Annotated in this window: 47 protein-coding genes, 1 tRNA gene and 1 pseudogene (2 of these 49 only partly in view); 26 read left to right on the top strand and 23 right to left on the bottom strand. The window is 62.7% G+C overall.

What is annotated here, in order from left to right:
- From AC1TQG_RS21065 to der, 3 genes and pseudogenes are all read left to right on the top strand, one after another.
- Nucleotides 1–983, top strand: a pseudogene (locus AC1TQG_RS21065) (pseudouridine synthase); its annotated part reaches 64 nt to the left of the window's first position; the annotation flags it as partial.
- Between the two features lie 26 nt (nt 984–1,009).
- Nucleotides 1,010–1,678 (top strand): (d)CMP kinase, encoded by a 669-nt coding sequence (gene cmk / locus AC1TQG_RS21060; protein ID WP_482139959.1) that lies wholly within the window; start codon nt 1,010–1,012, stop codon nt 1,676–1,678.
- A complete protein-coding gene (gene der / locus AC1TQG_RS21055; RefSeq protein ID WP_482139824.1) occupies nt 1,675–3,102 on the top strand; it encodes a ribosome biogenesis GTPase Der in 1,428 nt (475 codons plus the stop codon). Before cmk ends, der begins: the two co-directional genes overlap by 4 nt.
- Nucleotides 3,103–3,160: 58 nt before the next feature.
- Here der and AC1TQG_RS21050 read toward each other — a convergent pair whose 3' ends face one another.
- The 3 genes from AC1TQG_RS21050 to AC1TQG_RS21040 all read right to left on the bottom strand — a co-directional run bounded on the left by AC1TQG_RS21050 (nt 3,161) and on the right by AC1TQG_RS21040 (nt 5,599).
- The gene (locus AC1TQG_RS21050) at nt 3,161–4,732 is read right to left on the bottom strand and encodes an HNH endonuclease signature motif containing protein (RefSeq protein WP_482139822.1); all 1,572 of its coding nucleotides are present in this window, start codon (nt 4,730–4,732) and stop codon (nt 3,161–3,163) included.
- Between the two features lie 64 nt (nt 4,733–4,796).
- Complete coding sequence (locus tag AC1TQG_RS21045) at nt 4,797–5,147, bottom strand: DUF4180 domain-containing protein (protein ID WP_482139820.1); 351 nt, start codon at nt 5,145–5,147, stop codon at nt 4,797–4,799.
- Nucleotides 5,144–5,599, bottom strand: a complete 456-nt coding sequence (locus AC1TQG_RS21040; protein WP_482139818.1) for a helix-turn-helix domain-containing protein — start codon at nt 5,597–5,599, stop codon at nt 5,144–5,146. The genes AC1TQG_RS21045 and AC1TQG_RS21040 overlap by 4 nt, the downstream gene beginning before the upstream one ends.
- Nucleotides 5,600–5,789: 190 nt before the next feature.
- Here AC1TQG_RS21040 and AC1TQG_RS21035 point away from each other — a divergent pair.
- Nucleotides 5,790–5,863, top strand: a tRNA-Pro gene (locus AC1TQG_RS21035).
- 64 nt (nt 5,864–5,927) lie between these two features.
- On the opposite strand, the gene AC1TQG_RS21030 is transcribed toward AC1TQG_RS21035, so the two are convergent.
- The 4 genes from AC1TQG_RS21030 to AC1TQG_RS21015 form a co-directional block, all read right to left on the bottom strand.
- On the bottom strand, nt 5,928–7,250 hold the full coding sequence (locus AC1TQG_RS21030) for a flavin monoamine oxidase family protein (protein ID WP_482139817.1): 1,323 nt from the start codon (nt 7,248–7,250) through the stop codon (nt 5,928–5,930).
- A gap of 73 nt (nt 7,251–7,323) precedes the next feature.
- Entirely contained in the window at nt 7,324–8,142 is an 819-nt protein-coding gene (locus AC1TQG_RS21025; RefSeq protein WP_482139815.1) for an Fpg/Nei family DNA glycosylase, read from the bottom strand.
- 120 nt (nt 8,143–8,262) lie between these two features.
- Complete coding sequence (locus AC1TQG_RS21020; RefSeq protein WP_482139813.1) at nt 8,263–8,784, bottom strand: methylated-DNA--[protein]-cysteine S-methyltransferase; 522 nt, start codon at nt 8,782–8,784, stop codon at nt 8,263–8,265.
- 52 nt (nt 8,785–8,836) lie between these two features.
- Nucleotides 8,837–9,448 (bottom strand): DJ-1/PfpI family protein, encoded by a 612-nt coding sequence (locus tag AC1TQG_RS21015; RefSeq protein ID WP_482139812.1) that lies wholly within the window; start codon nt 9,446–9,448, stop codon nt 8,837–8,839.
- Between the two features lie 368 nt (nt 9,449–9,816).
- Here AC1TQG_RS21015 and AC1TQG_RS21010 point away from each other — a divergent pair, with 368 nt between their 5' ends.
- The 5 genes from AC1TQG_RS21010 to crtI all read left to right on the top strand — a co-directional run bounded on the left by AC1TQG_RS21010 (nt 9,817) and on the right by crtI (nt 15,190).
- Nucleotides 9,817–11,019 (top strand): M23 family metallopeptidase, encoded by a 1,203-nt coding sequence (locus tag AC1TQG_RS21010; RefSeq protein ID WP_482139810.1) that lies wholly within the window; start codon nt 9,817–9,819, stop codon nt 11,017–11,019.
- Between the two features lie 178 nt (nt 11,020–11,197).
- Nucleotides 11,198–11,968 carry a class I SAM-dependent methyltransferase gene (locus AC1TQG_RS21005; protein ID WP_482139808.1) on the top strand — a complete coding sequence of 257 codons (771 nt, stop codon included), beginning with the start codon at nt 11,198–11,200 and terminating at the stop codon, nt 11,966–11,968.
- 100 nt (nt 11,969–12,068) lie between these two features.
- Nucleotides 12,069–12,647, top strand: coding sequence for an isopentenyl-diphosphate Delta-isomerase (gene idi, locus AC1TQG_RS21000; RefSeq protein ID WP_482139806.1), 579 nt, complete (start codon nt 12,069–12,071; stop codon nt 12,645–12,647).
- A gap of 42 nt (nt 12,648–12,689) precedes the next feature.
- Entirely contained in the window at nt 12,690–13,610 is a 921-nt protein-coding gene (locus AC1TQG_RS20995) for a phytoene/squalene synthase family protein (protein WP_482139804.1), read from the top strand.
- Nucleotides 13,607–15,190 (top strand): phytoene desaturase family protein, encoded by a 1,584-nt coding sequence (crtI, locus tag AC1TQG_RS20990; RefSeq protein WP_482139803.1) that lies wholly within the window; start codon nt 13,607–13,609, stop codon nt 15,188–15,190. Before AC1TQG_RS20995 ends, crtI begins: the two co-directional genes overlap by 4 nt.
- Before the next feature lie 43 nt (nt 15,191–15,233).
- Here crtI and AC1TQG_RS20985 read toward each other — a convergent pair whose 3' ends face one another.
- The 6 genes from AC1TQG_RS20985 to AC1TQG_RS20960 form a co-directional block, all read right to left on the bottom strand.
- Nucleotides 15,234–16,739 carry a phytoene desaturase family protein gene (locus tag AC1TQG_RS20985; protein WP_482139801.1) on the bottom strand — a complete coding sequence of 502 codons (1,506 nt, stop codon included), beginning with the start codon at nt 16,737–16,739 and terminating at the stop codon, nt 15,234–15,236.
- Entirely contained in the window at nt 16,736–17,884 is a 1,149-nt protein-coding gene (locus AC1TQG_RS20980; RefSeq protein ID WP_482139799.1) for a glycosyltransferase family 2 protein, read from the bottom strand. The genes AC1TQG_RS20985 and AC1TQG_RS20980 overlap by 4 nt, the downstream gene beginning before the upstream one ends.
- Nucleotides 17,885–17,962: 78 nt before the next feature.
- A complete protein-coding gene (locus AC1TQG_RS20975; protein WP_482139797.1) occupies nt 17,963–19,081 on the bottom strand; it encodes a polyprenyl synthetase family protein in 1,119 nt (372 codons plus the stop codon).
- Between the two features lie 146 nt (nt 19,082–19,227).
- On the bottom strand, nt 19,228–20,655 hold the full coding sequence (gene rox, locus AC1TQG_RS20970; RefSeq protein WP_482139796.1) for a rifampin monooxygenase: 1,428 nt from the start codon (nt 20,653–20,655) through the stop codon (nt 19,228–19,230).
- A 170-nt stretch (nt 20,656–20,825) separates the two neighbouring features.
- Complete coding sequence (locus AC1TQG_RS20965) at nt 20,826–21,971, bottom strand: LLM class flavin-dependent oxidoreductase (protein ID WP_482139794.1); 1,146 nt, start codon at nt 21,969–21,971, stop codon at nt 20,826–20,828.
- Between the two features lie 192 nt (nt 21,972–22,163).
- Nucleotides 22,164–23,765, bottom strand: a complete 1,602-nt coding sequence (locus AC1TQG_RS20960; RefSeq protein WP_482139792.1) for an alkaline phosphatase D family protein — start codon at nt 23,763–23,765, stop codon at nt 22,164–22,166.
- 226 nt (nt 23,766–23,991) lie between these two features.
- Between AC1TQG_RS20960 and AC1TQG_RS20955 the strand changes: the two genes are divergently transcribed.
- The 4 genes from AC1TQG_RS20955 to AC1TQG_RS20940 are packed head-to-tail and all read left to right on the top strand — an operon-like array spanning nt 23,992 to nt 26,555.
- The gene (locus AC1TQG_RS20955; protein ID WP_482139790.1) at nt 23,992–25,257 is read left to right on the top strand and encodes an MFS transporter; all 1,266 of its coding nucleotides are present in this window, start codon (nt 23,992–23,994) and stop codon (nt 25,255–25,257) included.
- Nucleotides 25,258–25,265: 8 nt separating this feature from the next.
- On the top strand, nt 25,266–25,643 hold the full coding sequence (locus AC1TQG_RS20950) for an ArsR/SmtB family transcription factor (RefSeq protein ID WP_482139789.1): 378 nt from the start codon (nt 25,266–25,268) through the stop codon (nt 25,641–25,643).
- Between the two features lie 46 nt (nt 25,644–25,689).
- Nucleotides 25,690–26,139 (top strand): helix-turn-helix transcriptional regulator, encoded by a 450-nt coding sequence (locus AC1TQG_RS20945; protein ID WP_482139787.1) that lies wholly within the window; start codon nt 25,690–25,692, stop codon nt 26,137–26,139.
- Between the two features lie 5 nt (nt 26,140–26,144).
- Nucleotides 26,145–26,555, top strand: coding sequence for a VOC family protein (locus tag AC1TQG_RS20940; protein WP_482139785.1), 411 nt, complete (start codon nt 26,145–26,147; stop codon nt 26,553–26,555).
- 24 nt (nt 26,556–26,579) lie between these two features.
- On the opposite strand, the gene AC1TQG_RS20935 is transcribed toward AC1TQG_RS20940, so the two are convergent.
- Complete coding sequence (locus tag AC1TQG_RS20935) at nt 26,580–27,677, bottom strand: ATP-binding protein (RefSeq protein ID WP_482139784.1); 1,098 nt, start codon at nt 27,675–27,677, stop codon at nt 26,580–26,582.
- Nucleotides 27,678–27,833: 156 nt separating this feature from the next.
- On the opposite strand from AC1TQG_RS20935, the gene AC1TQG_RS20930 reads away from it, so the two are divergent.
- Together AC1TQG_RS20930 and AC1TQG_RS20925 are read left to right on the top strand one after the other, a co-directional pair.
- A complete protein-coding gene (locus AC1TQG_RS20930; protein WP_482139782.1) occupies nt 27,834–30,218 on the top strand; it encodes an ATP-binding cassette domain-containing protein in 2,385 nt (794 codons plus the stop codon).
- A 134-nt stretch (nt 30,219–30,352) separates the two neighbouring features.
- On the top strand, nt 30,353–30,985 hold the full coding sequence (locus AC1TQG_RS20925) for a class I SAM-dependent methyltransferase (protein WP_482139780.1): 633 nt from the start codon (nt 30,353–30,355) through the stop codon (nt 30,983–30,985).
- A 9-nt stretch (nt 30,986–30,994) separates the two neighbouring features.
- Here the strand turns inward: AC1TQG_RS20925 and AC1TQG_RS20920 are convergent, their stop codons facing one another.
- Entirely contained in the window at nt 30,995–32,311 is a 1,317-nt protein-coding gene (locus AC1TQG_RS20920; protein WP_482139957.1) for a TerD family protein, read from the bottom strand.
- Nucleotides 32,312–33,403: 1,092 nt separating this feature from the next.
- Between AC1TQG_RS20920 and AC1TQG_RS20915 the strand changes: the two genes are divergently transcribed.
- Entirely contained in the window at nt 33,404–36,433 is a 3,030-nt protein-coding gene (locus tag AC1TQG_RS20915) for an NACHT domain-containing protein (RefSeq protein ID WP_482139778.1), read from the top strand.
- A 222-nt stretch (nt 36,434–36,655) separates the two neighbouring features.
- Nucleotides 36,656–39,049 (top strand): Tex family protein, encoded by a 2,394-nt coding sequence (locus tag AC1TQG_RS20910; protein WP_482139776.1) that lies wholly within the window; start codon nt 36,656–36,658, stop codon nt 39,047–39,049.
- Between the two features lie 15 nt (nt 39,050–39,064).
- On the opposite strand, the gene AC1TQG_RS20905 is transcribed toward AC1TQG_RS20910, so the two are convergent.
- Nucleotides 39,065–39,856, bottom strand: a complete 792-nt coding sequence (locus AC1TQG_RS20905; protein ID WP_482139774.1) for an MBL fold metallo-hydrolase — start codon at nt 39,854–39,856, stop codon at nt 39,065–39,067.
- A gap of 40 nt (nt 39,857–39,896) precedes the next feature.
- Here AC1TQG_RS20905 and AC1TQG_RS20900 point away from each other — a divergent pair, with 40 nt between their 5' ends.
- Nucleotides 39,897–41,876, top strand: a complete 1,980-nt coding sequence (locus tag AC1TQG_RS20900; protein WP_482139772.1) for a phage holin family protein — start codon at nt 39,897–39,899, stop codon at nt 41,874–41,876.
- Nucleotides 41,877–41,892: 16 nt separating this feature from the next.
- Here AC1TQG_RS20900 and AC1TQG_RS20895 read toward each other — a convergent pair whose 3' ends face one another.
- Complete coding sequence (locus tag AC1TQG_RS20895) at nt 41,893–42,939, bottom strand: aldo/keto reductase (protein WP_482139771.1); 1,047 nt, start codon at nt 42,937–42,939, stop codon at nt 41,893–41,895.
- 161 nt (nt 42,940–43,100) lie between these two features.
- On the opposite strand from AC1TQG_RS20895, the gene AC1TQG_RS20890 reads away from it, so the two are divergent.
- Both AC1TQG_RS20890 and AC1TQG_RS20885 read left to right on the top strand, forming a co-directional pair.
- Nucleotides 43,101–43,709, top strand: coding sequence for a TetR/AcrR family transcriptional regulator (locus AC1TQG_RS20890; RefSeq protein ID WP_482139769.1), 609 nt, complete (start codon nt 43,101–43,103; stop codon nt 43,707–43,709).
- A gap of 25 nt (nt 43,710–43,734) precedes the next feature.
- Nucleotides 43,735–44,895 (top strand): endonuclease/exonuclease/phosphatase family protein, encoded by a 1,161-nt coding sequence (locus AC1TQG_RS20885; protein ID WP_482139767.1) that lies wholly within the window; start codon nt 43,735–43,737, stop codon nt 44,893–44,895.
- A gap of 106 nt (nt 44,896–45,001) precedes the next feature.
- Here the strand turns inward: AC1TQG_RS20885 and AC1TQG_RS20880 are convergent, their stop codons facing one another.
- Nucleotides 45,002–47,425 (bottom strand): ATP-dependent Clp protease ATP-binding subunit, encoded by a 2,424-nt coding sequence (locus AC1TQG_RS20880; RefSeq protein ID WP_482139765.1) that lies wholly within the window; start codon nt 47,423–47,425, stop codon nt 45,002–45,004.
- A 160-nt stretch (nt 47,426–47,585) separates the two neighbouring features.
- Between AC1TQG_RS20880 and AC1TQG_RS20875 the strand changes: the two genes are divergently transcribed.
- Complete coding sequence (locus tag AC1TQG_RS20875) at nt 47,586–49,913, top strand: galactose oxidase-like domain-containing protein (RefSeq protein WP_482139763.1); 2,328 nt, start codon at nt 47,586–47,588, stop codon at nt 49,911–49,913.
- 5 nt (nt 49,914–49,918) lie between these two features.
- On the opposite strand, the gene AC1TQG_RS20870 is transcribed toward AC1TQG_RS20875, so the two are convergent.
- Complete coding sequence (locus AC1TQG_RS20870; protein WP_482139761.1) at nt 49,919–50,731, bottom strand: hypothetical protein; 813 nt, start codon at nt 50,729–50,731, stop codon at nt 49,919–49,921.
- A gap of 164 nt (nt 50,732–50,895) precedes the next feature.
- Between AC1TQG_RS20870 and AC1TQG_RS20865 the strand changes: the two genes are divergently transcribed.
- The 3 genes from AC1TQG_RS20865 (at nt 50,896) to AC1TQG_RS20855 (ending at nt 52,176) form a co-directional block, all read left to right on the top strand.
- Nucleotides 50,896–51,246, top strand: a complete 351-nt coding sequence (locus AC1TQG_RS20865) for a cupin domain-containing protein (protein ID WP_482139760.1) — start codon at nt 50,896–50,898, stop codon at nt 51,244–51,246.
- A 79-nt stretch (nt 51,247–51,325) separates the two neighbouring features.
- On the top strand, nt 51,326–51,706 hold the full coding sequence (locus tag AC1TQG_RS20860) for an ArsR/SmtB family transcription factor (RefSeq protein ID WP_482139759.1): 381 nt from the start codon (nt 51,326–51,328) through the stop codon (nt 51,704–51,706).
- Nucleotides 51,703–52,176 carry an SRPBCC family protein gene (locus AC1TQG_RS20855; RefSeq protein ID WP_482139757.1) on the top strand — a complete coding sequence of 158 codons (474 nt, stop codon included), beginning with the start codon at nt 51,703–51,705 and terminating at the stop codon, nt 52,174–52,176. Before AC1TQG_RS20860 ends, AC1TQG_RS20855 begins: the two co-directional genes overlap by 4 nt.
- Before the next feature lie 49 nt (nt 52,177–52,225).
- Here AC1TQG_RS20855 and AC1TQG_RS20850 read toward each other — a convergent pair whose 3' ends face one another.
- On the bottom strand, nt 52,226–53,773 hold the full coding sequence (locus AC1TQG_RS20850; protein WP_482139756.1) for a hypothetical protein: 1,548 nt from the start codon (nt 53,771–53,773) through the stop codon (nt 52,226–52,228).
- Between the two features lie 100 nt (nt 53,774–53,873).
- On the bottom strand, nt 53,874–54,278 hold the full coding sequence (locus AC1TQG_RS20845) for an NTP pyrophosphohydrolase (protein ID WP_482139754.1): 405 nt from the start codon (nt 54,276–54,278) through the stop codon (nt 53,874–53,876).
- A gap of 79 nt (nt 54,279–54,357) precedes the next feature.
- On the opposite strand from AC1TQG_RS20845, the gene AC1TQG_RS20840 reads away from it, so the two are divergent.
- Nucleotides 54,358–55,344 (top strand): LLM class F420-dependent oxidoreductase, encoded by a 987-nt coding sequence (locus AC1TQG_RS20840; protein WP_482139752.1) that lies wholly within the window; start codon nt 54,358–54,360, stop codon nt 55,342–55,344.
- A 19-nt stretch (nt 55,345–55,363) separates the two neighbouring features.
- Here AC1TQG_RS20840 and AC1TQG_RS20835 read toward each other — a convergent pair whose 3' ends face one another.
- Nucleotides 55,364–56,023, bottom strand: coding sequence for an SRPBCC domain-containing protein (locus AC1TQG_RS20835; protein WP_482139751.1), 660 nt, complete (start codon nt 56,021–56,023; stop codon nt 55,364–55,366).
- 103 nt (nt 56,024–56,126) lie between these two features.
- Here AC1TQG_RS20835 and AC1TQG_RS20830 point away from each other — a divergent pair, with 103 nt between their 5' ends.
- On the top strand, nt 56,127–56,621 hold the full coding sequence (locus AC1TQG_RS20830; protein ID WP_482139749.1) for a DsbA family protein: 495 nt from the start codon (nt 56,127–56,129) through the stop codon (nt 56,619–56,621).
- A 22-nt stretch (nt 56,622–56,643) separates the two neighbouring features.
- On the opposite strand, the gene nhaA is transcribed toward AC1TQG_RS20830, so the two are convergent.
- Nucleotides 56,644–57,671 carry the 3' portion of a Na+/H+ antiporter NhaA gene (gene nhaA / locus AC1TQG_RS20825; RefSeq protein ID WP_482139748.1) on the bottom strand. It continues 379 nt past the right edge of the window, so the window shows 1,028 of its 1,407 coding nt (coding positions 380–1,407); the start codon falls outside the window, past its right edge; the stop codon is at nt 56,644–56,646.

The raw sequence follows: 57,671 nt of genomic DNA, 5'->3' as shown, positions 1-57,671 counted from the left end.
CCGGTGACCGGACCGCGAACCCGAGCACTGAGCGCAGCGGCAACGCGACCGGCGGAAGGCCCGCGGGAAAGGCGACCAAGGGTGCCGCCGAAGCACGATTCAAGAAGACTCATCGCAAGGGCTTCAACCCGGAGCGCGGAGCTCGTTCGGCCCCTGACGCGAAGAGCGGCCAGGCTCGGCTGAACAACGCAAAACCTGCCCGCGACCAGAATCCGCTGGATGCTTCGGAAGATGGCGCCACTTATGTCGAGGGTGGATTGCGTCTGCAGAAGGTGCTCGCGCAGGCCGGAGTCGCCTCACGGCGCGGTGCCGAGGAATTGATCGCGGCTGGTCGTGTCGAGGTCGACGGTGAAATCGTCCTCGAACAGGGTCTGCGTATCAATCCCGAGACTGCGGTGGTCCGCGTTGACGGATCCCGTGTGGTGGTCAACGAGGAACATCAGTACCTCGCGCTCAACAAGCCCAAGGGCTGGCAGTCGACGATGTCCGACGAGTTCGCCCGTCCGTGTATCGGTGACCTGGTGGCCGAGCGCGTCATGTCGGGACAGAGGCTGTTCCACGTCGGACGCCTCGACGCCGAAACCGAAGGACTCATCCTGCTCACCAATGATGGTGAGCTGGCGCATCGTTTGATGCACCCGTCGTTCGAGGTTCCCAAGACCTACATGGTGACCGTGCGCGGAGAGGTGCATCGCAACCTCGGTCGCACCCTGCGCGACGGTATCGAGCTCGACGACGGCCCGGCCAAGATCGACAAGTTCGCGTTGCTCGATGTGAACCAGGGCATTTCGCTGCTCCGTCTGACGCTGCACGAAGGCCGTAAGCACATCGTCCGTCGAATCCTTGACGCTTCCGGCTTCCCGGTTATTCGACTGGTGCGCACCGACATCGGTGCGGTCAACATCGGCGAACAGCGTCCGGGCACCTTGCGGGTCATGGGCAACGATGAGATCGGCGCGCTCTACAAGGCGGTGGGATTGTGACCAGCCCAGGGGTGATCACGTCCGGTGTGATCGCCATCGATGGTCCGGCCGGAACCGGTAAATCGAGTGTGGCGCGCCGCGTGGCAATCGCGTTGGACGCCAACTACATCGACACCGGAGCCATGTATCGGGTCGCGACCCTGCGCGCACTGCGGGCGGGTGTGGCACTGGACGATCCGGACGCGATCGACAAAGCGACTGAGGGCGTGCGCATTTCCGTCACCAGTAGTCCGACCGAGCAGGTCGTGTTGATGGACGACGAGGATGTCTCTGATGAGATTCGTCGCGACGAGGTGACTCGCGCGGTGTCGGCCGTCTCGGCCGTGCCCGCGGTGCGTACTCGCTTGGTTCAGGCGCAGCGTGATCTGGCACAGAACGGACTCAGCGTGCTCGAGGGCCGAGACATCGGGACCGTTGTGTTCCCCGATGCCACGCTCAAGGTGTACCTGACCGCAACGCCTGAGGTTCGTGCGCAACGGCGGCATGATCAGAACCTCGCCGCAGGAATTGACAGTGATTACCAGACGGTGCTCGCGGACGTGATCCGTCGGGACCATCTGGATTCGACACGGCCGACGTCGCCATTGCGGCCGGCCGATGATGCCGTACAGGTCGACACCACCGACATGGGCATCGAAGAGGTGATCGCCAAGCTGGTTGAGTTGGCGCGCAACCGGATTGGGGTAGAAGCATGAGTGACAATTTTGACGGGGCAGCAATCTCGTCTGACGGAATGTGGTCGGATGAATCCGACTTCGAGCTCGTAGAGCTCTCCGATCTCGGCGTCGACGGCGCACCCTTGGCGGTGCCCGTTGTCGCAATCGTCGGTCGCCCGAACGTGGGCAAGTCGTCGCTGGTGAACCGCATCCTGGGGCGCCGTGAAGCGGTGGTCGAGGATATCCCCGGTGTGACCCGCGACCGTGTCTCCTACGAGGCATCGTGGGCCGGACGGCGGTTCATGGTGCAGGACACCGGCGGTTGGGAACCCGACGCCAAGGGTCTGCAGCAGTCCGTGGCTCGCCAGGCCGAGATCGCGATGAAGACGGCCGACGCAATCGTTCTGGTTGTCGACACCACCGTGGGCGCCACCGCCACCGATGAGGCTGTGGCCAAGGTGCTGCGGCGCTCGAAGACTCCGGTGTTGTTGGCGGCCAACAAGGTTGATGACGAGCGGCTGGAATCGGAAGCGGCTGCCCTGTGGTCGCTGGGACTGGGGGAGCCGTTCACGGTGTCCGCCGCCCACGGTCGCGGTACCGGTGACCTGCTCGACCGGATCCTCGAAGCCCTTCCTGAAACGCCCCGCGAATCCACCACGATGGGTGGCCCGCGCCGAGTTGCGTTGGTGGGCAAGCCCAACGTGGGCAAGAGCTCGCTGATGAACAAGCTCACCGGTGAAGAGCGTGCAGTGGTCGACAATGTCGCCGGAACCACGGTCGACCCCGTTGACGAACTGGTCGAACTCGGTGGACGGGTCTGGAACTTCGTCGACACCGCCGGCTTGCGCAAGAAGGTGACGCAGTCGAGCGGACATGAGTTCTACGCGTCGCTGCGTACCCGGTCGGCCATCGAGGCCGCCGAGGTCGCGGTGCTGCTGATCGACGCGTCGGAGCCGATCACCGAGCAGGACCAGCGTGTTCTGACGATGATCATCGAAGCCGGTCGCGCACTGGTGATCGCATTCAACAAGTGGGATCTGGTTGACGAGGATCGCCGACTGCAGTTGGCCAAGGAGGTCGACCGCGACCTGTCCCGCGTGCCCTGGGCCCGGACGGTCAACATCTCAGCCCACACCGGTCGGTCGGTGGCAAAGCTGGTGCCGGCACTGGATACGGCGTTGGCGTCATGGGACAAGCGGATCTCGACCGGGCAGCTCAACAACTGGCTCAAGGATGTCATCGCGGAGACGCCGCCACCGATGCGTGGTGGTCGTCTGCCTCGCGTGATGTTCGCGACCCAGGCTGCCACCCGGCCGCCGACGTTTGTCTTCTTCACCACGGGCTTCCTGGAGGCCGGCTACCGCCGGTTCCTGGAGCGAAAGCTGCGTGAGGCCTTCAACTTCGACGGTTCGCCCGTTCGGGTGAACGTCCGAGTCCGCGAGAAGCGCGAGCGCACGAAGTAGGACGAGACAGCTTGCACCCCTGCCCCGATCAACATTGTTGGTCGGGGCAGGGTTATGTTCAGGCAACTTTGAGCCACTTGAAGTTTCGCCATCCGTAGTCGATGTTGAACACCTGCGCCTCGGCAGATTCCTTATCGAACACGGTGCGGGCGCGTTGCAGGAACCATTCGGCGTCCGCGTCGCTGTTCGGATTCCACATCTCCGGGTTTGTGAAGTATTTGTCCGGGAAATGAGTGTTGTTGGGCTGCGGCAGATCCAGGCTTCCGCGTTGACGCCAACCGATCCGGCCCTGCCAACCCGGAGGGCCGTTATCTGCGTTGATGATTTCGGTGATCCATCCGGTATCACCGTCGTTGACCTGGGCATGATCGGGCCCGCAGACCAGGGTCAGCACGGTGATATCGGTACGACCACCTTTGGCCCACTCCCGAATGTGGTGGACCGCGCATTCGGAGGCCGGGGCATCACAGCCCGGACGAGAACAGCCCCGCTCCGAGGCGATCAGAGCGAGTCTCTGATCAGCGGTGGCCAGGCGTTCTTCACGACCCAAATACAGCGGACGATGCTTGTCGTCGAGCAACGCCAGGAACTTGCGGCTCACTCCGGCCAACTTCAGGGCGTCCTTGACGGCCAACACCCCACCGGATGCGGTGGTGGCCAGACCGGTTTCTTGTTCAAGTTGTTCCAACGTCATCGTCACGATGACCTGCGCCGGCAGACCCCGGTGAGTACCGAGTTTGCCCTGCCCGACAACCATTTCCATCAACCGTTTGAACGCATCATGATTGCGTTGCCCCGGAGTGCGGGTATCGCGCTCAGCCGCCGCGCGCAGGGCATCTTTGTCTGCCTTGTCGGCGTTGCCGGTCGGTGAGTCCGGATCGTTCGGATTGTTCATGCCCTTGGCTGCCCACTTCGCCGCCACCACATCCCACAATGCTTTGGTCGCCGGGTCGAGAGTGCCCTTGATCCCGGCCAAGTGATCCGCGCCTTGCTTGGATACCGACAACTCCCGCTTCTGCGCACGGTCGCTGTCGTCGAACTCGCCGTCCGGGTTCAGGTGGGCATGTAGGTGCAGACCAACCTTTTTCAGTTCGTCCGGATCCATCGTGCGGGCGGCCTCGGCCATCAGCCTTTCTCCGTCGGACCACAATTCGAGGTTGCTGCGAATACTGCCGGGCAGGTTACGCAAGGTGTCGTCGATGACGTTGTAGTGCGCCACTCCGATCGCACCATCACGCAACGCCGACCACGTGTTCGGGTACACCGGTGCAACCACCTCGCCGGATGGGGTGTGCCATTCACCCAGCCGTTCAGCCCTTTTCGACCGGGCACTGGCCTGGGCCGCCGAAACGCGCAAGTGCTGCCGCAGAAACTTGTTGTGCTTGAGCCCTTGTTTTGCCGCCACCGATCGTTCGCGCAACTCGACCGCCACGCGGATTTTGATGGCTTCATCACGGCGGGTTTGGGTTTCGATCGCTTGGGCGAGTTCGACGGTCTCTTTGTCCGACAGGTTCGCGATCGATACGTCAACAAGCCTGCGGGACAACATCTCACGGACAGCAACGATCTCTTCCGTATCAAGGGCCATGCCCTCGATACGGTTGATGAGATTTGCCACCCCCGCGGTCATGGAACAGTTCTATCAGCACCCACCGACAAGTCCTTGACCAGGGGTTTTTCCAAAGGTGGTGCAGTCAGGCAAGTCTGGCTTGTATGTCGCCGATCGAGTCGACAAACCACACATGACGACCGCGGTTGGATTCGCGCACAAACGCGGCCAGCGACTCACTGCGTGAGACCTCCGTGGAGATGTCGCCGACGATGGCGATCACAACGCGGTACTGAACCATCTTCTGGAGGTACTCACCTGCGACGCCCGTACTGAGGTCCAGGAACCCTTCTGGCAAACGATTGATGGGTATCGCGACCGCTGCCACCTTGTGTCCCCACGTTGCGCCGATGGCGTCGAGAGCTGCCACGGTTTCACCGGTGGCAGGATAGACCATCAGCTCATCGCCGTTTTGGGTCTGCTGGAACATTGTCATGAGAAGTTGCCTCCTTCAGTCAGGTCGCGGAGCAGGATCAGGACGTCTGCGGTGTCGCTGATGCTGCCTTGCGCAATCACTTTCAGTGAGCGGCCGTCGGGGCCGGGGGCCGTGGTCAGGCGTAGTGGGTGACCGCGGTCCCGGCCGCCCGCCGCGGCGGTGAGCACTGTGGCGATGCGGTCCCAGTCGCCTGGTTTGAGGTTCTCGAGGTCGACAACAACCGTGCTGTGCTCGGTGACCCCCGCTTCTGCAGGTGACTCGGCCGTTGGTCCCGGGACGGTGTTACCTGCACCTGCGACGAACGCGGCCAGATCCGTTCGGGTGATCCGATACTGCTTGCCCACGCGGGCGGCACGGAGCCGCCCATCACGGATGTATGCGCGGATGGTTCGCACATGCAGTCCGAGCTCATCGGCCACCTCGTCGGCGGACAGGTAATTCGACGGTGTCACAGTAGGTCAATATACAGACAGATAGGGATGTTTAGGTAATTCGTCGGAGGAGCTGATGTGGGTGATTGCCGGACCTGCTGGATTTCCCGGCGCGCTGACGACTGAGGCTCGACAGGGCTTCTACCAGGCGATTTTCGCTGCGGGTGGTGCCTGAGGTAATCTCATTCAGCGCCCTTAACGGGGAGTGCCACGGGCTGTGGCGCAGCTTGGTAGCGTACTTGACTGGGGGTCAAGTGGTCGCAGGTTCAAATCCTGTCAGCCCGACAGAAGTCAGAGCAGGTCAGAGGCGGTTTCGGAGAAATCCGGAGCCGCCTTTTTCGTGCACGGATCAGCTCCAGATCTCCGTGAACGACACATCGCGACCCAGGATCTGTTCTGCTGCCCGATGTCCCGACTTCAGCGCACCGGTCACCGTCGCGGGGTCGTCGGTCCAGGTGGCCTCGCCGGCCAGGTGCAACACGCCGTCTATCGGCGTGGACAGGACATCGTGATCCTGCCGGTCCGAGCCGACCGTCATGTACGCATACGAACCGCGCGCGTAGGGATCGTCCTGCCAGCGAGTGACGTGAACCCGGTCCGGTTGCACAACGCGGTCGCCATATAGCCCTCGCAATGCGTCGAGAACTGAGTCGGCGATCTGCGTATCCGACCATTCGCGAGTCGCTCTGGCGCAAGGGCCTGCCGCGAACGTCAGGAGCGTCGGTGAACCGTTCAGGGCGGTCATGTCGTACCAGGAATGCCACCACCGACCGGCCTCGCCCTGCCGGCGAATCGCATAGACGTCGTCGTCCCAGAATTTCTGCGGAAACCGCAGGACCACCTTCTCGAATGCGTTCATCTCCAGCCGATTCAAAGCACTTGAGAGCGGTTCGGGCAGTGGTGGATCAAGCACGAATTCGGGCGACTTCAGCACTCCGGCCGGAGCCGTGATTACAACCCGGCCGGCCGAGAAATGCCCCCGGCCGGTCTCGATGGTGACACCGGTCGGCGACCACCGCACGCAGGTGACAACGTGGTCCAGTCGCACATCGAGGCCCTTCGCCAGCTGTACGGCGAGTTCGTCGTAGCCGTCGGGGAAAACCACTTCGTCGCCCTCGATCGCATCGTCGTCGAGACCGTGCGCGTCGAGGTCGTCGATCCACACACCCAGTTGTTCCTCGGCCCGGTGTTGCAGGAACTCGCGGACTCGCATCGAACGGTCCTCGTCCCACTTCAGTTGCGCCAAAGTGCTTTCCACCGCCATACCGAAGGAGGTGTTCGGCTCCGAGGAAGAGATGGTGGTCGCCAGCCGATCGCTGAACGAATGGATGTCTGATGAGAAATGTTGGGCGGCTTCGTCACCCAATCGCGAGCCGGTCGGGGAGTAGTAGGCGATGGGTCGCCCATCCGGCTGATAGCTGCCGACGGTGAACTCAAGCGTGCGCATGCCGAAGGCCTTGACGGCATCGGCAACCGGATTTCCATCGACCCCGTGGATCCAGGATGCTCCGTAATCGATGACCTCGCCGTCTGCGCGGGAGGTCCAGACGCGCCCTCCGAGGCGGTCTCGGGCCTCCAGGATCGCCACCCGTTGGCCGTTATCGGCGAGGATTCGCCCGACGGTCAGGCCGGCGATACCGGCGCCGACGATCAGCGTGTCGAAGTCTGTCAACGGAGTTCCGATCTGTCGGTGCGTGAATGCGATACCAGCCGCGGTGCCGGCTGCTGCCTTTCTGATGAGTTGCTCACGATTGCTCCCGCGAACACCACCATGTCGTGCGCCCGCCGACGGTGCCGCGTGACATCGGCGCCCCACACCGGGGGCACACGGCGCCGGTCTTCCGATACGGGATGATCTCCCCGGTGTGGACGCCGCCCTTCTTGGTAGCGGATCGGATGGCACGGCGCAGGGCAACACGTAGGTTGTCGAGGTTGTCGGTGCTCAGGGTCTTGGCGCGGCGTGTCGGCGACAGCTCGCACTGCCACAGGACCTCGTCGGCGAGCAGGTTCCCGATCCCGGCGATGGCCGCCTGGTCGAGCAGCCTGGCCTTGAGAGGCGCTCCGCTGGAACCGATCCGATGCCGAAAGTCCTCGCGCGAGATCTCCGCGGCATCCGGGCCGAGTGCGTCGATATCGGGTTCCAGGCGCACGCGGCCGAGGCGGCGTTTGTCGAAGAGTCGGAGTTGGCCTCCGTCATCGAACGTCATGGCGAAGCGCGTCCACTCGGGTTTGTCGGTGTCCCGCTCACCGACGTGCGGATCGCCGCCGCCGTAGATCGAGGTCTGATCACCGTCGGGCGCCGTGACGATGATGCGCCCGCCCATACCGAGGTGGATGCCGAGCCTGGGACCCGCTGACCCGTCCGCGGTCTCGGTCTCGCACCACATGGCTTTGCCGCGACGACGGGCTTCGGTGAGCCTGCCGCCCTTCAGCGCCCGGGCGATCTCACCCGGGCGGTGCGGTCGACACTCGAACGTGTCGGTGTCATCGATATCGACGATGACCCGGTTCAGCGCCTTCTCTACGACCTGTCTGGCGTTCTCGACCTCGGGAAGTTCCGGCATTCGTCCGGTATACCCGGCGCGGCGCACTCATGTGCGGAAGTCGCGGGTGCTCAGCATGGCGCTATCACGATCGGTGAGCGCGCGTTCCAAGTCTGGTCCTCGGGCCGCGGCTGTTCGTGGTCAGAACAGCGTGGGCGGAGTCGCGCCCTCGAAGTCGAGTAGCCATCGTTTTGTCTGCAGGCCTTGCCCGGTGTCGCCGCCCGAGTAGCCGCCCAGGCCATCGGCGGCGACCACTCGGTGGCACGGGATGAGCAGTGGCACAGGGTTGACGCCCATGATGGTGCCGATGCTTCGCGCGGAGACGCCGGTACTGCTCCGCGCTGCGAGTTCGCCGTAGGTGATCGTCTCTCCTCGCTTCACGGTCTTCTCGAGCGTGGTGAGGACGGCGCGGGCGACGTCGGACATGTCGTGCATGTCGATCGGAAGATCGAACTCGGTCAAGTTCCCGTCGAAGTAGGCCTGGAGCTGGGCAAGCCCCTCGACAAGTAGAGGATCATCGGGCGCATTTCTCGATGGCGGAGGAGTCCACCGCCACGCCACCCGCACGATCGCCTCGCCGCTACTGGCAAGGGTGATCGAGCCGATGGGCGTTGACAGCGAGCCCGAGGTGATCCCGTCAACCCGCTCATCTTCGTGCGTCATGTGGGCCGAGGATAGTCTCGAAAGTTCGTGACGAGACGCCAGCTATTTCAAATCAGAGTCCGTTTACGTCCGCGAATCGATCGTGCGTCGGGTCGGTTTGGATTTCGAGTTCGATCAGATCGGCGGCTCGTTGAGCCGTCTCCGCGCCGCAAAGCGAGCCGATCAAAGCTGCGGTCATGTCCATGCCCGCCGCGACACCGGACGAGGTCCAGCGATCACGGTCCTGCACCCAGCGGGCACGGGGGAGCCACGTCACCGTGTTCCCGTGTTCCTGTGCCCATCGGAACGCCACCTTGTTCGAGGTGGCTTGGTACCCGTCGAGGAGCCCGGCAGCCGCAAGCACCGCAGAGCCCGTACATACCGACGTCACCAGTTGGCATTGCGCCGCGTACTGGCGCAACCAGTCGAGGAAATCGTTGTCCGACACCAGTGATCGGGTTCCGATCCCTCCGGGGATGAGCATGATGTCGGCAGGTGGCGCGTGGTCGTATGTACGACTCGCATTGACAGTCACGCCCTGGGAGCTGGCAATCGGCCGCGTCGCGGGCCCGAGGAAGCTGACGTCGAATTCGTCCGGCAGAACACTGAGCAACTCGACCGGACCGAATACGTCGAGCAGTTCAAAGCCGTCGAACAAAACAATGGACACTGTGCGTTGGGGCATGCGACGACATTACCGCCCGATTCTGGGAACAACGGACCTATTAGATCTCTTTGATTGACTGGCGTGAAAGCGAGGCTTGACCGCATTTACCCGAACCGTGTCAGACGAGATCGACTGTGCAACAAGGAATCTAGTTCCATGGGTTAAACGGGCATAGGTCTGAATCCCGTCAGTGGGACAGAATTGTGCCAGATAAGCTGTTCTTGTCCGGAATGCGGCTTCTTTGCTGTTACGCTCCACGCATTCGCGACGTTGCATGCTTCGAGCGTCGATGTTCAATCGACCTGAAAGTGGCCGTCGACATGCCGGAAATAACGACGTCAGCCCGATGGACCGTGCTGATGCTCTCCGTGGCAAGCCTTTTGATCGTGACAGCGTGCACGGAGGCGGATGGCGCATCAACCGCGGGCCCGTCGTCCTCCGCTGCCGGCTCGGGGATGCTTCCCGGTTATCAGGATCAGACCACGTTGGAGTTCTCGCCGTTGATCATCAGCGTGCTCTCTCCGGAGGTCATTCCGGTGAAGGGGTCGGACGGGCAGTATTACGTCGCATATGAACTCAGCGTCTTCAACGCCGCGCCGCGCGATGCGACGATGACGACGATCGAGACCCTTGCCGAGAACGAAGGTGGGGAGGTCCTCGCAACGTCGGACCAGCAGGAGATCGCCGCCAATACGATGCTTGTGGCCAGTACCGCGGTCGGAACGTCTGATATCCCGGCGGGCCGGACCGCGATCGTCGTCGCTCGCGCGGTTTACCCGACGGCAGAGGCGATTCCGGCTGCGTTCACCCATCGAATCGCCGCCACCTTTGCTCCCGCGGCACCCGACGCGCCGCGACTGGCCTCGAAGTACCCCGACGAGGTCGAGCAGATCGGGGGCGCGGTGACAACGAGTTCGGAATCACCGTTGGTGATCGGGTCGCCGGTGGCGGGCGACAACTGGTTCGCGAACAACGGATTGGATGCGGCGGCGCTGAACGCTCACAGTGACGTGGTGATCCCCGTGGGTGGACGGGTCGCTGCTGCAGAGAGATTCGCGATCGACTTCATGGGGATTGATCCGACAACGATGACGTCGTACCGCGGTGATCCCACCTTGAACGAGAGCTACCTCGCGTTCGACCAGCCGCTCCTCGCGGTGGCGGATGCGACGGTCGTGCGCGTGGTTTCCGGGCTGCCCGATGTCGCACCGAAGACCCTTACACCGGTCGACGTGATCGATGATGCCACTGGAAATCAGGTCGTCCTCGACCTTGGCGATGGCGTGTACGCCCTGTACGCACACATGAAAGACGGCCCTGCGATGGTGAAGGTCGGCGACAAGGTGACGAAAGGCCAGGAGATCGGACGCCTTGGCAATTCGGGTAACACCAGCGAAGCGCACCTGCATGTTCAACTCCAGCGAGGCAGCGTGCTGTCGGCGGAGAACGTGGCATGGGTGATCGACAGCTTCACTGTCACAGGCGTACTGGGACCTGATGGCGACAGTGTCGTCGCACCCGCGGTGGCGGGTGCGCGAACCAACGAAGTTCCTGTGATGGGCACCATCTCCCAGTTTCCCGCACTCTGAGGATAGGAACTTCTCGTGAGCCGCGGGATGAACGCCGACCGCGACGTCATCTTCGTCGACCAGCGCGGGACCATGCACAGCGAGCCGCAGATGAGCCCACCGGATTCTACGGTGTCGTGACGTCGGCAATCGCAGGCAATCCCTCGTGGGCGGAACACCTGCGGACTACTCTCGGGCCATGTCGTTCGAGGTTCCGCCGGATGCTTACGCCCGGTTCATGGGTCGCTACTCCGAACCTCTGGGCGCCGTATTCGCTGATGCCGCCGGGGTCGGGGGAGAGCAGCGCGCACTCGATGTCGGGTGTGGTCCGGGAGCACTCACCGCGCATCTGGTGTCGCGACTCGGGGTCGGTCACGTGTGCGCCGTCGATCCGTCGTCGTCCTTCGTCGACGCCACCCACGCCAGATTTCCCGGGATCGATGTTCGCCAGGCGGTAGCAGAGGACCTACCGTTCGAGGCGAACTCATTCGACGTGACGCTCGCGCAGTTGGTCGTGCATTTCATGACCGATCCCGCACTCGGACTCACCGAGATGGCCCGCGTGACACGGCCGGGCGGGACGGTCGGAGCCTGCGTCTGGGACTTAGGCCCGAATGAGCGAGGCCCGATCTCGCTGTTGTGGAGGATGGTTCGCGAACTGGACCCGGATGCTCAAGATGAGTCCGACCTCGCCGGCGTCCGGCAGGACCAATTGGCGTCACTGTTCAGTAGCGCCGGAATCCGCGATATCGAGCCCAGTGAACTCACTGTCCGTGTGACATACGACAGTTTCGACGAATGGTGGGAACCCAACACCTACGGGATCGGGCCCGCGGGTATCTACGTCGCCGGACTTTCGCCGGAGCGGCGAGACGCTTTGCGCGAGCGATGCGCCGCTGCCCTGCCGGATGCGCCTTTTGATTTGGAGGCCACTGCCTGGTGTGCGGTCGGCAGGTCGCGGAACGCCTGACCACCGCCATTCGGGCTGGTCCTCACGTGAGACATCCACGGCATTGTCGGTTCCGAATATGGGGTGAGAAACTTCAGGTACCCGAGTGAACGAGGTATGCATGACCGACGACCTGGTCGTCCTGGCCGACGCCGACGGACAACCGTGTGGGACCGCCGACCGGACGACCGTGCACACCACGGATACGCCGTTGCATTTTGCCTTTTCCTGCCATCTGGTGGACGAAGGTCATCTCCTGATGACCCGACGCGCGTTGAGCAAGCGCACCTGGCCGGGTGTGTGGACGAACTCATTCTGCGGACATCCGCGACCCGGTGAGTCGGTCGAGGACGCAATCCATCGATATGCGCAGCGCGAGTTGGGTATCGACGTCGAGGGGTTGCGGTGCGTGCTGCCGGACTTCCGCTACCGGGCGGTCGACGCCAGTGGTGTGGTGGAGAACGAGATATGCCCGGTCTTCGTCGCGAGTCCGGTGGGAGAGCTTCGCCCGGACCCCGACGAGGTCGCGGAGTACGCCTGGTCCGCCATCTCCGACGTCTGGACGCTCGCCGAACGCACCCCTTGGGCGGTGAGCCCGTGGTTCGTCGAACAGGTCCGCTCATTGCCGGGACCGGACCCGTACGGTCGCGTGGCCGAAAGCCCATCCGGATTGCCCGCCGGCCCGAATAGAGGGCAGTAGGTGAGTACGAGAGCAAGCGATCCGAGGGCAAGGACAGGTCTGATGGTGCAAACACGGAGGCGAAACGTAGACGCGTTGCAGCCCTATCTGCGGTATGACGCAGCCGCTGACGCCAGTGCCGCGCTGGTGATTCGCCGGTACTCGTCGTCTTTCGGGCTCGCGACGCGGTTGCTCGGCGGGCAGGTCCGACAGGATGTGTGCAACATCTATGCGCTGGTACGGGTGGCCGACGAGGTCGTGGACGCGCCGCGGCCGGGTCAGGGCAGCGTTGATCGGCTGATCGAACTCGACAAGCTCGAGCAGGAAACGTACGCGACGTTGGAGACCGGGTCGAGCACCAATCTTGTTGTCCACGCGTTCGCGCGCAGTGCCCGGCGGGTCGGCATCGGACAAGAGTTGATCGCCCCCTTCTTCGCGGCGATGCGCTCGGATCTCCAGCACGTGGACCACGATTTCGCGAGCCTCGCGACTTACATCTACGGCTCGGCAGAGGTGGTCGGCTTGATGTGCCTGCGGGCCTTCGTCGCCGGTGAACCGAACCCGGCGCCGCTCTACGACGAGCTCGCTCCCGGTGCCAGGAGACTTGGCGCGGCCTTCCAGAAGATCAATTTCTTGCGAGATTTCGGCGACGACACCGACGGGCTCGGACGGCGTTACCTCGTCGGACTCCAGCCTGACGAACTCGACGAGGAAATCTGGCACAACTGGATCGACGACGTCGAACTGGATCTGTCTGCGGCCGCAGAGGTCATTCCCTGGCTACCGCGCGGCTGCCGTGTGGCGGTGTGCACCGCCCACGATCTGTTCGCTGAATTGACCCGCCGCCTGCGGGCGACGTCACCGGCCGAGGTGCGGCGCCGCAGAGTGCGCGTGCCCACGCCGGAGAAGATGCGCATCGCTGCCTCGGCCGCGCTTCACCGCGGTCGACCTGTCATTTTCGAGAAAGAGAGCAGTCTTTCGTGACCGCCACACCGAAAAAGGTAGTCATCATCGGCGGTGGTGTTGCCGGGTTGGCGACTGCCGCCCTGCTCGCGCGAGACGGACACGACGTCGACCTGGTCGAAAAGAACGATGAACTCGGCGGCCGTGCCGGGTCATGGGCGCACGAGGGTTTCCGCTTCGACACCGGCCCCTCCTGGTGGCTGATGCCGGAGGTGTTCGACCACTTCTTCGAACTGCTGGGCACCTCGACCTCAGAGCAGGTCAAGCTGGTGCGTCTCGACCCCGGGTATCGAGTGTTCTTCGAGGGCTTCGACGAACAGATCGACGTCGAGGGCGACGAATCGAGCAATCTCTCGATGTTCGAAACCATCGAACCGGGCGCAGGCGTAGCACTGAGCCGTTACCTCGACTCCGCCCGCAACGCATACGACATCGCCGTGAAGCGCTTCCTGTACACCAGTTTCGACTCTCCGCGCGCTTTCCTCAGTCGCGAGGTACTGCGAAACCTTCCGACGCTGGCGGTGCTGCTCACCAAGTCTCTCGAGTCGTTTGTCTCGCAACGGTTTTCCGATCGTCGGTTGCAGCAGGTGCTCGGCTATCCCGCGGTGTTTCTCGGATCATCACCCGAGCGCACGCCGGCGATCTATCACCTGATGAGCTGGCTCGATCTGGCCGATGGTGTCCGCTATCCCGATGGCGGCTTCACAACGTTCGTCGATGCGCTGTCCGGGCTCGCCACCGAGCACGGGGTGCGGGTGCACACCGGTACGTCGGCGACCGCGATCCTTACGCGGCCGCGAAAAGGCCGAGCGCGCCCGGGACGTCGCCGACATGAGGTTGTCGGGGTCCGGGTGCAGGATCGCCACGGTGGTGAACGAGAAATCGCAGCAGACATCGTGGTCGGTGCCGCGGATCTGCACCACGTCGAGACCAAACTCCTGCCGACCAACCTGCAGACATTCCCCCAACGATGGTGGGACAAGGCGACATCGGGGCCCGGAGCGGTGCTGGCCTATCTCGGTGTGCGTGGCGATTTGCCTGAGCTGGCACATCATTCGCTGTTTTTCACCGATGACTGGACGACGAACTTCGACGCGATTTTCGAGCAGCCGACCCATATGCCGGATCCTGCGTCCCTGTACGTGTGTCGGCCGTCCGCGACGGACGACTCGGTGGCGCCGACCGACCACGAGAACGTTTTCATCCTGGTGCCGTCGCCCCCGGACCCGGGTCTTGGGCACGGCGGTATCGACGGTAACGGTGATCCCGACATCGAAAAGGTCGTCGACCAGGCGATCGCGACGGTGGCGCAATGGGCGGGGATCCCTGATCTTGCCGAGCGGATCGTGGTGCGCCGCACCGTTGGACCGGCCGACTTCGTCGACGACGTCAACTCGTGGTCGGGCAGTGCGCTCGGACCGGCACATACGTTGCGCCAGAGCGCATTCCTGCGCGCAACCAACCGATCGCGCAAGGTTGAGGGTCTGTATTACGCGGGTTCGAGTACGCGTCCGGGGATCGGCTTGCCGATGTGCCTGATCAGCGCCGAACTCATCCGCAAGCGACTGCGGGGCGACCGGTCGGTCGGGCCGTCCAGCTGAACCTCGCCCGGTGAATCCCCGCCTTCCACGAGGGCATCGGGATTCACCGGCCCGGCGGCCGATCGGCCGGACCGATGAGGTCTGAGACGATTCGCGCCGACATCATGACCAGCGGGAGTCCGCCTCCGGGATGAGCCGAGCCGCCCACCAGATAGAGGCCGGGTACCGGTGAGGTGTTCGGCGGCCGAAGGAATGCCGCGCGTGCCCCGTTCGACGACGACCCGTAGATCGAACCGCCCGGAGTCAGTGTGCGCCGCTCCAGATCGGCGGGTGACACCACGATCCGGTGGCGTACGCGCGATCGCACATCGAGGCCGCGGTCGGCCATCACCTGCATCACGTGATCGGCGTGCGCGTCGACGACTCCCGGTGCATCCCAATCCATTCCGTGCTCGGGATCCTGGCGGGCCGCGTTCACCAGCACAAACCATGCACCCGATCCGGGACCGGGAACGATGGCGGGGTCGTCGGGTGCCGAGATGTACACCGTCGGACGATCCACTGGCCGCGGGGGTCCCTTGAACCCGAAGACCGCATCGAACTCGGCGTCGTAGTCCTCGGCGAACAGCACCGTGTGGTGGGCCACCTCGGGTGGATCGTCGAGCGCGAGCAGGATCGCAAACCCCGACAACGACGGCGTGGCGCTGCGCAGGCGCGCTGCCACCCGGCGGGTGGTGCGCGAGGGGATGAGACGTTCATACACCTGTGTGGCATCGGCGTTCGCGACCACAAGATCCGAGCTCCGGACGGTCTCATCCGCGAGCTGTACTCCGGTGATATGTCCGCTCGAATCCGTGGTGAGGCGGGTGACCTCGGTATTGCATTCGATGGTCCCGCCGAGAGCAATGAACCGATCGCGGATCGCGGTGGCGATCACGCCAAGGCCGCCTGCGATGTACCACGACCCCCACGCCTGCTCCGACCACGGAACCGAGGCGAGGGCAGCGGGCGCGCGCCGGGGATCGGATCCGGTGTAGGTGGCGTACCGGTCGAGCAACTGCACAAGACGTGGGTCCTGCACGTAGCGGCGACCGAGTCCGCGCAGAGAACGCCACGGTGCGATGGTGGCGAGGTCAGACCATGCCCGGAACCCGCCGAGTAGCCGCCGGATCTCCAAGGGAGACTCCAGGAATGGTTCATGCGTGACGTCCCAGATAGCCTCCGACCGCTTGAGCAACGCCGACCACTGCGCCCCACGGCCAGGGCCCAGCATCGCATCCATGGCGGCCGGGATCTCCTCGAGCGAGCCCGGCATGTCCAGCTCTGTGCCATCGGGGAACCGGTATCGAGCGGCCGTCGAAAGTCGTTGCAGCGACAGCGCATCGTGCACTGATGCGCCGGTGGAGGTGAACAATTCTTCGAGCACATGCGGCATCGTCACCAAGGACGGACCGGTGTCGAAACGAAAACCGTCGTGTTCGATGACCCCGAGCTTGCCGCCGATGTCGGCAGCCTGCTCGAGCACGGTGACGTCATGTCCGCCGGCCTGTAACCGCAATGCGGCAGCCAGACCGCCGACTCCGGCACCGACAACGATGACCCGGCTCATCTCTTCACCTCGATCGATCGACCTTTCCACTGTAGGAGCCCCCTCCGGCGCGCGACCGCGGAATCCGCTGTGAGGGCGGCAAACGTGAGGACCGAGGCCGGATGGGCCAACGCGTCCGGCCAAGCTCGTCCACCGGTGGTACGCGCGGCGACCACCCGTGAGGTAACACCGGCGACGTATCCGACTGCGCCAGTGCGTGATCCGGTCAGTGCGCCCAGAAACGGGACCACATACATCAGCACGAGCAACGCCATGACCGCAAGTGAGCCCGGTGCCGAACCGAACGCGTTCCACAACGACTTGCCATATCCCGCGCGCACAGCGCGCCACCCCTCGTACATTCGACAGGTCGCGATCTGGCTGCCGTCCGCCGCGACTCCGCGACCGCCGGCCCGCTTCACCGCCCGCAAGAGTGCGATGTCCTCGAGTATTTCGTCGCGCACGGCGGCGTGTCCGCCTGCGCGTCGGTAGGCGTCGGTGTCGACAACGATCAGCTGCCCATTCGCAGCCGACATGGACGGACGGGGCGATCGTTCGGCGATACCGAGGGGGAGGGTGCTCATCCAAGACCATTGCAGCAGTGGTTGCACCAGTCGCTCGCCGACCCCGACGGCAATCTGCCGGGGATAGGGGCTCAGCAGATCGAGCCCGGTTCGCCGCAACAACGCGACCGAGGACGTGAAAGCGGACGGTTCGAGCACGACGTCCGCATCCACGAACACAAGAACGCCACCGGGGGGTGCCGATTGGGGTTGGGCCAATTCGGAGAGCTGGTGGCAGGCCCATGGTTTGCCCAGCCACCCGGGCGGAAGGGGCGCCCCGTCGACGATCTCGAGCCGGGCATCGCGCCGCGCAAGCGCCGCGAGGACGGTACCGGTGCCGTCGGTGGATCCGTCGTCAAGCACGATGACCCGCGCCTTTCCGGGCCACTGGTCGACTGCGGCCAGGACGCCGGTCACGCAACGCTCGGCCACCGCCACTTCGTCTCTCATGGGGATGAGGACGGTCAAGGGTTCGGCATCCGCAGAGTCGGTGGGTACCGGTCGCCGGATCCGGATCGCGTTGTCGACGGTCAACGCCAGTGATGCCGCTGCCAGCGCGGTGCCGATCGTCACCAATCGCTGCGCAATGTCATTGCGTCGCATCGAAGCTCTTCTGCAGCAAGTTTCTCCGCGGGTGTTGTCGAGTGTGAGGTCCTTCCTTCGACCATATCGACTCGACCATCAGGATTGGCGCCACACACACCGCTCGACCAGACCGGTCAATGCTGTCCGGGTCAGATCATCGACCGGCAGCGACTCCACGATGCGCATCGCGTCGTCGGTCAGCTCGGTGATCTTCTGCTCGATTGCAGAGTCAGCTCCGGTTGCGACGAGCACGGACCGGATCGCTTCGAGATCGTCGTCGTCGACGTTCGGGTTGCCCAGACAATCGTGGAGTAGCTCCCTTTGCGACCAGTTACCTCGCGATTCGGCCACGGCCATCAGTAGCGTGCGCTTGCCCTCGCGGATGTCGTCGATCGCCGGTTTGCCGGTGACCTCGGGATCGCCGAAGACACCCAGCAGATCGTCGCGAAGCTGAAACGCTTTGCCCGCTGTCAGTCCGATCTGGTCGTAGAGATGCAGGAGAAGCTCGTCCGCTCCGGCCAGGGAGCCGCCGAGGCGGAGCGGATGGCTGATTGTGTATTTGGCGCTCTTCAACCGAAGGATGAGGTCGGTGCGAGATCGGGAGATGTCCGCTTCGGTCTGACTGAGCATGTCCAGGTACTGGCCTGCGTAGGCCTCGTCACGCATCTGCGACCACATGGCCCGGACCGCGCGACGCGAATGGACGTCCAGGGAATCGGTGGCCATCACGGCCAGATCGTCGGACCACGACAGGCACATGTCGCCGACGAGGATTGCGACGGCCGAACCGTGATTGTCGCTGTCACCCAGACGATGCTGTCGGGCGTGGTCGTCGGTGAACTGTCGATGCATGGTCGGGAGTCCGCGACGGGTGTCGCTGTTGTCCATCAGGTCATCGTGGATCAGTGCCGCGAGATGGAACAGTTCGATTGCCGCGGCCATCTCCGGAATCCCCGTGACCTGATCGCCGCCGGTCGCACCGTATGCACCCCACATACAGAACTGTGCCCGGATCCGCTTACCCCGGGCCAGCGTGTCCGTGATCGCGGTGGTCAGCGGCGCGACTTCTGCACTCAGACCGCGTAAGAAGTTGGAGTGATCGAACACGTGAGTGCTCAGGGCCTCGTTCGCGAGTGCCGTGATCTCACGGTGCCGGTCGCGGACGAGCTCATCGATGGTCGGCGTGATGGTCGTCTGGTGCTTCATCGACTGCATATCTCGTTCTCCGTGTCCGGGCGTCAGTTCGGCAAAAACTTGGTGCACTGACCGTTCGGAACAGATGGCGGTATCGGATGGGTGCTGATCACGATGACGATGGTGATTGTGACGTTGAAGCCGATCTCTGAAGCCGCCGTCAAAAGCTAGGTGGCGGCAGCGCCAAACCATCGGGGCAGCTGATCGAGGAGTTCTTGCTGGTCGTCGCCGATCCAGGCCACATGACCGTCCGGGCGCAGCAATGCCGCGGGCACGTCCAACTCTTCGCTTGTGTCGACGACGTGGTCGACCCGATCGGCCCAACCCGCTGCCGACAGTCGGCCGGTCTGGTCGAGGAGTAGCCCGCGACCGTCATGCATCAGCCCGTAGAGGCGACCGTTTTTCAGCTCCAGGTCGCGCAAACGCCGGCCGACGAGCTCATGGCCATCGCCGAAGTCGTAGCGGATCCCGATGGCAGTGATGATCTCGGTGACGAACGTGTTCGCATCGTCGAAGTCCATCAGCGATGAGAACAGTTCCCGCAGCGCGGTCGCGCCGGGATCGGTTGCCATCAGCGCCATCTGGGCCCTGGTGTTCTTCAACACGGCCGCGCCCACGGGATGTCGTTCGGATTCGTAGGTGTCCAACAGGTCTTGTGGTGCCCAGCCGTTGATCTCGGCGGACAACTTCCAACCGAGGTTGAAGGAATCTTGGATACCGAGGTTCAGTCCCTGCCCGCCGACCGGCGGGTGGATGTGCGCTGCGTCGCCCGCCAGAAACACCCTGCCGACCCGATACCGGTCGGCCTGCCGGGTGGCGTCACTGAATCGGGATAACCATCGCGGAGAATGCACACCGAAGTCGGTGCCTGCAGTCGCCCGCAGCTGTTGTCTGAGTTCGTCCAGTGTGGTTGGAGTGGTGCGGTTCTCGGCCACCGCCGCCGCGGGTACGACGACCCGGTACAGACCGTCACCCAGCGGTCCGACGCCGAACCGCAGCTGAGTTTTACGGATTTCGGTCATCACAGCGACGAGAGTCTCTGGATCCGCCGTCAGCTCAACCTCACCCAACAGTGTGTCGATGCTGGAGTTTTCGCCGGGAAATGCCACGTCAAGGAGTTTGCGCACCGCGCTTCGGCCGCCGTCGCAGCCGACGACGTAACGCGAGCGCAGTGTTGTCCCGTCGGCCAATTCGACGCTCACTCCGTGGTCGTCCTGGTCCAGTCCGACCAGTTCACGGCCGCGCAGGATCTCGGCCCCGAGTCCGATGGCGCGCTGCGCCAGTAGTCGGTCGGTGACAGGTTGCGGGATTCCGAGAACATAGCCATGCGCGGTGTTCAGATGGTTGGGCGGTGGCTTGGCAATGCCCGCGAAGAATCCGCCGACCGGGTACTTTTTGCCCGCTTCGAGAAACTGTTCCAGCACACCGCGCTGATCCAGCACCTCGATGCTGCGCGCGTGCAGACCGAGCGCGCGGACGATCTTCGTCGGCTCAGTGTCTTTCTCCAGGACCACGGTGTGCACGCCGTGTAATCGCAGTTCGGCCGCCAACATCAAGCCGGTCGGGCCACCGCCGGCAACGATCACATCAATCATCGAATTCCCATCAGCAGAGCCATATTTCACGACTTCACAAGTCCTGAGCACAGTGTGTTCTGGCTACGACGAGAGATTCTGCAGCACCACCGGGGTCTTGCGGCAAGCCCCCGGTTGCGCTATATCTTGGAAGAGGCAGGGATCGGGCAACCGACCTGCTTTTGTGCTTGTCAGAGCTTCTTCAGGGTGCGCACAACCTTCAGGAAAGGCAAGTTCGACTCGGCGGTTTTGCGCAGGCTCGGCTGCAAGAGGCTGATATTGATCACGACGATGTACTGCATTCCGCAGTCGCGCAACTGCGCGACTTGTTCGGCAATCTCACTCGGCGTTCCGGTCAAAAAGATCTCCCGAATGAGTGATGCCGGGACCCGTGCCGCATGGGACAGTGCTGTTTGCTTGTCCAGCGTGAACGGCAGGTGATCCTGTGGGCCGGTGAAATCGGCTCCTAGTGGATGTTGCACACCGTGGCGCGCAAAGACCTCGCTCGGTGCGTACAGAGCGAGTGCCTTCAATGCAGTCGAGTCCAGTGCGCCATCGATGGACGATCGATTTCGGCCGGTGACTACGGGCATCCACAAGGCCGGCGTGATTCCCATCGGGTCACGACCGGCATCAGAAGCGGCGGCGCGAACGACATCGAGGTGCTCCGCATAGTCCTTGGGCCGTGTGAACAAACTGGGGAACCATGCATCGGCGTAGCGTCCAACTGCTCTGAGCATTCGTGGACCGTGTGCTGCGATCCACACGTCAGGCCATCTTCCCCGGTAGGGAGACAGTTCGAACAGCGCATCGTGGAGCGGGAAGAACGGCGAGTCCCTGTTGACGAGTTCGCCCTTGGAGTCCCAGAGTGCCCGAATGGTCGCGAGCGCTTCCTCGAACCGTGCGACAGGTTTCGACCACTCCACGCCATAGGGCTCGTTACCTTCGCGTTCGCCTGTCCCGATGCCGAGTATCGTGCGGCCGCGGGTCAAATGATGCAACGTGGCGGCCGCCTGTGCGGTGACAGCCGGATTGCGACGTCCGGCATCAGTTACTCCAACTCCCAAGTTCAGGCGGCCAATTCGATTCCTCGCGGCGAGGTATCCGAGCGCAGTCCACGGTTCCATGAACGCGTCGGGCTTGGGGACGATTTTTGCCGCGCCGACGTACGCCGGCACCCATAACGACCGGGGGAACAGTCCATTGAGGTGATCGGGGACCCAGAACGAATCAGCACCGCTCGCAGCGGCCCCGACGTAGCTTGCTCGCGTCAGTAATTCGGCCCGCGATCTTGAGGCCACGATCATGTCCATAACGCCAACTCGAAGTCGCGACATCAGACGTCCCCTTGCAGTTTTCAGCTGTCCGGGTTTTGTGGCAATCAGCCAGTTGTATTCGTTGTTGTTTCGCCGATCGGGGCGACGTACTTCAGCTCATGAGTATGCCTCAGTGCGACGCTCTCACATTGCCCGATCGGGCAGACATTGCCGGCGCGATATCCGTGCGGTCGACTGTGCTGTGTACTGGGGTTACGACGCGGTGAGTACCTTGGAGAACAGGCTGGCGCCCTGCTTATCACGCAGATTCACCGTGAATGTCCGGTTCTCTGGGTCGATGGTCACCTCGCCGAAATGCTGAAAGCCCTCCGCAGGAGAGATGTTTGATTCTTTGGGGGCGTGTACGAACTCGTACTGGGCACCGAATGTGCCGTCCAATGGACTTTCGGGAAACGCGCCGGCGTTGAGTGGGCCGGACACGAATTCCCAGAAGGGGGCGAAATCGGAGTATCCGGCGCGACTCGGATCGTAGGAAATTGCCGCGGTGTAGTGCACGTCGGCAGTCAGGTACACGATATTCGGGACGTTCTTGGTCTCCGACAAGATCTTCGCGAACGCGATCTCGCGACCCAACGGTGCACCTGGATCGCCCTGGGCCACCGCCTCCATCGATTTTGGTCCGTTGCCGGGGTCGGTTGCCTTATCGGGCACCACAATGGAGATGGGCAGGTCGTTGGCGACGACCTTCCACCTCGCTTTCGACGTCTTCAGCCCGTCGATGAGCCACTGGGTCTGCTTCGCGCCCAACACACCTTCTGGGCTGTTGGTACTCCAGGCATTGGGATTCGGGTCCTTGTAGCTGCGCATGTCCAGCACAAAGACGTCCAACTCGGGACCGTACGAGATCTTTCGGTACAACCGCCCGTCGACTGCCTCGCTTGGCAGCACCGGCTGCCACTCCTGCCAGGCCTGTGCGGCGAAACCGGCCAGCTTGTCCACATCGTTTTCGGTGTATCCCTTGCGGTCTTGTCCGGCCAATGATTCGCCGGGGAACCAGTTGTTCACCACTTCGTGATCGTCCCACTGCACCACCTGTGGCACGTGCGCGGCGAAACGGCGGTAGTTGCTGTCGGTCATGTTGTAGGCGTAGTTACCGCGGAAGTCGTCGAGTGTCTGTGCCACATGCGATTTCGCCTCCGATGTGACGTTGACATAGGTTCCGCCATCACTCTGCTGCTGAGTGCCGGGCACCGGCCCGTCTGCGTAGATCGCATCACCGGAGTGGATGAAGAAGTCCGGTTCCAGATCGGCCATCGCGCCGAAAATCGTCATACCGCCGAGGCTTTCGTTGATGCCCCAGCCCTGTCCGACAACGTCGCCAGACCAGAGGAAATGAACTGGTGCCGACTTCTGGGGGACGGTGCGGAATACGCCGGTCGCGGCCTCGGATTTCGCGCCGTCCTCGCCCTCCAAAGTGACGCGGTAGTGCACGGTTTGCCCTGGCTCGAGGCCGGTCAACCGAATCCGGCCGGTGCCGTCGGAGGTCGGGGACAGCACAGGTCCGGTGAATCGTTGTGTGTTGGCGAAGGACTCGGTCGCCGACGTCTCGACGATCATCGTCGATTGAGCGTCTGACCGTGCCCAGATCAGTGCGCCGTCAGTGCGTGGATCGCCAGAGGCGATGCCGTGGGTCAGGCGTGGACGCGCGACCACCAATCCGGTCGACAGCGGCGCCGCCGACGAACCTGAGTTTCCGCAGGCGGCAAGTGCGCCTCCGGCGGGAACAAGAAGGGCGCCGATGGCGGACGCGCGGAGCAGGGTTCGGCGGTTCATCACCGGAGTTTTCTGACGCATCGCTAAAGGTTGTCTTGGGTAGGAAGCGCATGACCGAACTCCAGGCACCCGGGCAGCGAACGGGAGATTTCGGACAGATGAAGCTTGCCGGCTCAGCCGAGACTGCCCTGATCAGCCGAGACTGCTTTGCGCGTGTCAGACCCACTGTCGTCGACCCCCGATAGGTTGTATAGTTGCGCAAGTATGCACGTATTAGACACGACGAGCCCAGGTGGGATGGGGGATCGTGCTTGAAGTTCTGGCTGTGCGAACGTTCCGCAGGCTGTTCGCTGCGCAGCTTGTCGCGTTGGTGGGCACGGGGTTACTGACGGTCGCACTTGGTTTGCTCGCGTTCGACATTGCAGGTAGCGATGCGGGCGCGGTGTTGGGTACGGCGTTGGCGATCAAGATGGTTGCGTATGTTGTTGTGGCGCCGGTGATGTCGGCGGTGGTCGAGAAGGTTCCCCGCAAAGTCGTGTTGGTTTCTGCGGATGGCGTGCGCGCGATGATCGCGGTGCTGCTGCCGTTTGTGGATCAGGCCTGGCAGATCTATGGACTCATCTTTGTGTTGCAGGCGGCGTCGGCGACGTTCACCCCGGCATTTCAGTCGATCATTCCGTCGGTGCTTCCCAAGGAGGACGACTACACGCGGGCGTTGTCATTGTCGCGGTTGGCGTACGACCTGGAATCGTTGGCGAGTCCGGTGATCGCGGCGGGATTGTTGACGTTGATCACCTACAACTCACTGTTTGTCGGTACCGCACTCGGGTTCGTGCTGTCCGCAATATTGGTGGCCACCGCCGTTCTGCCGTGTGTGCAGCCGGCGGATCGGTCGGGACCGTTGACGCGCAGGGTTACCCTCGGATCTCGAATCATGATGGCAGATCCGGTCTTACGCTCCCTGCTTGCGCTCAACATGGTGGTTGCCTGCGCGTCGGCGATTGTTCTCGTGAACACCGTTGTCTACGTGCGCGGAATGCTCGGCGGCTCCAGCGCGGGCGTGGCCTTGGCGTTGGCCTGCTTCGGGATCGGTTCGATGGCAGCGGCCATCGGTGTGCCACTTCTGCTGCACGTGCTCGGGGTGCGCCGCGTGATGATCTGTGGCGCAGCCATTTTGCCGGTTGGCCTGGCTGTGACCGTGGTGATGCTGTACTCATCACCGCCACCCGCGGTGGGATGGACGGTGCTCGGCACGGTGTGGGTGGTGTTGGGTGTCGGAACCTCGCTGGTCAACACGCCGGCGGCGCGATTGATTCGGGATGGGTCCACGCAGCAGAACTGGGCTCAGGTATTCGCAGCCCAGTTCTCGTTGTCCCACGCGTGCTTTTTGCTGACCTACCTGATCGCGGGCTGGGTTGGATCGCAGGTGAGTCAGTCGGCGGCCGCGATCGTGTTGGCCCTGATGGCTACACTTGCCACCACTGGCGCGGCGCTGATCTGGCCGGCACGTCCGGTACATCCGGCGCACAGACCGGTAGGGGACAAACAGGATGCCCGGAGTGGCGCGACGTGAAAAGGGCGATGACTGCGATGGCAAAGAAGTCACCAGCAGTGCAGGATGCGCCGTCAAGCCTGGCGCATCCGGTCGCACCTGATCAGGCCCATCTGGACGCCGCGTCGAGCACCTTTCGCATGCTTTCCGATCCAACTCGTCTACATATCTTGTGGCTGCTGACCCACGGCGAGGCTGACGTCTCCGCTCTCATCGAGTCTTCTGCAGCATCGCGGACAGCTGTCAGCCAGCATCTGGCGAAGCTGCGATTGACCGGTTTGGTCGACACCCGTAAGGACGGCAGGCGGGTCATCTACCGGATCCGCGATGGTCATCTGGCCCGTTTGGTCGCTGAGGGCATGAACCATGCCGATCACGTCGTCACCGGTGAACCGCCGCATGAGTAGGGCTTTGCCCTCGACCCAGAAGTGAGCGCGTGGCACGATTGGACCCGTGACCAGCGCCCCCACGCATACGCAGAAGCTGACAGATCTTGCACTGTTGCGCCGTGTGCGCGACCGCATCGACCGCGAACATGCGCAGCCATTGAACGTGGAAGAACTCGCGCGGGGTGTGAACATCTCCGCCGGCCACCTGAGTCGTGAGTTCAAGCGTGCTTACGGTGAGTCGCCTTACTCCTATCTGATGACTCGGCGCATCGAGCGTTCGATGGCGTTGCTCCGTCGCGGTGATATGAGTGTCACCGAAGTGTGCTTCGAGGTCGGCTGTTCATCGCTCGGCACATTCAGCACCCGCTTCACGGAGTTGGTCGGAGTGCCGCCGAGTGTTTATCGCCGTGAGTCGGCCGACGGGTCCGCCGGGATTCCGTCATGTGTGGAGAAGCAGGTGACCAGACCGGTCAGGAATCGAGAAGCGCGCACCGCCGACCCACAGCTAGCGTGAAACCCATGGACATCACAATTCATTCAAGTTTCCTTCCGCACAACGATGCTGAGGCCGCGCTGGGCTTCTACCGCGACACGCTCGGCTTCGAAGTACGCAACGACGTGGGCTACAACGGGCTGCGCTGGCTCACGGTTGGCCCGGTCGGCCAGCCCGACGTGAACATCGTTCTGTCCCCGCCGGGTGCCGACCCCGGAACCACCGACGAAGAACGCCGGACCATCGAAGAGATGATGGCCAAGGGCACGTACGCAAGTCTGTTGCTGGCGACCAAGGATCTCGATGCCACCTTCGAAAAGGTGCAGGCAGGCGGCACCGAGATCGTTCAAGAGCCGACCGAACAGCCATACGGAGTCCGCGACTGCGCTTTGCGTGATCCGTCGGGCAACATGGTGCGGATCCAAGAACTGCGCTGAACTCCTGCGGCCGGGTCGCCGATGTCAGCCGACGGCGGCCGGCATCGGGACCTGGACGTCGGCCCCGCCTTCCTCGGTGATGCGTGCACCCATTTGTGTGAAGGTCGGGGAGGTGATGAAACCACCCGCGAACAGTGCTTGACCTTGGCGGAACTCCGGGGATTCGGCGAGCATGTGTTCGGGCACGAACCCGAACACGTCGGCCAATTCTGCGAGATCACGCGGCGCGTTCATCCGCATCAGGCACAGGTTGTCGCACTGGGACAGCACGTTCGGGTGGATCTTCGTCGGACGCTGTGTCGACAGGAGCAGCCACAGTCCGAACTTGCGTCCTTCGGCGGCGATCTGGACCAACTGATCGATCAGAGCCTTTTCGACAGCGGATGTCGCGACCGGCGGACAGATATTGTGCGCTTCGTCGATGACGATCAGGATCGGACGGCGTTCTTCCCGTTGTGCCCACAGTTGTTCGAGCACACTGAGTGCGGCCACTTTGGGTTCAGCTGCGTGCGAGAATCCGCCGAGGTCGAGAACGGTGGCGCGGGGCCGCGAGGCGACGACGTCGGTGACCGGAACGGCACCGCGAGACCAGAGGTCCCAGTCGAGCACCTGCAGGTTCTCGATGCGGGTGGCGAGTCGCTGCTTGCCGGGATCGTCGGAGTCACGTAATGAGGCCAGGAAGGTCTGCTCGTTGAAACCTGCGACGGCATCCGAATCGGCATGAAGGAGCACGTTGTACTCGTCGGCGTCTGCAATCGGATCGATCTGGAGCACAGCCGCTTTGGCCGCCAGTGACAGGGCCAGGAACCGTGTTCGAAGCTGTTCGCCATTGCGGTTGGTGGAGTGCAGAACCCGGATATCGGATTCTGAGATCTTGCGGGCGACATCGGGGTCGGCGCCGTCGCGGATGTCCTGCAGGCGAGTGAAATCCGCATTCGGGTCGAGGATGAGCAGCGGCAACTCGGTGTGGAGGATCAGTTGTTCGAGAATCACTCCGAGGGCGTAGGTCTTACCTGAGCCGCTTTGTCCGCACCAGAACGTGTGCCGGTTGAACTTTGCGGCCGAGATCGTCACCTCGACATCGGGGTCATTCTTATCGGTTCCGACCTTCATGGTCACCATCGTTGCGCCTTTCTCCAGACTGTGCGGATCACAATATCCCGCAGGGGCTTCATGGAGATTTTCATAGGCCATGCCTGTTCGACTGAGTAAACGTCGGGCAACATGGTCGTAGTCCGGAAACGACGTTTGTCAGCAGATATGGAGACTTGACCAAACATGGCCACCAAGAAGCAGACCCAGTCGTCAGAAATGCATGTGGCCGACAGTCACGACATGATTCGGGTGCAGGGTGCCCGCGTCAACAATCTGAAAGACATCAGTGTCGAGATTCCGAAGCGCCGGCTGACGGTGTTCACCGGGGTGTCCGGCTCGGGTAAGAGCTCGCTCGTGTTCGGCACCATCGCCGCGGAGTCGCAGCGGATGATCAACGAGACCTACAGCGCGTTTGTGCAGGGGTTCATGCCCACCCTCGCGCGGCCCGAGGTCGACGTCCTCGACGGTCTCACCACCGCGATCATCGTCGATCAACAACGGATGGGTGCTGATCCGCGGTCGACGGTCGGTACGGCCACCGATGCCAACGCGATGCTGCGCATCCTCTTCAGCCGAATCGGCAAGCCGCATATCGGCTCACCCCAGGCGTTCTCGTTCAACGTCGCGTCGATCTCCGGAGCGGGCGCGGTCACCATCGAAAAGGGTGGTCGAGAGACCAAAGAGCGTCGGAGCTTTTCGATCACCGGTGGTATGTGCCCGCGATGCGAGGGCCGCGGATCGGTCTCCGACATCGACTTGACCGCGCTGTACGACGAAACCAAGTCGCTCAACGAAAGTGCCATCACCATCCCGGGTTACAGCATGGATGGCTGGTATGGCCGCATCTATCGCGGTTGCGGCTATTTCGATCCCGACAAGCCGATCAGCAAGTTCACCAAGAAGCAGTTGAACGATCTGCTCTACCGCGAGCCGACCAAGATCAAGGTCGACGGGATCAACCTCACCTATGCGGGACTCGTCCCGCAGATCCAGAAGTCGTTCCTGTCCAAGGACGTTGACGCGATGCAACCGCACATCCGCGCGTTTGTGGAGCGTGCGGTCACGTTCACCACCTGTCCCGACTGCGACGGCACCCGGCTCAACGAAGGAGCCCGATCGTCGAAGATCAACAAGGTCAACATCGCTGACGCCTGTGCGATGCAAATCAGCGACCTTGCCGACTGGGTGCGCGGACTCAAAGAACCGTCCGTCGCGCCGCTGCTCACAACATTGCAACGGACTCTCGACTCGTTTGTCGAGATCGGCCTCGGCTATCTCTCGCTGGACCGCTCGTCGGGCACGTTGTCGGGCGGTGAAGCCCAGCGCACCAAAATGATCCGACACCTCGGATCGTCGCTGACCGACACCACCTACGTCTTCGACGAACCATCCATCGGGTTGCATCCCCATGACATCGAGCGGATGAACACGCTACTGCTGCGTCTGCGGGACAAAGGAAATACGGTGCTGGTCGTCGAGCACAAGCCGGAGACCATCGCGATCGGTGACCATGTGATCGACCTCGGTCCGCGGGCAGGCAGCGACGGTGGCCAGGTGATGTACGAGGGCACGGTCGAGGGGCTGCGGGCCAGCGACACGATCACCGGCCATCACCTCGACGACCGGGCTTCGCTCAAGACCGAGGTGCGCACCGGCTCCGGTGTTTTGGAAGTCCGCGGCGCGTCCACCCACAACCTGCGCGATGTGGATGTCGACATCCCGCTCGGTGTGTTGGTTGTCGTCACCGGTGTGGCGGGCTCGGGCAAGAGTTCACTGATCCACGGTTCAGTGGCAGGCAACGAAGGCGTGGTCACCGTCGACCAGTCCGAGATCCGCGGCTCACGCCGCAGCAACCCGGCGACGTACACCGGCCTCCTCGAACCCATCCGTAAGGCGTTCGCCAAGGCCAACAACGTGAAACCGGCACTGTTCAGCGCCAACTCCGAAGGCGCCTGCCCGACCTGCAAGGGCGCCGGCGTGATCTACTCAGACCTCGCGATTATGGCCGGTGTGGCCACTCCCTGCGAAGAGTGTGAAGGCAAGCGTTTCCAGGCCGCGGTACTCGATTATCTCCTCGGGGGACGTGACATCAGCCAGGTATTGGAGATGTCGGTGGCTGAAGCCGAGACGTTCTTCGGTGATGGCGAGGCGAAAATACCGGCCGCGCACAAGATTCTGGAGCGACTGGTTGACGTTGGTCTGGGATACATCAAACTCGGCCAACCGCTTCCGACGTTGTCCGGTGGTGAACGGCAACGGCTCAAGCTGGCGACTCAGATGGCAGGCAAGGGCGGGGTCTATGTGCTCGACGAGCCGACCACCGGTCTGCACCTCGCCGACGTCGAGAACTTGCTCGGGCTGCTCGACCGGTTGGTCGACTCCGGCAAGTCCGTCATCGTCATCGAGCACCATCAAGCTGTGATGGCGCATGCCGACTGGATCATCGACCTCGGTCCCGGTGCGGGGCACGATGGCGGACAAATCGTCTTCGAAGGTTCACCGGCAGACCTCATTGCCGATCGGTCGACGCTGACCGGTGAACACCTCGCTGCATACGTCGGGAGTTGAGCGACTTGCGCCGCGGACCCTCGGTAGCAGCTGACCGGGCTCACATGGCACTAGGGTTGTAGGGGAGTGGCAACGTCGTCCTACTTGGGCCGACGTTGTTGGAGCACCGGTCTGATCCCAGGGAGTTACGAAAAGTGAGCGACGACGTGCCACGTGATCGTGTGCCGACCAAGTGGGAAGAGATCACTGCGGCTGATCCCACACATTCGACTCGGTACGCCGAGCGGTTTCGGTCGATGGCTGCCAAAGGCCAAGACATCGTGGGTGAAGCGCGGTTGATCGATGCGATGCTGGTCCGCGGTGGGCGGATCCTCGATGCAGGTTGTGGACCGGGCCGTCTCGGTGGGCACCTGTATGCGACCGGGCATCAGGTGGTCGGGGTCGATGTCGATCCGGTGCTCATCGCTGAGGCCGAAGCGGATTATCCGGGCCCGACGTGGATTGTCGGTGATCTGGCCGAACTCGATCTGCCGGGCCAGGGGATAGCCGCAGACTTCGACGTCATCCTGTGCGCGGGCAACGTGGTCACGTTTGTCGCGCCGTCAACCCGACGCGATGTACTCAGCGGATTCGCGCGGCATCTGGCTCCAAATGGCCGGGTGGTCATCGGATTCGGTGCCGGCCGGGACTACGAGTTCTCCGACTTCTTCGCCGACGCCGAGGCGAGTGGTCTGGTGGTCGACCTGTTGATGTCCACGTGGGACCTACGTCCGTTCTCCGACAACTCCGACTTTCTGGTGGCGGTGTTCTCGAAGCCGCAGCAGTGACGAGTGCGTCTACGTGGGGCACTTCCCGCTGTATTTGTTGAGGCCAAGGCCCTTGTTGGCTTTCTTGCTGCGGCCTTTCGGTCCGTCGGCGGGTGAACGCACCCAGTTGCTCTTCGAGTCCAGGCCGGGCATCTTCTCGCTACCGACCCGGCTGTAGCGGGTTTCCCCGTCGACGGTCAAAACGCCGTCCTGGACATCGATGTGGGCAACAGTCGCCCAGAACGAGTTCTTGCTGTTGCCGACGTAGACCAGGATCTCGTCGGCATCAGCGTCAGGCAGACCACCTTTGCCGGCGCGGCCGTAGCGGATCGCCACCCGTGGTCGACCGAACTTGTCGATGGCGCCACCGCCGTTGTCAACGCTCTGATAGATGTTGACGAGCAGGTCGCCATTCTCATTCGGGATGACCCGAACCTGTTCTGTGGCAGGCTTATTGCCTTTACCCGGACCTTTGCTGTCTCCGTAGTGGTGCATGAACGGCCACTTCTTCAGGTTTCCCTGATGGCCTTTGTCGCCGCTGATGACGACGTAGTCGTTGGTGACTTCGTTCCGGCAGAAGAAATACACATCAAGGTCGCCGGTGCCGTATTTCGTGACATTGCCGTTGTCGTCGTAGGTCGCGCCGCGGCCATCCCATTCCAGCCCGACGGTCAACACCCAGTTGGTGTCGCCCTGGGACTTTCGGAGATCGATCTTCGCGATCTGGCTTGGAGAGTCCTTGGTGAGAGCGACCTTCACCTTGTCGAATGAAATCGTTGACGATGCCGCCGGCTGCTGCGATTCTGTCGCCGCGACAGATTCCACGGGCGGAACCACGTCAGACGGGGTCAGATCGGGCGCTGCGGGTTCCTCGACATCGATGCCGTGCTCGATCGCGAGTGCAGCAAGACCTTGGCTGTATCCCTGGCCGATGGCGTCGATCCGCCAGCCGGCACCGCGACGGTACAGCGCAACAGCCTGAAGGACGGTCTCGGTTGTCAGGTTCGCAGGAGCGAAGCGAAACTGTTCGGAGCTACCCGCAATCTCGATCGAAAGTCCCGGTACCGCACCGAAATCGATGTTCTGCGCCTCGGTGCTGGCAGTGAGAAGAATGCGCTGGATGTCATCCGGAATCGAGCTGAGGTCGACCGTGATGCTGTCGTCCGACGTCAAAGCAACGCCAGATGCCTTCGGATTGTTGAAGAAGATGAAGTCAGCATCTGAACGCACTTTGTCGTTCCCGGCCAGCAATACCGCGGCGAGGTCGACCAAACCGGATTGCCTGGCCGTGGATATGCGGACGACGTAACGATCGTCGACCAGATCCGTTCGCGAGCCCTTGGTCATCTCCAGCACAGATCAGTCCTGTTCCGTAGTACCTGGTCGACGGTGCGTCGGCCTTGCCCATGTTAACGACGTGTCCATGCCACCGCTGTCGGCGTCGGTGAAGAGCTGTTGATCGATGCAGTGTTCCGCGGTGGCCGGATCCTATGCAGGTTGTGGACCAGGCGTCTCGGTGGTCATCAGGTGGTCTGGGTCGATGTCGACCCGGTGCTCATGATTGACGCCGAACTATCCGGGGCCGACCTGGATTGTTGGTATTCTGGCTGAACTCGATCTTCCGAGCCAGGGACTACTTGCGAATGCGACGTGATCCTGTGCGCGGGTACCGTGGTCGCGTTTGTTGCGCCGTCGACTCGGCGGGATGTGCTGCGCGGATTCGCGCGACACCTTGCTCCAAATGGCCGGGTGGACATCGGATTCGGTGCCGGCCGCGACTACGATATTTCCGACTACTTCGCCGACGCCGCGCCGAGCGGCCTGATGGTCGATGACATCCACTGCCCACATCGAAGCTGCGTCCGCAAACCGAGAAATTCGACCTTCTCGTCACGGGCTCCGAAGCCTGACAGCCTGTTTATCGTACTCAGATCGATGCGGCGGCAAGAGCGTGCGCTAGTCCCTACTCCTTCGATCATTACGATCGTGTACGCCATAGCGGCGACCGTTAGCCTCACCTGGGTCAGCGGGCTACCTGTTGCGCTGGAACTGTTTTCGCCGGCGCATTCGTTCGACGGGCGCACGTGGCTCGCGGATACGAGACGTCGGTCATCTCAGGTACATTGGGAAGGATCCTTCGAATGGGGCAGGAGTCGGTTTTGCTCGGGCTAGCGCCCCGCATTCACACCATCCGGCTGGATGCGTTTGTACTTCTGGCTAGGTCCAAGCGGGCGACCTGCGAGAAGGATCCTCGGGACGCACCCGCTTAACGGCACGTTCAGAGTCGCTGAGGTCAGCACTGGTGGGATAGTGCGCTCGAGTCCACCATCGTCAGGTAGAGGCAATCGGAGCAGGATCCAGCGCCAACCTGCTCGATGTTGGCAGACCAGATGAGTTCGGCACCGAATCGACCAGGCGCATGTGCGCTATCTTCGATGCATGGTGGAACCAATCACAACGGCAATTGCTGGCAAAGTTGGGCTGGCGATCGTCTCCGCGGTCACTAATATCGGTACCCAGAAGTTGTGGTCCAAGTTAGGTCGGTCCCAGGGCGTCGAGATTCCCTCGTTCGAGGATTCAAAACCAGTTGCAGACTGGTTTGCGGTCCAGGTCGTCAAATATTTCGACGAAAATTCGATTCAGAATCCACCGGCAATTTCGGCATATCTGCAATCAACTGACTTCATAGGTTTGGTTCAAGCAATAGCGATTTTCAAGTTAGCTGGGCAGCCCACATCGGAGGCGGATCTGCCAAAGCGTGTCTTTGCGCATGGTCTGGCGCAATACGGATATGCGCAATCCGCAGGCGTGAATGCACTTTATCGGATAGTTTTAGAGGCTTGCAGTCAAATTGTAAGCAAGTCTGTTATTGGTGATAGACAGATACCTAAGGAGTTGTTGGTCCAGGCAAATCAAATCGCAAGCACGCAATATTTACAATCAATTGATCGCCAGCTCGCGCGAATCCTCGAGCATGAGTCCATAGACAACGCGAAGATTGATTCGATTCTCGAAAGTTATGCGAAGATCGTCTCTCGCACGTTTTCAACTATTACTCCACCTAGTTTAGTGGGGAGCGATTCGGTGGAAGTCGAATCATTATTCGTGTCGCCCAATATTCAGCCAGCTGAAAGAGAATCCGGCGTGGGTATTTCCTGGGACTTCGCAGGGCTTCTTTCCCAGAGTCGGGTTGTAGTGCTTGGGGATCCAGGTGGTGGGAAGACAACTCTTAGTCGAAAGATGGCGAAGGAGATTGCTGATGGAGAGCTTGCGGCCGATGGCGCCGGCAAAGTTGTTCCAGTTGTAATAGTGTTGCGGGATTTCGGCGGATACTACGCTGCGCCTGGCGGAAGCATAGCAAGTTATATAACGCATCTATTTGAAAAGCAGTACCAGATTCAGCTTGCAAAAGATTCGGTAGAATATTTACTGGATTCTGGCCGCTTTCTTCTGATCTTCGATGGATTGGATGAGCTGCTCATCGCGCATACCCGTAAGGATATTGCCTCGGCGATCGACTCGTTCGCATTGATGTACCCATTAACAAAGATAGTGGTAACATCTCGCAGAATTGGATACAAGCATAATCCGCTAGACTCGAGTATCTTTACCGAATTTTCACTTGGAGAGTTCGATCCCGACAAGACCTCGGTGTATGTAGAGAAGTGGTTCAGCCTGGCCGCGGTCGGTGACGATTCGGTAAACCCACCTGATCTAACGAAGCGTTTTATGCGCGAGTCTGAACACGCCGAAGATATTCGCTCGAATCCGCTTATGCTTGGTTTGATGTGCACTCTGTATCGCCGCGAATCATACATTCCTCGAAGTCGTCCGGATCTGTATGAGAAGTGTTCAAAATTACTCTTCGAGACCTGGGATCGTTCGCGTGGATTATTTTCGCCCCTACCATTTGAAGCGCATGTAAAATCCACTCTCTCATTTATTGCTTGTTCGATATACGAATCTGAAGACCTTCAGGCAGGTGTGACTGAACGACGTCTCATCTCTATGGCGTCTAGTTATTTATTGAAACGAGCGTTTACAGACGAAGACGCTGCAGAACATGCAGCGACCGAACTTGTAGAGTTCTGCAAGGGGAGAACATGGATTCTTGCGGAAGTTGGGCTTTCGGACCAGGACGAACCGCTATTTCAATTCTCGCACCGGACCTTCCTTGAGTACTACGCTGCAGTCCAAAAGGCGCGAACGTCGCGTGACGTCGAAGAACTGTACGAGAGTATTGGACCGGGTATTCGTACAGGTGAACTTGAGGTAGTAGCGGAACTCGCTTTCCAGATCAAGACTCGCGACACCGACGGAGCGCCTGATTGGTTTATATCGAAATTGCTCGCGGATTACGCGGCCGAAAAGGACCCAGTAATCAGTGGATCTCTAGCCCAGTTCATATCTCGGAGTCTAGCTTACGCGTTGCTATCGCCTCGCTTGGTTGAGCAAGTGAGCGAGATGGCACTAGCTTGCTTGGTTGCCGGATTTGGCAAGAAGAACGACATTCGCGAACTTAGCGGCGAGGATTTAGGTGACGATGGGCCTGAGAGTGACATTACTCAACGCCTCGAGTTGATGGACAATGTCTGCTATAAATCTGCAACTGAAGCTCGCGGCCAGGTTGTTGACTCGCTATGCAAGGTGTTAATTGACCTGTTAGAAAAGTCGAATGACGAGCAGTTGTTGGAGGTTATCGCTGGAATCGCTTGGAAGCTGCCAGCGTTTGTCAAGGGTCAGATACTAGGAGGTTTGGCTGGGGATTTCGAGGACGTGGCGCGAAACATTTCTGTCGGAGAAGTTCAACTCGAGAAGCTACGCTTGGCGGCTTTAAATGTCATGGAGGGGCGCGCGGCTGATTGGGAATGGGCCGCCATAGCGCTGTTCTATGAAGGGGTTATCACGATTGAGGCGCTTTTGCTGCTTCACCCGCTCGCCGCTACAGTAATGTCCCCCGTGGTCCCGCTCACCCAGACTCGCCTTTTCCCTCCGATGATTTACGCCATACGAAAGACTTTTGCTGAGCTTCAAGGGCGTGACCCGAGCCCAGCATTTACGGATTATCCAGACGTGCTTTCTGTTTGCTCCCAATATCTCAGACAAGCTGACCCGATCGAAGTGGACTTGAATGCTCAGCAAGCGAGGATATTGAACCTGAGGTCGATGGTCAGCTTGCATTCTGACTTCTCCGTATTGCCAAAAATATCATTAAGTAATCCGGAGGTTTTGGAGTTCTATACTGTTGTGTGTGCAGCGTCAGAATTATCGGAGATTGTTGGTCCTGCATTGGTGAAATCGCTGAAAGCGCTTCGAGAGCGCGCCCCGTCCCCTGAGGTAGTTGATTTGTGCTCCATTTTGGAAGCGAGAAATAAGAGTGCTGCGCTAGAGCCGGGTGTGCGTGGTTCGGGCGATCGTGTGTTAGAGAAATGGGCGCTGCACGAACTGAGTTTCTTTGCACGGGATTGATGATTGGTGCTCGAAGGGTCCACCTCGAACCGATAGGTGCAATGTCTTGGGTGTTTGACTGCTTAGGTCCTGGACGAGCAGCGCCGAGGTGGATACCAGGTTTGACCCTCGTGGCTTGTCGCCGAGACCGGTAGTTTGACCTGCCTTGGTTCGGCATACCTGCCGGGTCGGGTACTCGCTGCCTGCTTCGGTAGGGTTCACCGGGTGATATCGACCCCAGCTGTGAAGTCCGTGAATGCTCGTATCGCCGAAGAACTCAATGTTCGGGAAGAACAGGTGGCGGCAGCGGTAAAGCTGCTGGATGAGGGCTCGACCGTGCCGTTCATCGCCCGCTACCGCAAAGAGGCCACCGGCAGTCTGGACGACATCGAGCTCCGTACCCTCGATGAACGCCTGCGGTACCTTCGTGAGCTCGACGAGCGACGCGCAGCAGTGCTGGCCTCGATCGAGGAGCAGGGCAAGCTCACCGACGAACTCAAGGCCGCGCTGAACGCCGCCGAGACCAAGTCGCGCGTCGAAGACATCTACCTGCCGTACAAGCCCAAGCGACGCACCAAGGCGCAGATCGCTCGCGAGAATGGCCTGGCCCCGCTGGCCGAGCAGTTGCTGACTGATCCGTCGCTGGTTCCGGAAGAGGTCGCGGCTGGATTTGTGTCCGAGAATGTCGCGGATGCGGCAGCAGCGCTCGAAGGCGCACGCCACATCCTGATCGAGCAGGTCTCCGAAGATGCCGAGCTTGTCGGCGCGGTGCGGGAGAAGTTCTGGAAGGAGGGGTCGCTGCGGACCGCTGCCAAGTCGGAAGCGGTGGCGAATACCCCTGCGGCACAGAAGTTCCGCGACTACTTCGAGTACGGCGAGCCACTTGACAAGATGCCGTCGCACCGCGTTCTCGCTGTCATGCGCGGTGAGAAGGAAGAAATGCTGTCGCTGACACTCGACGGCGGTGAAGACGACGGCTACCAGGCGATGGCGGCCGCGTCGCTGGGTGTGGACGTCGCGAACTCCGGCCCGGCAACGCCATGGCTCATCGGAACCGCTCGTCTGGCCTGGCGCACCAAGCTGATGATCACCGCAATGGTGGACGCCCGCGTCCGGTTGCGTCGCGCCGCCGAAGAAGACGCGGTGGCGGTGTTCGCCCGCAACCTCGGTGACCTGCTCCTGGCAGCTCCCGCCGGCGCCCGTACGACCCTGGGCCTGGACCCCGGATTCCGGTCCGGTGTGAAGGTGGCGGTGGTGGACGGTACCGGCAAGGTCCTCGACACTTGCGCGATCTTCCCGCACCAGCCGCAGAACCAGTGGGACAAGTCCAAGGCGACACTGGCCGCGCTGGTGGCCCGGCATGGCGTCGAACTGATCGCGGTCGGCAACGGCACCGCTTCCCGCGAGACCGACGCGTTGGCCGGTGAGCTGATCGCCGAGATCGGCAAGGCCACCAGCAAGGCCCCGGCCAAGGCGATGGTGAGCGAGGCCGGCGCCTCGGTGTACTCGGCCTCCGAATACGCTTCGAATGAGTTCCCCGACATGGACGTCTCACTGCGTGGCGCGGTATCCATCGCCCGGCGTCTGCAAGACCCGCTGGCCGAGCTCGTGAAGATCGAGCCGAAGTCGATCGGTGTCGGGCAGTACCAGCACGACATCACCCCGGGCATCCTCGCCCGCAGCCTCAACGCGGTCGTCGAAGACGCTGTGAACGCCGTCGGTGTCGATCTCAACACTGCTTCGGTACCGCTGCTCTCGCGGGTGTCCGGCGTGACAAATACGCTGGCGGAATCCATTGTGGCTCACCGTGATGCGACCGGACCGTTCCAGAGTCGCAAGGCATTGCTCAAGGTTCCGCGTCTGGGACCCAAGGCTTTTGAGCAGTGTGCCGGCTTCCTTCGGATCCGTGAGGGCGACGACCCGCTCGATGCGTCGGGTGTGCATCCCGAGGCGTACCCCGTGGTCCGCAAGATCCTTGATCGATCCGGTGTCACTCTCGCGGAACTGATCGGCAATGAGCGGGCACTGCGCGCATTGCGTCCGGCTGAGTTCGCCGACGACCGGTTCGGCGTCCCGACGGTCACCGACATCCTCGCCGAACTCGAAAAGCCCGGCCGCGACCCGCGTCCGGCGTTCACCACTGCAACATTCGCAGCGGGCGTCGAGAAGGTCGCTGACCTCAAGCCCGGCATGGTGCTCGAAGGCGTTGTGACAAACGTGGCCGCCTTCGGCGCCTTCGTCGACGTGGGCGTCCACCAGGACGGACTGGTTCACGTTTCCGCGATGGCCGACAAGTTCATCTCCGACCCGCACGAAGTGGTCAAGTCCGGACAGGTTGTCCGCGTCAAGGTGATGGAGGTCGACGTCGACCGGCAGCGGATCGGATTGTCGCTGCGCCTGAACGACGAGCCCGGTGCAGGCAAGGCCAAGCCCGAGCGCGGCAGCAATCAGGGTGGAAATCAGGGCGGCGGAAACCAAGGCGGCGGCAATCAGGGTGGTCAGCGCCGTGGGCCGCGCCCCGATCAGCGAGGGAATCCCAAGCGCGACAACAACTCCGGTCGGAAGTCCGCCACTCCGGTGCCGGCGAACGGTTCACTCGCCCAGGCTCTTCGCGACGCGGGGTTCGGGAACAAGTAGCCACCCTCGGCGGGTCTACTCGGGCAGCGATCCGCCGGGTTCCAGCTCGGTCGCAGGCAGTCCGGTCTCGGTGGCGAGCTGTACGAACTCGCCACCGGGACCGAAGAACCGCTCGGGCCGGACCCTGCCCATCCCGACCGGCCACAACGTGCCGAAGTGAATGGGCACCACATGACGGGCCGAGATGATCTCCGCGGCGCGCACTGCGCGTGCTGGATCCATATGTCCGGCACCCAACGTCGGCCCCCAGCCGCCGACCGGAAGCAAGGCCAGATCGATGTCGGACACCCAGTCGGCCAGAGCCGGATAGAGATCGGTGTCGCCGGCAAAATAGGTGCGCTTGTCGCCGGTGATCACGTACCCCAACGCCGGAGTGGTCCGCCGTCCGCGACGCCACCTGCGGCCGTCGTGGTCGGCGGGCACCGCCTGGATCGACAATTCGCCGATCGACACGGCGTCGCCCGGTCGCACCTCGATCAGCCGGTCACCGACATCGCGTAGCGCGGGCAGCGAATCGGGAGCACCCGACGGCACCACGATCGGCACGTCCTCCGACAGGAGCCGAAGCGACGGTAGATGCGTGTGATCGGCGTGCAGGTGTGACAACAGGACGACGTCTGGATTCTGAATCGCGGGGCCCGAGGGGACAGGGCCTCGTCGGCGGCGTAGATGTCCGACCCGCGAGGTGAGAACCGGATCGGTCATCACGGTGGTGCCGCGGTCTTCGATCACTGTGCTCGCGTGCCCGAGCCAGCGCAGCGCCACGCCGACGCGGTCCTCGTCGTCTGCGCCCGGTGTCGCCCCCACACGCACTACGATCCCAGAGATCAGGCGAAAGGGATGCCCTATGCGCACCACAGCCCGGCTGGTCGGCCTTCTCATCGAGTTCGTCGTGCTGTGGCTGTCGTCTGCGGTGGCGATCCTGCTGCTGGATGTGGTCTTCGACGGAATATCGCTGGACTCGGTGAACATCGGGATCCCGGCGTTGTCCAAGTTGCCGTCGGCGTTGGTGGTGGCGCTCGTCTTCGGTGTGCTCAGCGCCGTGCTGTGGCCCCTGTTCGTTCGGCTGATGTCGTGGGTCGGGCCCGCGGTGCTCTTCCTGTTGGTCTTCTTCGCCAGTGGCGCAATCATGTTGTTGACGCTGAACATCGTCCCGGTCGCCTCGGTCGAAAGAGCCTGGGACGCAGTGTTCATGGCGACGCTACTGTCACTGTTCACCTCCGTTGTCGGTGGCGCGATCGCGTCCCACTCGAATACTGCCTATCGGCTGATGCAGGTGCGCAGGCAAAGACTTCGTCGCAATCATCCGCCCGTTTCCAGCGAACCCGGACTGCTGTGTATTCAGATCGACGGCCTCGGCCACGATGTGCTGCGTCGTGCCATCGCGGACGGTGTCACCCCTGGGCTGGCTGCGATGGTCAGACAGACGCACAGCCTGATCCCGTGGCACACCGATTGGAGCAGCCAGACGGGGGCAAGCCAGCTCGGTATCTTGCACGGCTCGAACCACAACGTGCCCGCCTTTCGCTGGTACGACAAGAGCAACGGCAAGATCGACGTCTTCAGCAATCCGCGCGACAACGAGGACCGCGAACTCGAACGCGCCGACCACCCCGGCCTTTTGGCGGTTGACGGCGCCAGTCGCGGCAACCTGTTCACCGGAGGTGCGGAAGACAATGTCCTTGTCGTGAGCCGGATGCGCGGGGCACGGCTCGGCGGTGGTGCCGGTTACTCGTCGTATTTCGTCGATCCTTCAAGTGCGTTGCGCACGCTGATCCGGATGGTCGCCGAGGTGCAACGGGAGTTGCGGCAGTCGTGGCATCAGCGCCGCGCCGACATCCGGCCGCGTGTACCCCGCGGCGGTGTCTATCCGCTCGTGCGGGCGTTCACCACGGTGCTGGCCACGGATGTCACTGTGGCAGCGGTTGTCCGCGACCTGATCCAAGGTCGGAGTATCATCTATGCGGACCTCATCGGCTACGACGAGGTGTCACACCACTCGGGGATCTCGCGACCCGAAACGCTGAAGGTGCTGACCAAGGTCGATGAGGAGATCCGGATGCTCGTCGCTGTACTGGAGCACTCGGATCGGCCGTACAACGTCGCGATCCTGTCCGATCATGGACAGAGTCAGGGTGCGACATTCAAGCAGCGCTACGGAGTGAGCCTGGAACAGCTTGTCTTGAGACTGTGTGGTGAATCGGCTGAAGTCAGCACATCTGGCGACCAGCAAATCGGAGCCGAAGGCGCCGAGTACGCCGCGGCCAGCGTGCGCTCACCGAAAACGCCCGATCCGCCGGTGCCGGACCATGGGAGACCGGTGGTACTCGGATCGGGCAATCTCGGATTGATCAGCTTCCCGGCGATATCCGGGCGAGCCGACATGGACGCCATCGAGGCCGCCTACCCGGGACTTCTCGATGCGCTGCGTGCACACCCCGGTATCGGATTTCTTCTTGTTGCCAGGGCATCGGGCGGCTCTGTTGTCCTCGGTGCCGACGGCACGGTGGATGTCGCCTGCGGCAGCGTCGAGGGGATCGACCCACTGGTGGATTTCGGCCCGGACGCACTCGAAAAGATCCGCCGGACCGACACATTCGAGAACGTTGCCGACATCATGGTCGGGGGAGCGTACTGGCCCGAGACCGATGAGGTCGCCGCGTTCGAGGAGCAGGTGGGCTCACACGGCGGGATGGGTGGCCCACAGAGCACGCCATTTCTGCTGTGCCCCAGCGTGTTGCCCGCGCCGCCCGACAAGCTGCACGGTGCCGAGGCGGTTCATGCGGTGCTTGCCGGCTGGCGGGACCAGGCAGATACCCCGCGGTGACGAGAACTACTCGGGTTCAGCCTGTTTGGCCGGCACCACGCTCAGCGAGGGGCCGCCGCCGGAACGCTTTGTGTTGCAGCGCGGGAGGTACGTAGGCCTGGTCGAGCGTGCCGATATCGGTACCCGGCGGGACGATCTCGTCGATGCGGTCGAGGATGTCGTCGGAGAGCGTCACCTCGAGGCCGGCGAGAAGATCGTCGAGTTGCGTCATGGTGCGTGCTCCGATCAGTGCGCTGGTGACGCCGGGGTGGGCGATCGCGAACGCCATCGCGAGATGCGTCATCGGCAGGCCCGCCTCGGCGGACAGCGGTATGAGCGCTTCGACGGCGTCGAGGCGACGTTCATCGCTGAAGGCTTTGAAGAAACTCGCGCGGACCAGGTCGGACTGTTGGCCCTTGCGGGCGCGGCCGGTGAGCATTCCTTGCCCGAGCGGACCCCAGACGAGCACGCCCATTCCGAAGCGTTGAGCTGTCGGCAGTATCTCGGCTTCGATGCCGCGGTTGAGGATCGAGTACGGCGGCTGTTCGGTGCGCAGCCGCTCGAGTCCTCTGTGTTCGGCCACCCATTGAGCGTCGATGATGTTGGAGACGGGCGTATTCGACGAACCGATCGCCCGGACCTTACCGCTGCGGACCAGGTCGGTCAGTGCCGACAGGGTTTCCTCGATGTCGGTCTGCGGGTCGAGACGATGAATTTGATACAGGTCGATGTAGTCGGTCTGCAGCCGGCGCAGGGATTCCTCCACCGCGGTGATGATCCAACGTCGGGACGTTCCCTGCCGGTTTGGATCCTCGCCCATCGGTCGGCCGAATTTGGTTGCCAGGACGACGTTTTCGCGACGCCCCTTCAGTGCTTTGCCGACGACCACCTCGGATGCACCCTGCGGGGGTAACGAGTAGGCGTCCGCGGTGTCGATGAAGTTGATACCGGCGTCGAGTGCCTTGTGGATGATGCGAACCGAGTCGTCGTGGTCGGGGTTGCCCATCGATGCGCCGAGCATCAATGTGCCGAGAGCGTAGGGGCTGACCTTGATGCCGGTCCGGCCGAGGGTGCGGTACTGCATGGGATGCCTCCGATGGAGTGGATGTGATGGCGATCCGTGCTTCGGGCGGTAGGCTTACACCCATAACCGGAAAGCTCTTCCACAACTATATGGAATAGCTTTCCGGTATGGCAATACCTAAGCGGAATATCTTTCCGAAATAGCTGAAGGGGGTGAGGACCATGGACACCGTGGAGTCGGACGAATCGCCGCAGCAGCGTCGTCGCAAGCGGGCCGATGCGCAGCGCAATGTCGATGCCCTGCTCGACGCCGCGAAGACTGTCTTCGCGCGCTCGGGGGTGGACGCGCCCGCCAAGGAGATCACCGACCTGGCCGGCGTTGGCGTCGGGACGCTGTACCGGCACTTTCCGCGACGCGCCGACCTCGTCGCGGCGGTGCTGGAACATGGGATAGACGCCTGCGTCGACGCTGTGGTGGCACTCCGAGACGCATATGAGCCGACCGAGGCGCTCGCCAAGTGGGTACATCGGTACACCGAGTTCGTCGGGACCAAGCGCGGGCTCGCCTCGGCGCTGCACTCGGGTGATCCGGCATTCGACTCGCTGCCGGACTACTTCATGCAGCGTCTCGAACCGGTTGTCGCATCCTTGCTCGATGCCGCGGGCGGGGAGGTCCGTTCTGATGTCAACGCGACGACCGTGCTGCATGCCGTTGCCCTGCTGTGCCAACCGATTCCCGGCGAGGACCTTGCGTACAACCAGCGCATGGTCGCCGTGTTCGTGGATGGATTGCGTCCGACCGCCGATAGTCTGTCTTCCCAGAGAGACTAATTCGTAGCAACGGGAGGGCGGCGGCATGGCGCTTTCGGTGGATCAGAACGTACATGCGGTCAAGGACTGCCCGATGGGGATCGGGGCGGCACTGCCCGCGCTGGCCGAACCTGCTCATGTTCGCAGTTCAATCGACAGTGTCGGAACACAATTGCGTGATCAGGCGCCTTTTGTTGTCGGCGGCTCGGGTATTGGTGCGGCCGTGGGTGCGACGACGGGTCTCGGGATGGGTCGGGGTCTGTTGTTCGGCGCGACGACTGGTGCCCTGCTCAGGGTGCGCATAGGTCGCGTCCGTCTGCGCTCGGCAGCGGGATCAGGTGCGGTGCCTGCCGTGTCGCCCGTCGCGACCGAGACGTTGCGGGTCATGGAGTTCAACGTGCACGGCGGGATGGGTGCACCCGGAAAGTTCTTCGCCACTGCGGCCAAACTCGATCTCCTCGCCGAGACGATCAAACAGGAACGACCCGACATCGTCTTGCTCCAGGAACTCGACAACTATGCGGTGCGGTCGAATTTCGTCGACACCCTGGGCGCGCTCGTCAAGCGTTTGCGGCCCACCGGGGCCGTGATGACGGCGGCGATCGACAAGGTCACCGGGCGACGGGAAGGCACCGGCGTCATGACGTTCAACGGTGCCACGATCACCGATGCGCGAGGTCTGCGAATAGGAGATGCGCTCGGCGACAACACCGGCCGACGGTTCCGGGCAACCGCTGATGCCTGGGCCGCGGTGGTGGGCACCAAGCTGGGCCAGACCTGGCTACCGTTCGGGGGTATGAAGGAATACCAGCCGAGGGTGGCCACCGATGCGATGGTGCGCACCTCGGGCGGCAACAGCATCCGGGTGCTGTCGGGGCATTTCAGTCCACCGCAACATGGGATCGACGAGCCGAAACGGCAAGTCGATCCGGTGGTGGCAACGATCGGAACATGGCAGGGGCCAACGATATTCGGTGCCGACTTCAACATTCGTGATGGATCACCCGAGTTCACAAGAGAGCAGGAGATATTCGCTGCGGCGGGACTGGCCGAATCGACTGCCGGGGCACCACCCAACAGCGACCGGGTATACGCATCGGCCCACTTCTCGGCCGCGGATCCTCGCAAGTTGGTGACCCCGGAGAGTGTGACGCGAGCAAGTGATCACTATCCGGTTGTGGTCGAGCTGACCCTCCGGGCCGACTGACCGAGAAAATCCGCTCCACATACAACGATCCGCTCCACCTGCAGCGCACTGCAAGTGGAGCGGATCGTGTTATGTGGAGCGGATCGAAGGGGTTACCTGGATCAGGTCAGCTGACGTTCAGTTCCAGCTCACCGTCGTTGACCTCCACCGAGACCTTGCCGCCGTCGATGAGGACCTCGTCGAGCAGCAGATCGGCGATGCGATCGTCGACCTCCCGCTGGATCGAACGCCGCAGCGGGCGCGCACCGAACTCGGGCTGATGCCCGCGCTCGGCAATCCAATCAACTGCAGCATCGGTGAAGTCGATCTCGATGCCCTTGGCGCCGAGCCGTTTCCGGCTGTCCTCCAACAACAGATCGGTGATCTCGTGCAGCTGTTCGTCGTCGAGCTTGCGGAAGATGACGATCTCATCGATCCGGTTGAGGAACTCCGGCCGCATCGATTCCCGCAACCGACTCATGATCCGGTCGCGAATCGGCTTGTCCGAGGCCACGGTGTCGCCGGTCGTGAATCCGAGTCCACCGGACTTGCTCGAGATGATGTCCGACCCGAGGTTGCTGGTCATGATCAGCACGGTGTTCTTGAAGTCGACGGTGCGGCCCTGACTGTCGGTCAGGCGTCCGTCGTCGAGAACCTGGAGCAACGTGTTGAAGATGTCCGGGTGGGCCTTCTCGATCTCGTCGAGCAGGATCACCGAATACGGATTTCGACGGACCTGCTCGGTGAGCTGCCCGGCCTCGCCGTATCCGACGTAGCCCGGAGGTGCCCCGATGAGCCGGCTGACGGTGTGACGCTCGCCGTACTCGCTCATGTCCAGCCGAAGCATCTTCGACTCGTCTCCGAACAGCGAGGCGGACAACGCCTTTGCCAGCTCGGTCTTGCCGACGCCGGTGGGTCCCAGGAACAGGAAGCTGCCGACCGGACGATCGGGATCACTCATTCCCGTCCGGTTCCGACGCACCGCCCGGGCGATCGCCTTGACGGCATCGTCCTGCCCGACGACCCGCTCGTGCAGTTCGTCTTCGAGCCGGCGGAGCCGTTCTTTCTCCTGCTCGGTCATCTGAGCTGCCGGAATTCCGGTGGCCCGCGACACCACATCCGCGATGTCCTCGGCGGTCACGTCGAGTACGACCGCCGGTTTGTCGCTGCCGTCCTCGAGTCGCGACTTGAGCCGGGCGGTCTGGTCTCGAAGCGCAGAAGCCTTCTCGTAGTCTTCGTCCGCCACCGCCTTTTCTTTCGCGGATTCGAGTGCAGCGAGCTGCTTGCGAATCGCCTCGCTGTCACCGCTCGGTGTGGTCAGCTGCATGCGAGCACCGGCCTGGTCGATCAGGTCGATTGCCTTGTCCGGCAGGAACCGATCGCCGATGTAGCGGGCAGACAACTCGACCGCGGCCGTGATCGCCTCGTCGGAGTAGCGCACACCGTGGTGCTCCTCGTACCGGCCACGCAGACCGGTGAGGATCTCGATGGCATCGGCGATGCTGGGTTCGGGAACCGTCACGGGCTGGAACCGGCGTTCGAGCGCCGGATCCTTCTCGATGTTCTTCCGGTACTCGTCGAGTGTGGTGGCACCGACGATGTGCAGTTCACCGCGAGCCAGCTTGGGCTTGAGGATGTTTCCGGCATCCATCGAACCGTCGGCTCCGGCACCTGCGCCTGCGATGGTGTGGACCTCGTCGATGAAGACGATCAATTCGTCGGAGTGCGCGACGATCTCGTCGATCACGCCGTTGAGTCGTTCCTCGAAGTCGCCGCGGTACCGCGTACCCGACACCATGCTCGAGAGATCGAGCTGGACGATTCGTTTGCCGACCAACCGGTCGGGGACATCGCCGTCCACGATCCGCTGGGCGAGACCTTCGACGATCGCGGTCTTGCCGACACCGGCCTCGCCGACCAGCACCGGGTTGTTCTTGGTGCGCCGAGACAGGATCTCGATGGTCTGCTGGATTTCCTCGGCGCGTCCGATCACCGGATCAACGCCGCCCGAGCGCGCGCGTTCGGTCAGGTCGAAACCGTATTTGTCGAGACCTGGGGTGGCGCTGTCAGAGGTTTCGGTCGCTGCTGAACCGCCCTGTACGGCGGCCTGCAGGCGCTCGGGTGTGACCCCGGCAGATGCCAACAGTCGTCCCGCTGCGCGATCCTGATCCCCGGCGAGTGCCAGGAACAGGTGCTCCGGGTCGATGAAGGCCGAACCAAATGCCTGGGCAAGTTGATGGGCCTCGAAGACGGCGGTCCTCACCGCGGCGCTCAGGGTGGTGGTGCCGATACCGGTCGCGGGACCGTGGTTGGGCAAACCCTTGTCGACGGCGGCGATGACGGTCGCAGGTGCAGCGCCCGCACGTTCCATGAAGTTGCGGATCGGTTCCTGGTCGGCCATGACCCGCAGGATGTGAAGGGCGTCGAGCTCAGAGTCGCCGCGACCTGCGGCAAACTTGGCCGCGTCTGCAACGAGGGCCTGGGTGGATTTGCTCATCAATCGGCTGATGTCGATGCGGCGCGGGCCTTCGGGCCCGAAGAATGCTGCCATTCGGAAGCCTCCCTTAAAGAGTTGAGTGCATACGACTCAATTAACATGAGCGTGGTCCAATCAATTCCCGTACGCCGGTGCCATTCGGCTGAACGACATGATGTGCGTCACAGCCCGCTTAAACTTCGAGGAACGTGCATCGCTGTCGAGGGGGCTCGTCATGGCCGGAGTTGCAGTACCCGTTCCGGGGTGGTTCTCGCCCATCAATCAGGACTGTGGGGTCGCGGTCGGTGATGTCGACGGCGACGGCACAGACGACGTCGTCGTGTTGTTGGTCGACAACCCGCCAGGCCAGAATGGGGCCTCCTATCGAGTCGGTCATGCGGTCGCCGGTGATGGCACCGCGGCCAACTGGAGTCCTTGGCATGCGATCCCGGATTGGTTCGGCTGGGAGAATCAGGGCGCGTCCATCGCGCTCGCGGACCTCGACGGCTCGGGACAACTGGATTTGGTTGTACTGGTCGTCGACAATCCGGCCGGGCAGAACCAGGGATACCTGAAAATCGGGAGGAACCTCGCGGACGATGGCGCGGTGACCGGCGCCTGGACCGGATGGCAGCAGATCCCGGACTGGTTCGGTTGGGAGAACCAGGGCGCGGACATTGCGCTGACCACGCTCGACGGGGCACACGCGATCGTGGTGCTCGTCGTCGACAACCCGAACGGTCAGAACAGCGGTCAGTTCCGGGTCGGGGGAGGCTTGCGTGCGGACGGCACCCTCGACGGCGGCTGGGGCGACTGGATCGGGGTACCTGATTGGTACGGCTGGGAAAACCAGGGCGCCGGCCTCGCGGTGGCCGATCTCGACGGCGACGGTCGTCCGGAGTTGATCGTGCTGGCAGTCGACAACCCGAACGGGCCCAATACCGGGCAGGTCACTGTCGGTTGGGGTTTGACCGCCTCCGGGCACTGCGTCGATGGATGGAGTGTGTGGGATGAGCTGCCGGGCTGGGGTTTCGACGACAACCAGGGTGCATCCCTGGCGTTGTTGCCACATCCGGGAGCACGGCCGGAGCTGGCCGTGCTCACCGTCGCCGGACCTACGGGTACCGGGTCGTTGCGGATCGCCCCGCTGGTCCTGGACATCGACGAGGGTCACCACCACGGCGCGTGGCGGATCCTGGACTTCGGCACCGAGATCAACCCGGTGCACGCGGCCTTGCTGAACACCGGAGACGTCCTCTTCTTCGCCGGTTCCGGCAACGACGAGATCGCCCATGCCGCACACGCATTCCGCACCAGGCTGTGGCACTACCCGGCCCCGGATCTCGATGCGCCGGGCACCCCGATCGATCTGTTCTGCGCTGGGCAATGCGCGCTTCCGGACGGCCGGATCCTCGCTGCGGGTGGCACCGACCGCTACGACCCGTTCTATGGACTGACCGACGCGCTGATATTCGATCCGGCGGCCGGGCAGTGGGTGCGGACGGCCGATATGGAGTTCGGACGGTGGTACCCGGCGCTGGTGACCCTGCCGGATGGACGCGCACTCGCGGTGTCCGGCCTCGGAGACAACCAACTGTCGGTGATTCCCGAGGTCTACGACCCGGCGGCCGGCACGTGGTCGAAGTTGCCGAACCCGGGGCCGATACCCATGTACGCGAATCTGGTGGTGCTCATCGGCGGCAAGATCTTCTATACCGGTGCTCAATACGGCGGCAACAACGGGATGCGGCCGAGTGTGTGGGATCCGGCAACCGGGCATGTCACAGAGGTGCAGGGTTTGATGGACCCAGGCTTGCGCAACCAGGCGTCAAGCGTCCTGCTGCCGCCGGCCCAGGATCAAAAGGTGATGATCGTCGGTGGCGGCGGATTCGATATGCACAGTCCCGCACCAGCGCTGGCCGATACGCGCATTGCGGATCTATCGGAGGCGGAGCCGAAGTACATCGCCGGACCGCCGCTCATGCATGCCCGGATGCACGTCTGTGCGGTGTTGTTGCCCGACCGGTCGGTACTCGCGACGGGCGGTTCGGGGATGGAGGAGATGGCACACGACGCGCCGCCTTTTGCCGAACTCTTGAAGTCTGGAGCGGGTGTCTGGGAGCACACGGCCACCTCGCGGGTTCCACGGCTGTACCACTCGGTGGCCTTGCTGGCACCGGACGGGAAAGTCATCACGGCGGGGTCGAATCCGCAGCGCCGCACCGTGGAGACGCGTATCGAGATGTTCTTGCCGCCGTATCTCTTCCACGCCGAGCGGCCCTCATTCGATCTCGCGGTCGATCATGTCGACTACGGGGACACGCTCACCGTGACAGTGCAGGGACAACGGGCACCCCGCGAATTCTCGCTGATGCGACCGGGGGCGACCACGCACTCGTCAGACAACGAACAACGCCTCGTCGACATCCCGTTCACCGGCGCGGCCACCGCGACTCTGCACTTGCCGAGTGATCCATCGCTCGTTCCGCCGGGCTGGTATCTGTTGTACGTGGTTGACACCCACGGTGTTCCGTCGATCGGGAGGTGGCTGAAGATCTCCTGACCGCCTCAGTCGGCTGCTTGTTGAACGCCGGCTTGTTGAAGTATTGATTCGGCCTGATCGACCCAGTAGGCGACATGCGCATCGCCGGTGGCCAGTGCGGCGTTGACATCCCCGGTGGTCGCCAACACGTCCGCCGTTGTGTTCGCGGTCTCGGTCGCTCCGAGCAGCAGTAGTTCCGGCGCCTGGAACAGCACAGCGGATGCCGCTTCGATACCGTCGACCGCGGCGGCTTGCTGCTCGGTGGTGACGATGGCCGTCGATGGCGGGTTCGGCGTGATCGGTTGATTGAGAGCATCGAGTACACGGGTGCGTCCGGTGTCGATGTCTTGTCCGCCTGCGATCTTCATCGATTCGACAACCGCGACGGTGAGCGCGTTCTGCGCCCGGGGGAGTACCAGTGTCAGATCGTTCACGATGATTCCCGTCATCGCCGAATGTGCCGGTTCGGTCACCCAATGTGCCGCAATACCAGTCGATGTCGGCCCCGACCCGGTGGTCGCATACGCCGCGGCGAAGACTCCGGGCGATTGGAAAGCAGCGATCGGCACGGTGGTCACCCCCTGGATGAGGTACGGGCAGATGAGACTGCAATACAGTGACTGATTGCGGATCACCGTTGCCGGTATCTCGCCGGTGACTACCGCGGCCGGCCGGACCCGATGCGATACCGAGTCAGCGGACCCGGGGTTGTCGGGCGACGTGGCGCCGAACACGAGGGCCCCGACGGCTGTGGCCGAGGCAATGAGACCAGTAAATGCACGAACAGTCGGGTGCAATGTCCGACCCCCGATGAGTTGACGGCGGATGACGGTATCCACTGAAATCTACGCTCGTCGTCGCACCATCACCCATGGATCACGCGGATGAGGACGAATCGAAGAACCGATTGCCGTTTTTGTGCCTGTCGATCGGATCGTGCAGCGCTCAGGGTCCGATAGCGTGTTCGTTGAGGCTCCGCCGCCACATGTGAAAGAGGTCGAGTATGAACGAAACTGATTCCACCCTGGACGTGCTCGCCGCCGAGCGCCTGGATCTGGCCCGCGACGACGCTCGCGGACGGAGCGCCGACATACTTGTGCACGACGGTCCGCTCAGACAGAGTTTGGTGGCCATGATTGCTGGTTCCGAACTCCGAGAACATAATTCACCGCCTGCAGCCAGCCTGCTGGTCCTTCGTGGGTCGCTCAGGGTCTCGAGTGGGGAAGGGGACGTTGTTGTCGGTGCCGGCGAACTTCGTGGACTGCCGCATCACCGACACAGCGTCAAGGCAATCGATGACACCGTCTTCATCCTGACCGCGGTCACCGGCACCGGTGAACCCTCTCGTCGTTGATCCGCGGTCGCGGATATATCGGCGACCTCGATAACACTTAGCCCTTGCGCTTACTGTTCGATTCTTGATAGTTTGCCTTATGGCTCAGTATCAACAGGATTTGAACGGCGTATTTCAAGCCCTTGCCGACCCGACCCGTCGGGCGGTGCTGGGGCGACTGGGTCAGGGGCCGGCCAGTATCACCGAGCTGGCCAAGCCGTTCGACATGGCGCTGCCGTCATTCATGAAGCACATCCGCCTGCTCGAGAGCAGTGGCTGGATTCGTACGCACAAGGCCGGACGGGTGAGAACCTGCGCGCTCGAGAAGAAACAGTTCACAGTCGCCGAAAGCTGGCTGGCGGAGCAACGCGCGGTCTGGGAAGGCCGCACCGACCGACTCGAACAATTTGTCATGTCGAATCAGAGCGGCATTTCCGATCAAACAGACACGTCCGACGACAAAGAGGAGACCACACCATGACCACCACCGATTCTGCCCTCGACCTCACCGTGTCCCGAATCATCAAGGCACCGCGCGACGCCGTGTGGTCGGCATGGACCGACCCCGCAAAATTTGCGCAATGGTGGCTGCCGGCGCCCGCCACCTGCAAGGTTGTGCAGATGGATTTGCGTCCGGGCGGCGCGTTCGAAACCGAGATGAGCGAGGATGGCGTCGACTTCTCGCCACATATCAACGGCTGTTTTCTCGCGGTCGACAACCTCGAGCGCATTGTGTTCACCACCGCGCTGGTCACTGGGTGGCGGCCGGCGCGTGACCCCTTCATCACCGCGGTCATCACCTTCGCGGATCATCCAGAGGGCACCGAGTATGTGGCCACTGCGATGCACAAGGATGGCGCGGATCGAGAGATGCACGACTCGATGGGCTTTCACGACGGATGGGGGACCGTTACGCGGCAACTCGCAGAACTCGTCGAGCGTGGGGCCTGACGACTCAACAGGTGCTCAGGGGTAGGCGACATCGATTCCAAGGTAGTGCTCACTCGTCCCCCTCGATGATCTGAAAGACTGGCGTCGATGTCTTTGTCGGCAGCGCAACAGCATTCGAAAACGCTGTTGCCCAATCGTCAGGGAGATTCGCTTCGATACCCTGCCTGCGACCGCGGGATTTCAGCTCCTTCATCAGTAGCCCGCCGCTGAAACCGAAGAAGGTCTGGGCAGTCAGAATTGTCAGGATCCTTGAGTCGTCCGGTCGTCGCGGAACATGTTTTGACTGTCGTCGGACGATGTCGAACACCGTTGGTTGCGCGGCGCTGTTCCATTGATCCCAGCGCAACCCACCCCAGTGCACGCAGTGCGCGACGAACACGATGACCGGTACGTCGGGCCAGTTCGTGATGACCTGCTCGGGCACCGCGGCCGCGCCGCTGGCGCCTTTCATGGCTTTCCATTCGGCTTCCATCCACTGACGACGCATTTCGGGGTCATTCGCGGTGTCGAGGAATGCCTTGATCAATCCGGTGTCCTGCGACAGCAGGGTGAGGGCAGCGTCGCCGGACTTCACCGTTTTACTCGTCGGGTCGACGACATACCAGGTATTCGACTCAAAACTCACGCCCGCTTTGCGGAGGGCGTCGGTGACTTCGGGTCCCTCTTTGGCGAGGTTGTCCATGACCTTGCGCAGCAGGCCCGGTGCGGCAAATCCCGGACCGAAGCTGAACTTCGCCGAGTCCCAGGTGTTGATCGAGGCCTGAGAACCCTCGCCGACCCCGAGTTCGTGCCAGATCGCCTGGTTCACCGCCTGGCGTTTTGCCGAGTCGGATGCCAGTCCGGAGGGTTTGTCGCCGGCATGGCTGGGGCCGACGTAGATGTAGCCGCCGGGGACTCTGTCGGCCGGGCGGGGTTTCACGGTGCGAAGCAGGTAGTTCCCGGTCAGCAATCGATTTCGTCGGATCGCGTCGTACAGGGCGTCGATGTATCTCGGATCGTCACGTGGATCGGAGCGCGCTGAGTCGGAGTTCGGTACGCCGGTCGATCCTGTCGAGGCTCTGGGACCGATGATGGTCGGCCAGTTCGCGGCGTCGTGCATCGCCCGGAACTCGAGTGCTTGATCAACCGGAACGCCGCCGGTTCCGGGCGCTCGACCTTCCACCACATCGACGGCCGCCGCCAACCGCGGGTCCTGCTTGATCCGTGGGATGGCGACGATGGCAGCCCATGCGGCGGGGTCGAGTTTGAGTACCCGCATGGTGTCGACCATGCCTCTGACCCAAAGCATTCCGAGCGAGATGGCGAGCCTGTCCGTGTCACCGCGGAGCAGTAGATCGCGCATGGCGACAGACATGCTGACCGGATCGCCGGTCCACGGGACGTGTCCGAGCGGAGCCTTTGATTGCAACCCCGAACTCTGGTCGTCGCGCTGCAGAAAAGTCTGGACGGCCCGGTTGCCTGCGTGGCGTTGCAGGTTTGCGAGATGTCGGCCGGCGGTCGGTGATGCCCGCTCCGGTGATGCCCGCTGTGGTGAAGCCGGATGTGCGGCAGAGGTACTGGCCACCTTGTCGTCGGTCGCCGCTCGGTGCGATCCCATATCTCGAGTCAATCCTGCGAATCGCGTATTCGAGAATCGTTCGCAGTCAGCCTTCAGGGCACAGAGTATGGCGCCAAAGGGCATCCGATCGCGTGGCCACTCAATCTCGGACGCTGCGCGGGCCGAGGACCTGTGCACCGAGTGCGATCACCCGGGTTCGCAATTCGCGGTCGGCGGTGACCACGGCGCAGGGCCGGTCTGATTGGGCGGCAACGAGTTCGACGATCTGATCGTCGCCCGATCCTGGTGCGTTCACCACTTCCACGGTCGGTGACGATTCGATGCCGCGGGCCTGTCCTTCGACCACGAGGACGACTTGTGGGTGGTCGGCGCCGGTGAATCCATGCTCGCCGAGTCCGCGCTCGGCAAGATCTGCCAGGCTGTCGCGAAGTCGCTCCGTCGCGGCTTTTCGATCGCGCCACCACCCGTCGGGTTTGGATCCCACCACGTTGGCGGCGTCGATCACGATGATCGGTCGCTGGTCCACGTTGTTGTTCTCCGGCATCGGACCATTGTGGGCGCATGTTCGTCGTCCGGGCCAGTTGTGCGCCGCGGCGGTCGTCTTCGCTGGCTAGGATCAGGGGATGCGATTCGGAATGTTTGTTCCCCAGGGTTGGCGTTTGGATCTGGTCGGTATCGACCCCTCAGAGCAATGGGCGGTGATGCGCGACCTCGCGGTACGCGCCGACCAGGGCGATTGGGATTCGCTATGGGTCTATGACCACTTCCACACCGTTCCGGCTCCCACCGAGGAGGCGACGCACGAGGCGTGGACGCTGATGGCGGCTTTCGCCGCATCGACCTCGCGGATCCGGCTCGGTCAGATGTGCACGGCGATGAGCTACCGCAATCCGGCATACCTGGCCAAGGTGGCGGCCACCACCGATCTCATCTCCGGTGGCCGTGTGGAAATGGGTATCGGCGGCGGCTGGTACGAACACGAATGGCGCGCGTACGGCTACGGATTCCCTTCGGCCGGAGAGCGTTTGGGTCGCCTCGATGAGGGCGTGCAGATCATGACGCAGGCGTGGACCACCGGGTCGGCCACGCTCGACGGCAAGCACTATCAGGTTGATGGCGCCATCTGTCGCCCACTTCCGTTGCAGGACGGCGGTATTCCGCTGTGGATCGCCGGTGGTGGCGAGAAGGTGACGTTGAAGATCGCTGCCAAGTACGCGCAGTACACCAACTTCGACGGCACCCCGGAAGGGTTTGCGCACAAATCGGCCATTCTGCGCACGCACTGCGACAACGTCGGAACCGACTTCGACGCGATCGTGCGTTCGGCCAACTACAACATCGCAATCGGTAGCACCGAGGCCGAGGTGCAGCAACGATTGGACACTCTGGTCGAGCGCCTGACCCCGTACGTCGGCCCCGAGAAGGCCGAAGCGTCGCTGGGTGCGTTCCGTGACATGCCGGGTGTCGGCACGCCCGAACAGATCATCGAAAAGCTGGGCGCGCTCAAAGACCAGGGCCTGGCGTACGGCATCTGCTACTTCCCGGAAGCCGCCTACGATCTCTCGGGCATCGAACTCTTCGAAAAGGAAGTGGTCCCCGCGCTCCGGTAGTCCCGCCGACCGACAGCGGCTAGGCGTCGGGGGTTCCGGTGCCGAGATAGAAAGCGGTGGTACGCATCTCGGCGGCGCGAGCAATCTCCTCCGGGGTCCCCAATGCGATCGAGGCGTCGGCCCAACGCCGGCTGCTGTCGGACAGGAACGCCTGGGCCTGCTCGGTCTGCGCCCAGCCGGTGTCCTGGGCGGGTGCAGCGCCGCTGTCGGCGAGATGGTGTGCCAGGCCGAGCAGGCCCAGGTCCCATCCGATACCGACGGCGCCTGGGCCGAACGCCTGCCACCGAAGGGGTTCGACGTCGGCGCTGTGCTCGAGGACAAGCCGCGAGCTGTCTGTGTTCAATGATTCGAGGCGGACGGACAGCTCGCTGATCTCGCCGCCGAACTCCCAACTGACGGTGAAGCCCCGCGGTGCCTCGCAGCTCTTGATGGTGCCGCCGGCGTTCCCCTCGATCTGGTAGGTGCCACCCAGACGTAAATCACCACTGACCGGGGCGAACCACCGCGCCAGACGCTCGGGGCTGGTGCAGGCATCCCACAGGTCATCGATTCCGGTGGCGTAATCCTGCCGCAGTGACGCGACCGTCCGGACCGCCGATCCGTTGTCGGTGGTGCTGACGGTGCGCGTCACGGCGTCGATCTGTCCCTGCGCGGTGGTGGCGAGATCCGGGTCCGTCATGTCTGCTCCCTCGATGTTGGTGCGATCGTGTCCATTCTCCGTTGTGGGCGCAGGCGGCCACAAATGTGGTCGAGCACGCAGTTTCTCTGTGAGAATGTTCCGGGTGATCGATTTCAATCCCGACCGGCATCGCTACGGGGACGCCGACGCTCCGGTTCGCATCGTCGAATACGGAGACTTCCAATGCCCGGGTTGCAAGATGCTGGCACCCATTCTCAAACAGTTGGTCGATGAGTCCGACGGCCGTATCTGCTTGGTGTTCCGGCATTTTCCGGTGTTCGAGGTGCACCCCTTCGCCCTGACTGCGGCTCTTGCCGCGGAAGCCTCGGGTAGCCGTTTCTGGGAGATGCACGAACAGCTCTACGCCCACCAGAACCATCTCGACGACGACAGTCTGTCCGAGTACGCCGCTCGCGCGGGTGTTGCCGGTGCGGTAACCGGTCTGCAGGCGCAGCAGTACAAGGCGGGCGTCTCAGCTGACTACACGCGCGGAATCGACGAAGGCGTCCGCGCGACACCTGCGCTGTTCATCAACGGTTCCCGGTACGAGGGGGACTTCGATCTCGACACCCTTCGTGCGGCAACAGCCGACCACTGATGGGTCGAACTCTGGGGCCGGGTCAGCGGAGCGTGGGTTCGAGCCACGGACCGTCGGGAAGACTCGGCGGATTGTCGACGTCGTCGACGCTGCACAGCGGAAGTCGCTCACCGAGATAGCGGAGCAGGAGCGACCCGAGGATTGCGGCGATGGCGGAGCCCGCGAGGACGCCGATCTTGGCGTCCTGCCGCAGCACGGGGTCGGTGAAGGCGAGATCGGTGATGAACAGCGAGATCGTGAATCCGATGCCGGCCAGCACTGCTCCGCCGATCAGATGTCCGTACCGCACCTGGCCTGGTAGGCGCCCCCAGCCCAGTTTGAGTGCGATGCCGGCGGCAACCGAGATACCCACGCCGTTGCCCACCACCAGCGCCACGATGATGCCGATGGTCACCGACGATGAGGCGGCAGCGGAGATTGCGTCCGCGTTGAGCAATACTCCGGCGTTCGCAAGTCCGAACAGCGGCACCACCACCAGCGCGCTCACCGGGTGCAGGGCGTCTTGCAACCGTTCGTTGGCAGGGACGGTGGCCCGCAGCGCTGTTGCGGCCAGTCTGGCCCGCCGCGCGTCGACCCGCTGTAATGCCAGCCGTCCATAGACCCGGACGCGGACCTGCTGTTCGGGTTCGACCGCGGCCGTCGGGATCAGGACACCCAGGATGACTCCGGCCAGCGTGGGATGAAGCCCCGACTCGTAGACCGCCGCCCACAGCACGATCCCCACCAAGATGTACGGGCGCAACATCCAGACACCGGCCCACCGCATCAAAGCCAGCGCGGCGACCGCCACGACGACCACGGCCAGTGCGACGAACGAGACGTCATCGGTGTAGAACACCGCCAACACCGTGATGGCACCGATGTCGTCGACGATGGCCAGCGTGAGCAGGAAGAGCCGGATCTGATCGGGACAACGCGGACCGAACAGTGCGAGGATTCCGAGTAGGAACGCGGTATCCGTGGAGATCGGGATACCCCAGCCGGCCGCCGCCGGGCCGGTCGGCTGGAAGGCCAGATAGATCAATGCCGGGAGAATCAGCCCGCCGAGCG

It is taken from the genome of Williamsia sp. Y844 (assembly GCF_056786475.1).
This window is presented reverse-complemented; position numbering and strand designations above follow the sequence as displayed.

Excerpts from the sequence above, each read along its gene's own strand:
- der (WP_482139824.1), top strand. The coding sequence starts at position 1,675 with ATGAGTGACAATTTTGACGGGGCAGCAATCTCGTCTGACGGAATGTGG.
- AC1TQG_RS21050 (WP_482139822.1), bottom strand. The coding sequence starts at position 4,732 with ATGACCGCGGGGGTGGCAAATCTCATCAACCGTATCGAGGGCATGGCC.
- AC1TQG_RS21045 (WP_482139820.1), bottom strand. The coding sequence starts at position 5,147 with ATGACAATGTTCCAGCAGACCCAAAACGGCGATGAGCTGATGGTCTAT.
- AC1TQG_RS21025 (WP_482139815.1), bottom strand. The coding sequence starts at position 8,142 with ATGCCGGAACTTCCCGAGGTCGAGAACGCCAGACAGGTCGTAGAGAAG.
- AC1TQG_RS21020 (WP_482139813.1), bottom strand. The coding sequence starts at position 8,784 with ATGACGCACGAAGATGAGCGGGTTGACGGGATCACCTCGGGCTCGCTG.
- AC1TQG_RS21015 (WP_482139812.1), bottom strand. The coding sequence starts at position 9,448 with ATGCCCCAACGCACAGTGTCCATTGTTTTGTTCGACGGCTTTGAACTG.
- AC1TQG_RS21005 (WP_482139808.1), top strand. The coding sequence starts at position 11,198 with ATGTCGTTCGAGGTTCCGCCGGATGCTTACGCCCGGTTCATGGGTCGC.
- idi (WP_482139806.1), top strand. The coding sequence starts at position 12,069 with ATGACCGACGACCTGGTCGTCCTGGCCGACGCCGACGGACAACCGTGT.
- AC1TQG_RS20995 (WP_482139804.1), top strand. The coding sequence starts at position 12,690 with ATGGTGCAAACACGGAGGCGAAACGTAGACGCGTTGCAGCCCTATCTG.
- AC1TQG_RS20985 (WP_482139801.1), bottom strand. The coding sequence starts at position 16,739 with ATGAGCCGGGTCATCGTTGTCGGTGCCGGAGTCGGCGGTCTGGCTGCC.
- AC1TQG_RS20980 (WP_482139799.1), bottom strand. The coding sequence starts at position 17,884 with ATGCGACGCAATGACATTGCGCAGCGATTGGTGACGATCGGCACCGCG.
- AC1TQG_RS20975 (WP_482139797.1), bottom strand. The coding sequence starts at position 19,081 with ATGCAGTCGATGAAGCACCAGACGACCATCACGCCGACCATCGATGAG.
- rox (WP_482139796.1), bottom strand. The coding sequence starts at position 20,655 with ATGATTGATGTGATCGTTGCCGGCGGTGGCCCGACCGGCTTGATGTTG.
- AC1TQG_RS20965 (WP_482139794.1), bottom strand. The coding sequence starts at position 21,971 with ATGTCGCGACTTCGAGTTGGCGTTATGGACATGATCGTGGCCTCAAGA.
- AC1TQG_RS20960 (WP_482139792.1), bottom strand. The coding sequence starts at position 23,765 with ATGCGTCAGAAAACTCCGGTGATGAACCGCCGAACCCTGCTCCGCGCG.
- AC1TQG_RS20950 (WP_482139789.1), top strand. The coding sequence starts at position 25,266 with ATGACTGCGATGGCAAAGAAGTCACCAGCAGTGCAGGATGCGCCGTCA.
- AC1TQG_RS20940 (WP_482139785.1), top strand. The coding sequence starts at position 26,145 with ATGGACATCACAATTCATTCAAGTTTCCTTCCGCACAACGATGCTGAG.
- AC1TQG_RS20935 (WP_482139784.1), bottom strand. The coding sequence starts at position 27,677 with ATGGTGACCATGAAGGTCGGAACCGATAAGAATGACCCCGATGTCGAG.
- AC1TQG_RS20930 (WP_482139782.1), top strand. The coding sequence starts at position 27,834 with ATGGCCACCAAGAAGCAGACCCAGTCGTCAGAAATGCATGTGGCCGAC.
- AC1TQG_RS20920 (WP_482139957.1), bottom strand. The coding sequence starts at position 32,311 with ATGACCAAGGGCTCGCGAACGGATCTGGTCGACGATCGTTACGTCGTC.
- AC1TQG_RS20915 (WP_482139778.1), top strand. The coding sequence starts at position 33,404 with ATGGTGGAACCAATCACAACGGCAATTGCTGGCAAAGTTGGGCTGGCG.
- AC1TQG_RS20900 (WP_482139772.1), top strand. The coding sequence starts at position 39,897 with ATGCGCACCACAGCCCGGCTGGTCGGCCTTCTCATCGAGTTCGTCGTG.
- AC1TQG_RS20895 (WP_482139771.1), bottom strand. The coding sequence starts at position 42,939 with ATGCAGTACCGCACCCTCGGCCGGACCGGCATCAAGGTCAGCCCCTAC.
- AC1TQG_RS20890 (WP_482139769.1), top strand. The coding sequence starts at position 43,101 with ATGGACACCGTGGAGTCGGACGAATCGCCGCAGCAGCGTCGTCGCAAG.
- AC1TQG_RS20885 (WP_482139767.1), top strand. The coding sequence starts at position 43,735 with ATGGCGCTTTCGGTGGATCAGAACGTACATGCGGTCAAGGACTGCCCG.
- AC1TQG_RS20880 (WP_482139765.1), bottom strand. The coding sequence starts at position 47,425 with ATGGCAGCATTCTTCGGGCCCGAAGGCCCGCGCCGCATCGACATCAGC.
- AC1TQG_RS20875 (WP_482139763.1), top strand. The coding sequence starts at position 47,586 with ATGGCCGGAGTTGCAGTACCCGTTCCGGGGTGGTTCTCGCCCATCAAT.
- AC1TQG_RS20865 (WP_482139760.1), top strand. The coding sequence starts at position 50,896 with ATGAACGAAACTGATTCCACCCTGGACGTGCTCGCCGCCGAGCGCCTG.
- AC1TQG_RS20860 (WP_482139759.1), top strand. The coding sequence starts at position 51,326 with ATGGCTCAGTATCAACAGGATTTGAACGGCGTATTTCAAGCCCTTGCC.
- AC1TQG_RS20855 (WP_482139757.1), top strand. The coding sequence starts at position 51,703 with ATGACCACCACCGATTCTGCCCTCGACCTCACCGTGTCCCGAATCATC.
- AC1TQG_RS20850 (WP_482139756.1), bottom strand. The coding sequence starts at position 53,773 with ATGGGATCGCACCGAGCGGCGACCGACGACAAGGTGGCCAGTACCTCT.
- AC1TQG_RS20845 (WP_482139754.1), bottom strand. The coding sequence starts at position 54,278 with ATGCCGGAGAACAACAACGTGGACCAGCGACCGATCATCGTGATCGAC.
- AC1TQG_RS20840 (WP_482139752.1), top strand. The coding sequence starts at position 54,358 with ATGCGATTCGGAATGTTTGTTCCCCAGGGTTGGCGTTTGGATCTGGTC.
- AC1TQG_RS20835 (WP_482139751.1), bottom strand. The coding sequence starts at position 56,023 with ATGACGGACCCGGATCTCGCCACCACCGCGCAGGGACAGATCGACGCC.